Below are 57,671 nucleotides of genomic sequence, written 5' to 3' on the forward strand. Positions count from 1 at the left end.
ATTAACGAAGATTTACCAACATTAGAGCGTCCTATAAAAGCATACTCAGGTATTCTGTCTTTAGGAGCTTTCATAACATTACTGTTACTCATCACAAAATCGGCAGATTTTATTTTCATAAATACTAAGTTATACTATTATATATTTCGTTTAGAAAGCCAGTTTTCTAAAATTTTATTAAATTCTTCAGGAGTTTCCATCATTGCTGCATGACCACATTTATCAATCCAATATAAATCAGAATCTGGCAGTAGTTTATGAAAATCTTGTGCTACTTCAGGTGGCGTTACACCATCGTACTTCCCCCAGATAAGACAAGTTGGTTGCTGCATGTTTGGTAAGTCATCTGCCATGTTGTGGCGAATGGCACTTTTAGCAATTGATAGTGTTTTTAAAGCTTTAACTCGGTCGTTAACAATACTGTATATATCGTCAACTAATTCTTTTGTAGCTACTTTTGGGTCGTAAAAAACCTCTCGAGCTTTTGTTTCTATGTATTCGTAATTCCCCCTTTTAGGGTAGCTGTCTCCCATAGACTTCTCATACAAACCAGAGCTACCAGTTAAAACAAGTGCACTAATGTCTTTAGGGTAGTGTTTAGTGTAGTATAAAGCTATATGGCCACCTAAAGAATTTCCTAAAAGAACAACGTCTTTAAGTTGTTTGTATTCAATAAAATCATGTAAGTAACTAGCTAAATTTTTTACATTTGTTTTAAGTAGAGGTAGGGTATATAAGGGCAATTCAGGGATTAAAACTCGATACCCTTTTTTAGAGAAATATTTAAAAGTTTCATCAAAATTACTAAGAGCCCCCATTAATCCGTGTAATACGATTAACGCCCTTCCTTCTCCTGCTTCAGCATATGTAAAATCACCTTCTTTCTTTAAAAATTCAGTCATTGATATTGTTGGTTTGACTTAACGACAAATGTAGTCCTTTTTTGTTAAAATTTCATTTTTATTATTTGATGCTTTTTTGCTGAGTTAACAGCTCTTACTATCAGTTTTTTAGCTGAAAAATCAAAACTTATTAACAAAGTGGTAAAAAGTGGTAAAAAGTGGTAAAATTTCTTTATTTTTGATGCAAACTATGAGCGCTTAACATGGTAAATTTAATTGGAACATATGAATGTAAAGTAGATGCTAAGGGGAGGTTGATGATGTCATCGGCTTTCAAGAAGCAGTTGTCCGCTGTGTTGCAAGATGGGTTTGTGGTTAAACGATCTGTTTTTCAGCCTTGTTTGGAGTTGTACCCTATAAAGGAGTGGAATTTGATGATGCAAAAGATTAATAAGTTAAATCGATTTGTTAAGAAAAATAATGATTTTATTAGAAGGTTTACAGCGGGTGTAAAAACTGTTGATATAGATGCTTCTGGTAGAATTTTGGTACCGAAAGACCTTTGTCAGTTTGCAGGTATAGGAAAGCAAGTGGTGCTTTCTTCGGCTGTTAATATTATTGAGATTTGGGATAAGGATAAGTACGAGAAAGTAATAGATGATGCTGTTGTTGATTTTGCTGATTTAGCAGAAGAGGTAATGGGAAATACAAATGTAGATGAATTATCATAGTCCAGTTTTGTTGAAAGAAAGTGTAGATGCACTTAATATTAAAGAGGATGGAGTGTATGTTGATGTGACTTTTGGTGGTGGTGGTCATTCAAGAGAAATATTAAGTAGGTTAGGTAAAGACGGAAAGTTATTTGCTTTTGATCAAGATCCGGATGCGCAGCAAAATATAATTGATGATGAGCGTTTTGTTTTGATAGGGGAAAATTTTCGATTTATATCGAGGTTTCTTCGTTTCTACGGAATTAGAAAGGTAGATGGTGTTTTAGCTGATTTGGGAGTTTCTTCTCATCAATTTGATGAGGCAGAAAGAGGTTTTTCTACCCGGTTTGATGCTGATTTAGATATGAGAATGGATCAGAAATCAGATTTATCAGCAAAAAAAATCATCAATAAATATAGTGAAGAAAGATTGGCTGATGTGTTGTTTTTGTATGGTGAGTTAAGAAATGCGCGAACATTGGCAAAGAAAATTATAGAGGCTAGGCAAGAAGAGGAAATAGCTACAAGTTTTCAGTTAAAAGAAGTTTTGAAAGAGTTTCTTCCGCAAGCTAAAGAGCATAAAATATTGGCGCAAATATTTCAGGCAGTAAGAATAGAGGTGAATCAAGAGCTTGAGGTTTTAAAGGAGTTTTTACAGCAAATGCCAGATATGTTGAAGGAAGATGGACGATTAAGTGTTATCTCTTATCATTCCTTAGAAGATAGGTTGGTGAAGAGGTTCATAAGAACAGGTTTGTTTAGTGGTGAGCCTGAAAAAGATTTTTACGGGAACATAAGTGTTCCTTTAAAGAAGGTTGGTAAAATGATCATACCAGCGAGGGAAGAGATAAAAGCGAATAATAGAGCTAGAAGTGCGAAGTTAAGAGTAGCAACACTTAAGTAATGTCTAGAGTAAGAGAAGGTATTTACGGTATTTTACGAGGGCGTTTTTTAACAGATGATAGTTCTTTTAATAATTGGCGGATATTAATTTTTGTAGTCGCGTTATTATTAATAATGATATCGAGTTCACATAGTTTAGATGCCAAGGTGGTGAAAATTGCGGAGCTAAATAAGTTAAAAAGAGAATTCCGAGCAGAAGATTTTGATACGAGTACGGAGTTAACAAAAATGAGGTTAGAAAGTAGTGTTCGGAAGAGGGTAAAAGAAATAGGGTTGTTTCCGGCAGAGAAACCTCCTCAGAAAATAAAGGTAACAACTAAAAAAGAATAGATAAAAATGGTAGAAAAGAAAGGTATTTTAAACAAGCTCTATGTAGTAGTTGTTTTAATGACACTTTTCTTTGTGGTTATTGTTTTTAGAGTATTTAATCTTCAGTATGTAGATGGCGATAGGTATAGAAAGCTGTCTCAAGAAAAAACAGTAAAAAACGATACGATATTTGCAAACCGAGGTAATGTGTACGCTGCAGACGGAAATTTGTTGGCAACCTCAATGTCAAAATATACCATACGCATGGATGTTGTTGCGGTAAAGTCAGAGATATTTGAGAAGAATATTCGAGCATTATCTGAATCGTTGTCTGGAATGTTAGGAAAGTCTTCAAATTACTATCAGAAAATAATAAGACAAGCAAAAAAACAAAAAAACCGCTATTTATTAATTGCTCGTAACGTGGGTTACAATGATTATATGAAAATGAGGAAATTCCCAATTTTTAAAGAAGGGATTTATAGAGGTGGTTTTATAGCAGAGCAAAGCACGGTAAGAGTGCATCCGATAGGTAAAATTGCCGAAAGAACAATAGGCTATGATAATAAAAGAGGTGGTGCTGGGATAGAAGGTGCTTTTGCGGATTATATGCAAGGTGAAAACGGTTGGCGTTTAAAGCAAAAAATAGCAAAAGGACAATGGAGGCCTATTAACGATGTTAATGAAAAAGAGCCAATTGATGGTAGTGATGTGATAACTACTATCGATGTAAATATTCAAGATATAACGCATCATGCGTTACTTCGTCAGTTAGAATATTTTGAGGCAGATCATGGTTGTGCTGTTGTAATGGAAGTGGCAACAGGCGAGATAAAAGCAATTTCTAATTTAGGAAGAACTTCTAAAGGAAAATATTACGAAAAAAGAAATTACGCAGTTTGGGAAAGTCATGAGCCAGGCTCTACTTTTAAGTTGGCGAGTTTAATGGCAGCCTTAGAGGATAAAGTTGCGGATACATCAGATATTGTAGATTGTGAGAAGGGTAAAATATTTATTAATAACAGAAAAGTAGAAGATAGTAAAATCGATGGTTATGGTAAGATTTCCTTATCTCGTGTTTTTGAGGTTTCCTCTAATGTAGGAATTGTAAAAACAATTAAAAAACATTACGATAAAAATCCAGACAAGTTTATAAAACGTATTAAATCTTTTGGTTTAGATCAATTAACGGGTGTTAAAATTAAGGGAGAAGGAAAGCCATATATTCCAAGTTCTTCAGAAAAAAGTTGGAGCCCCATTTCATTAGAGTGGATGGCTTGGGGGTATGGGGTTTCTCTTACGCCTCTACAAACATTGGCTTTTTATAATGCAGTGGCGAATAACGGAAAACTAGTGAAACCATATTTTGTTAAAGAGTTAAGGGTTGGGGGAAAGATAGAAAAACGTTTTGGTACTGAGGTTTTGAAAGAAAAAATAGCTTCTCAAACAACCTTAAATAAGGTGCGGAAAGTTATGGAAAATGTAGTTAAAAAAGGTACAGCAATGAATGTGTATTCTTCAAATTTTTCTATGGCAGGAAAAACAGGAACGGCTAAAAAATGGATTCCAAAGCATAAGGATGAAAATGGCAAAACGATATATGGTCATTATTCTAGCAAAGAGTATGTAGCATCCTTTGCTGGTTTTTTTCCAGCTGATGCTCCTAAATATTCATGTATTGTGGTTGTTCATAGTCCGAAGAAAGAAAAAGGGTATTACGGCGCTATAGTGGCTGCACCTGTATTTAAAGACATAGCGCAAAAAATTTACACTACAACTCCTGTTAACAATCAATTAGTGTCTGACGAAATTTCATCAGCAAGTATTGATAGTGAATATCAGGATTATTATAAAAAATTAAGAAAATATAAAACAATTATGCCTAGAGTTTTAGGTATGAGCGGAATGGATGCAGTTGCTTTATTAGAAAATATGGGGTTGAAAGTTAGATTCTCAGGAATGGGAAAGGTAACAGAGCAATCTATAGATAAAGGGCTAAAAGTATCAAAAGGAGCAACAGTTTATTTAAAGTTATCATAATTGAGAAAGTTAAAAGACATATTATATAAAGTAGCTGTAAATAAAATTTATGGAGATACTGATGTTGCAATCAACAACATTCAGTTTGATAGTAGATTGGTGCAAAAAAACGATCTGTTTGTAGCGCAAAAAGGAGTTACTGTTGACGGGCATCAGTTTATAGAAAAAGCATTGAGTTTGGGTGCTACTGTTATTGTTTGTAAAAGTATTCCTGCGGATAAAAAAGAAGGAGTAACCTATGTTGAGGTTGATGATTCTAATGTTGCATTAGCAATTATGGCAGCGAATTTTTATGGGAATCCGTCAAGTAAATTACAATTGGTAGGTGTTACAGGTACAAACGGAAAAACAACGATTGCTACCTTATTGTATCAGCTATTTAAAAACGCAGGTTATAAAGTTGGTTTGTTATCAACAGTTAAAATAATGGTTGCAGATGAAACACATAAGGCAACACATACAACACCAAATTCTTTAGCGATTAATAAATACTTATCGCTGATGATTGATGCAGGTGTGGAATATTGCTTTATGGAAGTTAGCTCTCACGGAATTCATCAAAAAAGAACAGAAGGGCTTGTTTTTGCAGGTGGTGTTTTCACCAACTTATCTCACGATCATTTAGATTATCATGAAACATTTGCAGAGTATAGAGATGTAAAAAAATCATTTTTTGATTCGTTACCAAAATCAGCATTTGCATTGGTGAATATTGACGATAAGAACGGGCAGATAATGCTACAAAATACCAAAGCAAACAAGCAAACATATGCGTTAAAAACACTTGGTAATTTTAAAGCTAAAGTGTTAGAAAAAAGTTTTTCGGGAAGTTTATTAACGATCAATAATATTGAGGTTTGGACTAAGTTAATTGGTGAGTTTAATGTATCTAATTTATTAGCAATTTTTGGAGTTGCAAATTTACTAGGTTTAGAGGAGTTAGAAATTTTAAGACTTATAAGTGAGTTAGAAAGTGTAGATGGGCGTTTTCAATACACAGTTTCAAATAACGGAGTAACTGCTGTTGTTGATTATGCACACACGCCAGATGCACTTAAAAATGTATTACAAACTATAAACGATATCCGTACTGGTAACGAAAACGTAATAACCGTTGTTGGTTGTGGAGGTGACAGGGATAAAACAAAGCGTCCAAAAATGGCGTTGATTGCTTCTCAATTAAGTGGTCAAGCGATTTTTACTTCTGATAATCCAAGAACAGAAGATGCTCAGGTTATTATTGATGAGATGGAAGCCGGCGTACCATCAGAAAATTATAAAAAAACATTGTCAATTTTAAATAGAAAGCAAGCGATTAAAACAGCATGTAAATTGGCAGTAAAAGGAGATATAATATTGATTGCAGGAAAAGGACATGAAAATTATCAAGATATAAATGGAGTAAAACATCATTTTGATGATTTAGAGGAGGTAGAGAACTGTTTCAATCAACTAAAAAACACATAGCATGCTGTATTATATATTTCAATATTTAGAAAGTGAATTTAATTTAACAGGAGCAAGTGTGTTTCAGTTTATTACGTTTCGTGCAGCAATCGCATTTATTTTGTCTTTGTTGATATCAACCATATTCGGGAAAAAAATAATTAATTTTTTAAGAAAACAACAAATTGGTGAAACAGTAAGAGATTTAGGTTTAATGGGACAAGTGCAAAAAGCAGGTACGCCAACTATGGGTGGACTTATTATAATTCTTGCCACTTTAGTTCCGGTATTGTTATTAGCAAAATTAGAAAACATTTACATTATTATCTTATTAATTACCACGGTTTGGATGGGAGTAATAGGTTTTACTGATGATTATATAAAAGTATTCAAAAAAGATAAGGCGGGTTTAAAAGGGAAATTTAAAGTTTTGGGCCAAGTTGGTTTGGGTATCATTGTAGGGTCTATGTTATATTTTCATCCTAATGTAACTATAAAAGAACAGTTGCCAAAAGCTGAACAGGTGGTTCAGGTAAACGGAAAAGTGAAGGTTTTTGGAGAGGCTCATAAATCAACAAAAACAACAGTTCCGTTTTTAAAGAACAATGAATTAGACTATGCAAAAGCATTAAACTTTTTAGGTGAGGGCTATGAAAAATACGGATGGATTGTTTTCATATTCGTAGTTGTTTTTATTGTAACCGGAATATCAAATGGCGCAAACCTAACAGACGGTATTGATGGCTTAGCAGCCGGGACATCGGCAATTATGGTGATCGCATTGGCGATATTTGCTTGGGTATCAGGGAATATCATTTTTGCAGATTATCTCGATGTGATGTATATCCCAAATTCTGGTGAAATGACGGTGTTTATATTTGCCTTTGCAGGAGCTTTAATAGGGTTTCTTTGGTACAATACATATCCTGCACAAGTGTTTATGGGAGATACGGGTAGTTTAACAATCGGAGGAATAATAGCGGTTATTGCAATTGCAATTCGTAAAGAATTATTGTTGCCAATTTTAGCAGGAATTTTTGTAGTTGAAAATTTATCTGTAATCCTTCAGGTGTTTTACTTTAAATATACCAAAAAGAGATTTGGCGTAGGAAAAAGAATTTTTAAAATGGCTCCATTACATCATCATTATCAAAAATTAAATTACCACGAAAGTAAAATAGTTACCCGTTTTTGGATTGTAGGAATTTTATTAGCGGTATTAACCATTATAACCTTGAAATTAAGATAAAATGAAAAGGTTGGTGGTTCTTGGAGGAGGAGAAAGTGGTGTTGGTACAGCATTATTAGGAAAACAAAAAGGATTTGAAGTTTTTGTTTCTGATAAAGGGAGTATTGCGGAGAAGTACCAAAAAGTTCTTTTACATAATTCAATTGATTTTGAAGAAAATCAGCACACAGAAAATAAAATTTTTAATGCTGATGTTGTAATGAAAAGTCCGGGTATTCCTGATAAAGTGAGGTTGGTTCAAGAATTAATTTCAAAAGGGATAAAAGTAATTTCTGAAATTGAATTTGCAGCTGAATTTACAAATGCAAAAATAATAGGAATTACAGGTTCAAACGGAAAAACAACGACCACTTTGTTGGCAGGTCATGTACTTAAAAAAGCAGGATTAAATGTTGGTGTAGGGGGTAATATAGGTGATAGTTTTGCGCAGCAAGTAGCTGAGAGAAATTACAGTGAATATGTGTTGGAATTAAGTAGTTTTCAGTTAGATGGAATTATAGAGTTTAAACCACATATTGCAATTATAACAAATATATCCGCAGATCATTTAGATAGATATGAGTATAGTTTTGATAAGTATATAGCATCAAAGTTTCTAATTACAAAAAATCAAACGTCAGATGATTTTTTAATTTATGATGCAGATGATGAAGCAATACAAAATTGGCTAAATAAAAATAATGTTAACGCAAAAAAGGTTCCATTTTCTATTGAAAGAGAATTAGAATACGGAGCTTTTTTAAGACAAGATAAAATTATAATGAAATTAACAACAGAAGAAATATTGATGAACGTTTCTGAATTAGCATTAAAAGGAAAGCACAATACTAAAAACGCAATGGCAGCATCTATGGCTGCAAGATTGTTAAAGGTAAGAAAAGAAACAATAGCCGAAAGTTTATTGGATTTTGAAGGGGTAGAGCACCGTTTAGAATACGTGCAAAAAATTAATGGGGTACAATTTATAAACGATAGTAAAGCTACAAATATAAATGCTGTTTTTTATGCGTTAGAATGTATGGATAGTCCTACTGTTTGGATAGTTGGTGGAGTTGATAAAGGAAACGATTATACTGATTTATTACCATTGGTAAGAGAGAAGGTGAAAGCAATTGTTTGTTTAGGTTTAGATAATCAAAAAATTATTGAAACATTTGGTAATGTTGTAGATGTTTTGGTGGAGACTGCTGGGGCAGAAGAAGCTGTTAAGGTTGCAAACAAAGTTGCAAAAGCAGGCGATGTTGTTTTGTTGTCTCCAGCATGTGCTAGTTTCGATTTGTTTGAAAACTACGAAGACAGAGGTAGAAAATTTAAAGAAGCAATTAAAAATTTATAAAAATAAAATAGATTAATGAAAACCATTTTTCAACATATAAAAGGAGACAGGGCTATTTGGGCTATTGTTGCTGTGTTGGCAATATTTTCATTCATGCCAATTTATAGCGCAAGTACTAATTTAGTATATGTGGTTGGCAATGGCTCTACATTAGGGCATTTAATAAAGCACGTTGTGTTGTTAATTACCGGTTTTGCTGTAATTTATGGAGTACATAAAATTCCGTATAGATATTTCAGTGGAGGAGCTGTTTTAATGTTGCCAATAGTTGTGTTGTTGTTAATATTTACCCTATCTCAAGGAACAACAATTGGTGGGGCAAATGCAAGTAGGTGGATTCATATACCGTTTGTAGGTATTGGTTTTCAAACGTCTACACTGGCAGGTTTAGTGCTAATGGTGTATGTGTCTAGATATTTGGCAAAAAATAAAGAAAAAGCAATAAGCTTTAAAGATAGTTTATTGCAATTGTGGCTACCTGTAGGTTTTGTGTTGTTATTAGTGCTTCCTGCAAATTTTTCTACAACAGCCATCGTTTTTTTTATGATTTTATTATTAGCCTTTATAGGAGGTTATCCATTAAAATATATAGGTTATATATTAGGAATTGGACTTTTTTCTTTGCTTTTTTTTATACTTGTAGCAAAAGCTTTTCCTGATGCAATGCCAAACAGAATAAGTACTTGGCAAAGTAGATTAGAAGGGTTTTCTAGTTCAGACGGAAAAGAGAATTATCAAGTAGAAAAAGCAAAAATAGCAATTGCTACTGGCGGAATGTTAGGGAAAGGGCCTGGGAAAAGCGTTCAAAAGAATTTTTTACCACAGTCGTCTTCCGATTTTATATATGCAATTATTGTTGAGGAATATGGTTTAGCAGGAGCTATTGTTGTAGTGTTTATCTATTTTTTACTACTGTTTAGAATTTTAATAACAGCTAAAAAGGCTACTACAATATTTGCAACACTAATGGTGCTGGGTGTAGGGATACCAATTGTTTTTCAGGCAATGATTAATATGGCTGTTGCCGTAAATATATTACCAGTAACAGGACAAACATTGCCATTAATTAGTAGTGGAGGTACTTCTATTTGGATGACCTGTTTTGCATTGGGAATGATATTAAGTGTTAGTGCTTCTAAAAATGAAACAGAAGAAACGATTTTAGATGATAATCCTTTAGATATTTTACATGAAACAATCGATTAACGTTATTATAAGCGGCGGTGGTACAGGTGGGCATATTTATCCGGCCATTGCAATTGCAAACGAAATAAAAGTCCGTTACCCTGCTGCCAATATTTTGTTTGTTGGCGCGAAGGATAAAATGGAGATGGAAAAAGTTCCGCAAGCGGGTTATGATATAAAAGGATTGTGGATTTCAGGTATTCAAAGAAAGTTAACTGTTAATAATTTATTATTTCCTTTTAAGTTATTGAGTAGTTTATGGAAAGCGCATAAAATTATTAGAAAATTCAAACCAAATATAGTAATTGGAACAGGTGGTTTTGCAAGTGGCCCAACGTTAATGGTTGCCAATAAAAAAGGTATTCCTACGGTAATACAAGAGCAAAATTCATATCCAGGAATCACAAATAAATTACTCAGTAAAAAAGCAGGTAAAATATGCGTTGCTTATGATAATTTAGAGCGTTTTTTTCCGAAAGATAAAATTATAAAAACAGGAAATCCTGTTCGTCAAGATTTGTTAAGTATTCATACAAAAGTTAACGAAGGGAAAGATTTTTTTGAGTTAGATGTCACCAAAAAAACAATCCTAGTTTTAGGAGGGAGTTTGGGGGCGAGAAAAATAAATGAATTAATAGCGTCTAATTTAACTTTTTTTAAAAATCAGAATGTTCAATTAATTTGGCAATGTGGTAAATTATATTTTGAGGATTATAAAAAATATAATGAAGTTGAAAATGTGCAAGTACATCAGTTTTTAAATAGAATGGATTTAGCCTATGCGGCGGCAGATTTTGTGGTTTCAAGGGCAGGAGCAAGTTCGGTTTCTGAATTGTGTATTGTAGGTAAACCAACTGTTTTTATTCCGTCACCAAATGTTGCGGAAGATCATCAAACAAAAAACGCGAAATCTATTGTAGATAAACATGGTGCTATTTTAGTAAAAGAAAGCGATCTAGATACTTTTCCAATAGTAATAGAAACATTATTAAAAGATAAAGGAAAACAGCAGAGTTTAAGCGAAAATATAAATGAGTTAGCATTGCCTAATGCAACGAGTGATATCGTTAACGAGGTAGAAAAATTAATAAATAGGTGAATTTAAAAACAATACATAACGTTTATTTTATAGGTATCGGAGGAATCGGTATGAGTGCTATTGCTCGTTATTTTGCTGTGAACGGAAAACAAGTGTTTGGCTATGATAAAACACCAAGTTCGATTACTAAGAAGTTGGAGGAGATTGGTGTGAAAATCCATTTTGAAGATGCTGTTAAAAATATCGATATTTCTTGTTTAGATAAAAAACAAACGTTGGTGGTTTATACACCTGCGATTCCGAGTGAACATCAAGAATTAAACTATTTTATTAATAACGGATTTGAGATTTTAAAAAGAGCTGAGATTTTAGGGGAAATAACAAAAAATACTTTTTGTTTAGGTGTTGCTGGTACGCATGGTAAAACCACAACGTCTTCAATCTTAGGTCATATAATGCAGCCTGAAAAGGCAACGTCTTTTTTAGGCGGAATTGCAGAGAACTACAACTCGAATTTAATTTTAGGAGAAGACAAAATAACGGTGGTAGAGGCAGACGAGTTTGATCGTTCGTTTTTAAAATTGTCTCCAAATATTGCATGTGTTACCTCTATGGATGCTGATCATTTAGATATTTATGGAGAAAACGAAATGTTGCAACAATCGTTTAGAGAATTTGCAAATAAAGTTTCTGATACATTAATTGTTGCAAAAGGATTACTGTTAAAAGGATTGACATATGCTGTAAATGAAACTGCAGACTACAAGGCTTATAACGTAAAGGTTGAAACAGGAAAATATGTTTTTGATGTACAAACACCAACATCAGAAATAAAAAATATAGAATTCCATTTGCCAGGAAAACACAATATGATGAATGCTCTGGCTGCTTTAGCAATGGCTGATGTGTATGGTGTTTCTTTAGATAAGATTAAAGAACAACTAAAAACGTTTAAAGGAGTTCAGCGTAGGTTTTCATATAAAATAAAAACAGAAAGCGTAGTATTGATTGATGATTATGCACATCATCCAACAGAAATAAATGCAGTAGAACATTCGATACGAGAAATGTATTCGAAAGAAAAAGTATTGGCTGTTTTTCAACCACATTTATATACGAGAACAAAAGACTTTGTAGAAGATTTTGCTACAGCACTTTCTAAGTTTGATGAAGTGTTGTTATTAGATATTTATCCGGCAAGAGAATTGCCTATAAAAGGAGTTACTTCTTTGTGGTTATTAGATAAAATAAATTCAGCTAATAAGGCGTTGGTTTCTAAAGAAAATTTAGAAAGAGAAATTTTAAAATCTGAGGCGAAAATTATTGTAATGCTAGGCGCAGGAGATATTGGTTTGTTAGTTGATGAAGTAAAGAATAGTTTGGAGAAAAAATATAATATTTAAGTATGAAAAAAGTAGCAACATATCTTTCTTTTTTCTTGTTACTGGTGTTTCTAGGCTTTTTATATGGGTTTACAGCAAGTAAAAATGGGGTTAAAAAAATAGAAAAGACTGTGATTGAATTTGAAGCAGGCGACAATAACTTTTTGACACACAGTATGGTTGATAAATTGTTAATACAAAATAAGAAATTTGTTAAAAATCAACCAAAAAGAGTAGTAAATTTACATCTTTTAGAAACAAATGTTTTGGAGAATTCTTATGTTGAAAAAGCGGCTGTTTTTTTAACAATTAATGGCGTCTTAAAAACACTGATTAAACAACGTACACCAATAGTTCGCATTGTTAATAAAGATGCTTCATATTATGTTGATAAGTACGGAGTGAAAATTCCCTTATCGGTTAATTTTTCAGCAAGAGTTCCATTGGTTTCGGGGGTAGAGAATGGTAAAGATATAAGTGAGTTAATAAGCTTAGTAAAAGTAATTGAAAAAAATGATTTTTTAAGTAAAGAAATTATTGCAATTCAGAAAAACACTCAAAATGAATATGTTTTTACAGTTCGAAGTGGCGACTACCAAATAATTTTTGGGGAGCTAGAAAATATAAATGTAAAATTTAAAAAGCTAATAGCCTTTTATAACAAAGCATTGATTGATAAAACAATTAAAAATTATAAGACAATAAATGTAAAATACCACAACCAAGTTGTGTGCACAAAACAAAAGCAAGATGGAGAATAATAAAATTGCAGTTGGTTTAGATATTGGTACTACGAAAATTGTTGCTATGATTGGTCGTAAGAACGAATACGACAAATTAGAAGTTTTGGGTATTGGTAAGGCTAAAAGTTTAGGTGTAAAACGAGGAGTGGTAAATAATATTACTCAAACTATTCACTCTATTCAACAAGCAGTAGAAGAGGCACAAAGTGTTTCTGGGCAAATGATTGAAAGTGTAGTTGTGGGTATTGCAGGACAACATATTAGAAGTTTACATCATAGCGATTATATTACTCGTGAAAAATCAGACGAGGTAATAAATGAAGGTGATATTGAAAGTCTTGTTAGCCAAGTGCATAAATTAGTAATGCTTCCTGGAGAAGAAATTATTCATGTTTTGCCTCAGGATTTTAAGGTTGATAGCCAAGCAGAAATTAAAGAACCAATTGGGATGTATGGTGGAAGATTAGAAGCTAATTTTCATGTAGTTGTTGGTCAGGTTTCTTCTATCAGAAACATAGGAAGATGTGTTAAAAGTGCAGGTTTAAGTTTATCAGATATTACACTAGAGCCTTTAGCATCAGCCTCAGCGGTTTTAAGTCAAGAAGAAAAAGAAGCAGGGGTTGCTTTGATTGATATAGGTGGTGGTTCTACAGATTTAGCCATTTTTAAAGATGGTATTATTCGCCATACAGCTGTAATCCCTTTTGGAGGAAATGTTATTACTGAAGATATAAAAGAAGGTTGCTCGATAATTGAAAAGCAAGCAGAATTATTAAAAGTAAAATTTGGTTCGGCATGGCCGGGAGAAAATAAAGAAACAGAAATTGTTTCTATACCAGGATTACGAGGAAGAGATCCTAAAGAGATTACGCTTAAAAATTTATCTAAAATAATTCATGCACGAGTTCAAGAGATTATAGAGCATGTGTATTTAGAAATAAAAAATTACGGGCACGAAACTCAGAAAGGAAAATTAATTGCAGGAATCGTATTAACCGGAGGAGGATCGGAATTAAAGCATTTGCGTCAGCTGGTAGAATATATTACAGGAATGGACGTTCGTATTGGGTATCCGAATGAGCATTTAGCAGGCGATTCTGATGAGATTTTATCAAGTCCTTCATACGCAACAGCAGTAGGTTTGTTAATGGAAGGGTTACGTAAAGATTCTTATAAACCTACAGAAGAAGTTGTTAAAGAGTCAGTGGTTGCTGAAACACAGGACACTGCAAATATTGTAGAAGAATTTGGAGAAAAAAAGGAAGTAGTTAGAGAGAAAACAAAATCTATTTTTGATAAATTCAGAGAAAGGTTTACCGAGTTTTTAGATAACGCAGAGTAGTAATTATATAAAGTAAGTATTCTTTTTTACCCCTTAAAAAAGAATGCAAATGAATAAAAAATTAAAAAGAAAAGTTATTATGAGTACAGAATTCAATAACATTTCATTCGACATGCCAAAAACACAATCGAATGCTATTAAAGTAATTGGTGTTGGTGGGGGAGGAAGCAATGCTGTAGACCACATGTTTAATAAGCAAATTCACGGTGTAGATTTCGTGATTTGTAACACAGATGCGCAAGCACTAGAAAGCAGTCCGATTCCGAATAAAATTCAATTAGGAGCACACCTAACTTCTGGTTTAGGGGCAGGAGCAAACCCTGATGTTGGTGCGCAAGCAGCGGCAGAAAGTATTCAAGAGATTCAGCAAATGTTAAGCACACATACTAAAATGGTATTTATTACCGCAGGTATGGGTGGAGGTACAGGTACAGGAGCAGCGCCTATTATAGCTAAGATAGCAAAAGATATGGATATTTTAACGGTAGGTATCGTTACAATGCCATTTCAGTTTGAAGGGAGAATGCGTACCAAACAAGCTCAGAAAGGAATAGATGAATTACGTAAAAACGTAGATTCACTTATTGTAATAAATAACAATAAATTACGAGAAGTTTACGGGAATTTAGGTTTTAAGGCTGGTTTCTCTAAAGCTGATGAAGTTTTAGCAACTGCGGCTAAAGGTATTGCTGAAGTAATTACGCATCATTATAAGCAAAACATTGATTTACATGACGCTAAAACAGTTCTTTCTAACAGTGGAACGGCAATTATGGGGTCAGCTAAAGAAACAGGTGATAACCGTGCTAAAAACGCAATAATAAAAGCATTAGATTCTCCGTTGTTAAACGATAATAAAATTACCGGTGCTAAAAACGTATTATTATTAATTGTATCAGGCGCTAATGAGGTTACTTTAGATGAAATCGGAGAAATTAATGATTATATTCAGGATGAAGCTGGTTATGATGCAAATATTATCATGGGAGTTGGTGAAGATGAGTCTTTAGAAGATGGCATTGCTGTAACTATTGTTGCAACAGGTTTTACAGCTGATCAACAAGGAACGATTACAGATACAGAAGTAAAAAAAATTGTTCATACTCTAGAGGATGAACAAAAAGCTACCTATAATTTTGGAGAACAAAAAGTACAAGTAGCACCAAGTATTAACCAACCTTTTTCGGGCGGAGCGCCAAGTAAAGTTGTTCATGTTTTAGAAGAGGAAAAAGAAGAGTCAAGGCTAAATTTAATTCCAACTACGGATGTAATAAAAAATATTAACGTTGTTTATGAAGAAGTTGCATTAGAAACAATTTCTGAAGACGATTTTATTATTACCAATATAGCTGAGCAAGAAATTGTAAAAAAAGAGGTACAACAGCAACCTATTCAACAGGATTTATTGTTTGATTTACCGGTAAATTCATATGAAGAAATAACGCCAGTAGCACCAATTATAGCAACTACAAATGAAATTAAAAACATAAAAGTTGTAGCTCAAGAGATAAAACCACAGGTACATCAAGTAGAGAAACGTTATGTTTTAGATGATTTTAATGTGCAGCCAACGATTGGCAAAAGTTCTACTCCGGTTGTTAAAGAAGAAGTTGAAGAGTCTTTGCAGTTTAAAGTAAAAACTAAAACTTTAGAAGAAATTAACAATATAGAAACTACAAGTGAAGAAATATCTCCTTTAGAAATTACGATATCCGAATTGCAAAAAAGAACGCAAGAAAGACGTGATAAAATGAAAGGATTTAATTATAAATTCAACGATCAAGTAAATAAAAACATTGATGAAATTGAGCGTCAGCCTGCATATAAAAGGTTTGGTGTAGATATTAATACCGGATCTGATATCAGTAAATCAGATACTGCATTAAATACAGAAAATAACGATTTGTTACGTTCAAATAATTCATTTTTACATGATAATGTAGATTAATAAAAGAAAAATATAATTATAAATTCCCGCTTTGTCGGGAATTTTTTTTAAAAATAAAACAAATAACTATGAGTTTTCAAAAACAAGTAATAGAAAAGATGAAAGAAGCTATGAAGTCGAAAAATACAGTAGCTTTAACGGCTCTTAGGGCGTTGAAATCGGCTTTTATGTTAGCGAATACCGAAACAGGAACTGGAGAAGTTTCAGAAGCAGAAGAATTAAAAATTATCCAAAAACAAGTAAAACAACGAAAAGATAGCGCTGTTATTTTTTCGGAACAAGGAAGAGATGACCTGGCAGAGCCAGAATTAGCGGAAGCGGCTATTTTAGAGCAGTTTTTACCAGAAGCTTTATCAATAGAGGAGATTGAGAAAGTAGTAAAAGAAACTATTGCTAAAGTTGGTGCGGAAGGAATGAAAGATATGGGTAAAGTTATGGGAATGGTGTCAAAACAATTAGCAGGTAAAGCTGATGGTAAAGCAATTTCAATGATTGTGAAAGAAAATTTAGCATAAAAAAATGGCTGCGTAGTTCAATTGGATAGAATATCAGATTTCGGCTCTGAGGGTTGGGGGTTCGAATCCCTTCGCGGTCACAAAGAAAAAAGCAGTAGATTATCTACTGCTTTTTTAGGGGAATAAAAAAAACGGGGACTTTTTTAAAGAAAGAGCTAATGTATACAAGAATTACTTCGCACTGTGTAACATAGGTTACACAGTGCGAAAATTCATTTAATTTATATTAATGAAACAGGTATTCATCATTAAGTATTTGGCTATTTTTATTAGCTTTTTTGGGATTGTAATAAATATAGCAGAATCTATTTACGTTTATATATTTAATAAACCAATTTTTGTTCATTTCTATTTGGTTAAAAAAAAATTACCACGAAATAAGAAAGATTTTTTAATTAATAATATTACTTTTTATCAAAAATTAAATGATAAAAACAAAAGTTATTTTGAGCATAGATTAACTCGTTCTATACGAAATTATGAGTTTATTGAAAGAGAAAATTTTACATTAACTCCAGAGGTTAAGGTTTTAATAGCAGCGACTTATGTTAAGTTAACATTTGGTATGAGAAAGTATTTAACAAGTACTTTTGATAAGGTTGTAGTTTATCCAGGTACCTTTTATTCAGTTATTACAAAGAAATACCATAAAGGAGAGTTTAATCCTGGTTTTAAAATGATAGTGTTCTCATGGGAAGATTTTTTAATAGGAAACATTGTATTAAATGATAATTTAAATCTTGGAATTCATGAGTTTACACATGCTTTAACTTTTCATGGAAAAAGGTCTAAAGATGTTAGTGCAAGAATATTTTACAAAGTATTTGAAGAGATCACAGCATTTATAGACAATAAAAATAATATTGAAGTAATAAAAAAATCTAATTATTTTAGAGAGTATGCATTCACAAATAAGTTAGAGTATGTAGCTGTTATTATGGAGCATTTCTTTGAAACCCCAGAAGATTTGCATAATAAATTTCCAGAGCTTTATAGAAAAATTAAGGTTATGCTTAATTATAACTCAATAAAGTTAAAGTGCTAATATTTTTATTTGATTTCTTCGTAACTCGATTTTTGATTGTTTCTCTAAAGCTTTTAGTAATCTAGAAACAACGACTCTAGAGGTGTGTAAGTCGTTTGCTACCTGTAAATGAGTAACGTTTAAAGTGTCGTTACCAACAACCATTGCTTTATCTTTTAAATACTTGTATAAGCGCTCATCCATATTTAAAAAAGCAATAGAATCTACAGCTTCAATAAACTCATTAAGCCTAGCGTGGTAGCTTAATAAAATATACTCTTGCCAAGTTTTATACTTACTTAACCATTCGGACATTTTACTTTTAGGTATCATTAATAGTGAAACATCAGTCTCAGCAATTGCTTTAATTTTGCTTTTTGTTTCTCCCATGCAGCAAGAAAGTGTCATAGCACAAGTATCGCCTTTTTCTATATAGTATAAAACTAATTCTTCACCCTCTTTATCTTCTCTTAGTATTTTAATAGCGCCACTTATTATTAAAGGAATAGAAGTCATATTGCTATCAATATCAATAATGATAGCATCTTCATCAAATTCCTTATAAGTAGCAACGTTAGCGATTTCATTAATTAAATCGTCTTCAAATAAATAACCATAATGTTGTTTAAGTTTGTCTATCAATTTATTTGTATTTTAATTTACTAATTCTTTTAAGTTTTTAATAGTCTCGGTTGGGTTGTCACTTTTAAAAACATAGCTACCAGCTACTAAAACATCAGCGCCAGCTTCAATAAGTTTATTGGCATTTTTATCGGTTACACCTCCGTCAATTTCTATTTGACATTCAGAATTAGAAAACTCGATTAAGTGTTTTAACTGATTTACTTTTTTATAAGTATTTTCTATGAAAGATTGCCCGCCAAAACCAGGGTTTACACTCATGATACAGACTAAATCTAAATCAGCAATTACGTCTTCTATAACAGCAATTGGTGTGTGCGGATTCAAGGCAACTCCGGCTTTCATTCCTGCCGCTTTTATAGCTTGAATAGTTCTGTGTAAATGTGTACAAGCTTCGAAGTGTACCGTTAAAATATCGGCTCCTAAGTCAGCAAATGTTTGAATGTATTGATCAGGATTAACAATCATTAAATGTACATCGATTGTTTTTTTTGCATGTTTTGTAATTGCTTTTAAAACAGGCATTCCGAAAGATATATTTGGTACAAAAACACCATCCATAATATCAATATGAAACCAATCGGCATCACTACTGTTTACCATTTCGATGTCTCTTTGAAGGTTCGCGAAATCTGCTGCTAAAATTGATGGTGCAATTAATTTACTCATTTGTTTGTTGTTGTGTTGTTATTTTGTGTAAAGGTAATTAATTAGATTTTGCGAGAAACAATGGATCGCTAATAAAATTGTTAAATATAGTTGGTCCTGATTGAACTATTTGTTTGAGCTCTTTTTTACTGTCAATTTGAGTGAATTTTAAGCATGAAAAATTTATATCAAAAAAGCAGTGAAAAAAGCGAGTAATGAAAGCAGGAAATGGCTTCAAATAAAAAACTCTCGAAAATTAATTCGAGAGTTTTTTATTTGTTTCATGCTTTTCTAAAGCATGAGTGAGATACCAAAAGAGGGCTTCGACCTTCTAACCTAGGTATGTCATTAATATTTTAGATCTAGAGGTGTGTTTTAATCTACGAATTGCTTTTTCTTTAATCTGACGAACACGCTCACGAGTTAAATCGAAAGTTTCACCAATTTCTTCTAAAGTCATTGGTTGGTGTTCTCCTAAACCGAAGTATAATTTTACAACATCAGCTTCACGAGGCGTTAATGTTTCTAACGCACGGTTAATTTCAATACGTAAAGACTCGTGTAATAATGTTTTATCTGGATTTGGTGATTCACCTGAGTTTAATACATCGTATAGATTAGAATCTTCACCTTCAATTAAAGGAGCATCCATGGATACGTGACGACCAGAGTTTTTCATAGACTCTTTTACGTCATTTACAGTCATGTCTAGCTTCTTCGCAATTTCTTCAGGACTTGGGGGTCTTTCATTTTCTTGCTCTAAGAAAGCATACATTTTGTTAATCTTGTTGATAGATCCAATCTTGTTTAACGGCAAACGTACAATACGAGATTGTTCTGCTAATGCTTGTAATATAGATTGACGAATCCACCATACAGCATACGAGATAAATTTAAAACCACGAGTTTCATCAAAACGTTTTGCTGCTTTAATTAAACCTAAATTACCTTCATTAATTAAATCTGGCAATGTTAATCCTTGATTTTGATATTGCTTTGCTACCGAAACAACGAAACGTAAGTTAGCTTTAGTTAATTTTTCTAAGGCTCTTTGGTCACCAGCTTTAATTCTTTGTGCTAATTCAACTTCTTCATCGGCAGTAATTAAATCTACCTTTCCTATTTCTTGTAAATATTTATCTAATGAAGCGGTTTCTCTGTTAGTAACCTGTTTGGTAATCTTTAGTTGTCTCATCTAATTAAGTAATATTTTTAATTCATCAATCCGTCTACATTAGTTTATACGTATGATGTTTCAATAATGTTACAAAAAAATAAATTTTTTTCATTTATTTCGCCAAAGAGTTAAATAATTGTTAAATTGTAAGTGATAAAGAAATGGTAGAGGTTATTCTCTTTACAAGAACCTAAAATAATTACAGGTTGAATTATACATCTAGAATTATATTTAATTATTGAAAGCTCTTGAAGATATAAAATTAAGTGATGAGGAGTTAGTTAGTAAAATAGTAGAAAAAAATGACACTCATTTATTTGCTATTTTATATGACCGTTATGCAGGTGTTGTATATAACAAATGTTATGGTTTTTCTAAAAGCAAAGAAGAGTCTCAGGATTTAACACATGATGTATTTATTAGGTTATTTGTTAAATTAAGAACCTTTAAAGGAAAATCTAAGTTTTCTACATGGTTATATTCCTTCACCTATAATTTCTGTGTAAATTATGTGCAAAGAAATAAAGAGAAGAAAAAAGAAAAAGTAACTGTTGTAACAGATAATATTAAGGAAGAAACTAATGAAAACGAAATAGATGACGCTACTTTATTTAAATTAAAAGCAACTAAATTAGCAAAAGCACTGGATAGAATAGGAGTTTCTGAAAAGATGATTTTATTGATGAAATATCAAGATGATATGAGTATTAAAGAAATTTCAGAGGCATTAGAAATAGGAGCCAGCGCAGTGAAAATGCGTTTAAAACGAGCAAAAGAAAAAGTTGTAAAAGCATACAATGCACTTTAATAATTATGGAGAATCCATTTAAGATAATATTACATAATGAAGAGTTGCCCGAAAAACTTAAAGAGAGGGTGCTAGATGATGTAGCAATGATAAAGCTATCGATAGATATGGCAGATTTATTTGTGGTAAAATACCCACGTACAATCATTGATCTATTGGGAGGCGGTATTTTTAAAAGCGAAGCTAACGATAATGAATAATTGAACTAATACGATTATTATGAATATATTAAAAATTGATATTATAAAGCCTTTTAAAAATATTTTTCAAAATATCATCGACTCATTACCTACAGTTCTAGGTTTTATTGGTTTTGTCTTGCTATCCTGGTTGATAATTAAACTTTTATTGTTTGTTGTTAAAAAAACATTAACAAAAACAAAGATTGATGAATTGTCTAAAAAGCTAATTGAAAATCAAATATTCGGTAGTTCTTCTACAAATATTGTGTTAACAAGCGTAATACTTACAGTGTTAAAATGGTTTTTAATTTTAACGTTTGTAATGGCTGGTGCAAATATTTTTGGTATAAATGTGGTTTCTGAGGGTATTACAAGCTTTTTTGCTTATTTGCCTAAATTATTAACAGCTTTAGGTATTTTTATTGCTGGTGTTTATTTAGGGGGGGTGTTTAAAAAAACAATACAAGCAATGTTTAAATCTTTAGAAATATCTGGAGGAAACTTGGTAGGGAATATTATTTTTTATTTGGTAGTAGTTTTTTTATCAATAACAGCATTAGATCAAGCAGGTGTAGATACTTCAATAATAAAAAGCAATCTAACGCTTTTAATAGGTTCTGTCCTTTTAGCATTTACTTTGGCTTTTGGCTTGGGGGCTAAAGAAGTTGTTGTAAGGTTACTTTATGGCTATTATTCAAGAAAAAATATTGGGGTAGGGCAAAAAGTTGTTATAGGAGATGTTGAAGGTGTTGTCGTAGCGATAGATAATATTTGTTTAACAGTTTCAACAAGTAAAGGAAAAATTGTTTTTCCGATTAAAGAGGTGGTAAACAGTAAAATAGTTGTTAAAAACTAACGATTTTCGTGTTTTTATTTTATCTTTGTTGAAGGCTATAAAGAATAAATTAAAAAAATGATAGATTTCGGGGGACTTCTATCTTATCAGTAAAGATTTTATCTTTACTGATTGACCATCGAAAGATGGTCATTTTTTTTACTCAAAAGATAAGTGTAGAAAAACACCTCTTGTACCTAAGAAGTCAATAGGATCTGTCCATTGACTTGGGTTTGTATTGTCGTAAACGGCTTCGTTATTAATGGCGAAAATACCTCTAATAGAAGGAGAGAATTTAAAATAACTTAAATAGATATCTATCCCAATACCTACTTCGTACATTATATTACTAGAAGTAGTTCTAAATTCACCACCAAAATTATCATCACTATTATTTTCGTTACTAGAAAAATTATAATCGAATGACATACCTCCTAATACATAAGGCCTAACATTATTAAGTCTGTTAGTGCTAAACTTTAAGATAAAAGGGAGGTGTAAATAAGTAGCAGCTACTTCTCTTTCTTTCTGGTTCTCTGTGCCAACAATATGTTTAAAACGTAATGTTTTAGTGTTAGACATTAAACCTGGTTCAAAACGTAGGTTAATGTTGTTGTGAAGTCTTAAATCAGCAATTAAACCAACGTTAAACCCAATAGATGAACTCACTTCTATTTCAGCATTATTAAATGAGCTAGGTTTATAAGCAACTTTATATCCATTATTGTTTAAACCTAGGTAAAATCCATAATGAAATATAGGTTTGTCAAAACTAGGAAGGTTTAATATCTTTTCACTTTGCGCTTGAGAGCTAATTGTGATAAATGCGAAAAATCCGAAGAATAAAAGTTTTTTTAACATACTATTTTAAAGCGGTATAAATTGATGCAACACCAAAAGTTACAGGTAAATTCTTTGCATTGTTAAACCCATTTTTTTGTAAAATATTGTTAAAGGCTTCACCGAAAGGAAAAGAATTAGCACTTTCTGATAAATAAGAGTATGCAACTTTATCTTTTGAAAAAAGTTTACCAATAATTGGTAAGATAAAATTAGTGTAAAACTTATATCCTTGTTTAAAGGGGAACTTAGTAGGGTTAGAGGTTTCTAACACTACAAATTTACCTCCAGGTTTTAAAACACGAAATATTTCAGTTAAACCTTTGTCGAGGTTTTCAAAGTTACGTACCCCAAAAGAAACGGTTATAGCATCAAAAGTATTGTCATCAAAAGGCATGTTTTCACTATCGCCAACAATCATTTCAATCTTATCACTTAAGTTTGCTTTTGCAATTTTTTGCTTACCAACGGCTAGCATTCCTGCAGATATATCTAAACCTACAATTCTTTGCGGATTTAATTTCGCCATCATTAAAGCCAAATCACCTGTTCCGGTAGCGATGTCTAAAATGTGTTGCGGATTATTTTCACCAACTAATTTCACCACTTTTTTTCGCCAACTTACATCAATTCCTAAAGAGATAACGCGATTTAAGCCGTCGTAATCTTCAGAAATATTGTCGAACATTTTTGCAACTTGCTCTTTTTTTCCTAATTCAGAATCTTTGTATGGTTTGATGGTTTTAGACATGTAATTTAAAAATTATCCGTTAATAGCAACTACTTCATTAATCTGATTTGGCAGCATATCTTTAAGCATGGTTTCAATACCATTTTTTAAAGTTACGGTTGATGAAGGGCAGCCACTACATGCTCCTTGAAGAACTACACTCACTGTTTTTGTTTCTTTGTCGTATGATTGAAACGCAATGTTTCCTCCATCTGAAGCTACAGCTGGTTTAATGTATTCATCTAAAATATCAACTATTTTAGCTTCTGTTTCTGTTAAATCTTCCTTCGGAATTTCAACATTTTGTTTTGTTTGTTGTTTTGGAAGCTCTTGTATAATTGTTTTTCCGTCTTGAATATAGGTTCTAATAAATGAACGAATTTCTTGATGAACTTCATTCCACTCTATCATATCGTATTTTGTAATAGACACGTAGTTCTCAGAAATAAAAATTTCTTTAACAAAAGAGAAACCAAATAATTCTGTTGCTAAAGGTGAAGATTTACTAGCTTCTTCAATGTTTTTAAACTCAACATCAGTTTGCGTAAGTGCTTTGTTTGAGCCGAATTTCATTACAGCCGGATTCGGTGTAACTTCAGCATATACTTCAACAGCATCTTTTTTAGTTGTTTCTTCCTGTACAAGCGTATTACCTTCTTGTAAATAATTTTCTATTTGTTGGCGAACTTCTTCTTCAACATCATCCCATTGAACAATATCAAAACGCTGAATAGCAATGAAGTTAGCAGTTATTAGTATTTTTTTTACAAAAGGAAGGTAAAAAAGTTGTTGTGCTAAAGGTGAGTTTTTAGCATCGTCTATATTGTTAAACTCGTAACTACCACCGTTTACTAAAATTGTGTTACTCACAAATTTAAGAATGGTTTCGTTATTAGTTTCTTGTAATGTTATTTTTAGTGTGCTCATAGGTTGTAAAATAAAGTGCAAAATTACGGTAAAAAAGTGAGATATGTATATATAAAACATCCTGCAAAAGCAGGATGTTTTATATATATTGTTTATGATAGAATTATAGGCTAAAAGTAATGGTTCCTGAAACTCTACTAGTATTGTTATCTATGTTTAAATCACCATGATTATATATGGTGTAATATTGCCTGTTTTCGTATTTACTGTATGATAAATCAAATTTCATGTTTCCGAAATTATAACCTAAACCAGCTGAATATCCTTTGATATTATCTTTGTTTGTATTGCCTCCTAAAAGTAAGTTAGGGTCTTTTTCATAATGATACCCACCTCTAATACTCATTTTGTCGAAACGCCATTCTGTACCAATATTTAAAGCATGTGTGTTGCGGTAATTATTGGTGAAGTTTGCGTTTTCTTGATTAAAATCACCATTATTAAATTTAATGTTTTTATAATTTTTATAAGTATAATCAACACTAATTAAACCTTGTTTGCCAAAAATATAGGCACCACTGGCAGTTAGTCTTCCTGGAGATTTAAATTTGTAAGCGTAAGAATCTGGACCAATAACATCAAAATCTGCATCAATATTTAAATCTTCAACTTCATTCATTATCAATTCATCATAATAGTCTTCAATAACTTCTTGATACCAAGTTGGTGTTTCATAAGCTAAACCAACTCTTATATTTTGATTTATTTTATAGATAAAACCTAGGCTAAGAGAAAATCCGCTTCCGTGAATATAAGTTTCGGTATAACTTTCTACATCTAAAATATTTCCGTCAACATCGTCATTAACTTCGTTAAAATAAGCTTCTCTATAAAATTCTAAATCATGAAAGTTTAAAGACGCTCCTACAAATAATTTATTTTGATGTACTGCAGAGAAGCCTATATTAAATACACTTGCCTCACCTTCTGTTCTGCTAGAATTATATTGATCTATACTTGCATCAAACTGTGTTTTTACTGGTTTTGTATCAGCAACATGTTCGTTGTAAAATAAGCGATCACTATTACCTTCAGCTGAATAAAAAGCATTAAAATCTTTTTTCATTCTGTAATTAAAACTCAAAGCAAAACGATTCCACTCTGAATTGTAAGCGGTATCAAAAGTTAAAATACCACCAGCCTGACTAACATCAAAATAATTGTCTTGTGTGTTTGTTGTGTTGCCGTAATACATAGACGAATACTCGGTGTTTCTATTATTTAGGGTTACCGAAAATACACTTTTTTGTGCAACAGCAGCTCCCGCTGGGTTAACACTAAAGGCGGAAATATCACCTCCTAAAGCACCAAAAGCGCCGCTCATAGCTTCAAAACGAGCTGTTCCGTAATGATCATCTTTAGAAAACAATATGCCTAAATCATTATAGTCTAATGATTGCGAGAAGGCACTATAAGTACTAGCGACGAGTATCGCGAAAATTAAAATTCGTTTCATGTTTTTTCGTTAATTAGTTTAAAAACCTATTTAGAAAAGTTAGTTTAAATTATCTCCTACCACCTCTAGAGCTTCTACTGCTAGAAGAACTTCTTGAGCTTCTGTTAGAGCTACTTCTAGATGAAGAGCTACGTGAACTCCTAGATGGAGCAGAATAACTTCTTGAACTTTTGCTTTGCGAAGAATAGTTACTATTGCTCTTAGGTTGTTTACTTTTTCTATAATTAGAAGCACTTCTTTTGTTTGATTCTCTCGATTTAGAAGCGCTTTTAGAAGAAGAGCTGTTGTTTCTTGTGCTTCTACCTCTCGTTGAGCTGCTACGACTACTTCGCTTCCCTCTTGTTCCTTTTGCAGACCTGTTTCCGTTAGGATTATATCCTTTTGTGTATCTGCTATTAGAATTACCTCTTGTTGCATTTCTGCCTCGTGTGCTTCTTCTTGATTTTATACCTTTTGTAGAGCGTGTAGCATTGGTGTTACTTCTTCTGTAGGTTTTTGATGATCTTCTAGATGTAGAGTATTTTCGGTTGTTATTTGTGTAGCCTCTGCTATAACCACTTGTTCCTCTTCTTGAGTTTGATGCTGTTCTATGTCCTCTATAATAATTTGCCCCTCTATAAGGTCTGTAGTAACGATTGTTTCCATAATAACTGTTTCTGTAGTACGGGTTGTAGAAACCACCTAATCCAACATAAAAGCCTCGGTTATTAAACCTTCTGTAATCGTAAGGACTCCAGTAATTGTTATATCCCCAACCATAACCGTAAGGTCTCGGCCCCCACCAAGGGTTATTAAAGTTATTATATCCATAAAAATTATCCCACTCATTATAATAGCCCCATCTCGGAGAAGTGTTTATGTTTATTACAATATCACTGTTATTATCATTATAACCCCAAGGTTCATTGTTATTATAGTTGATATTGCTTTCTTCTTCATATATAATATCCTCATCTTCATTGTAATCACCATCATCAGAAGTGTAGTTTTCTATATCAGTAAAAATATCGGTTCCGTTTAAAGCACCTAAGCGCTCAATTTCTTTGGTAAAATAGTTTTCTTCATATTCCTGATATTCATTTTCATCTGCAATAATAACTCTTCTTTGAGGCTGTTCTTGTTGATCATCAGCATAAATACCATCACCACTGTCAGCAACCGTTTGCATTGTTCCGCAAGAAACAAGTGTTGCTACCATAAATAATGATAGAATATAAATAGGTAGCTTAGTGTTGGCGTAATGTAACTTCATCGCTTAAATTTTTAGGTTATTAAAAACTAATTCGAAAACCGGAGTGCAAAATATTATTTCTTTGTTGGGCTTGTACCCTTTTTAATGTAGTTTTGCATAGACAATTTACGCATAAAAAATAACAATATTTATGCCAAACTTTTGAATATGGGCAAACATTTAACAAAAAGAGAAGAAGATTACTCTAAATGGTATAACGAATTAGTTGTAAAGGCTGATTTAGCTGAGAACTCGGCAGTAAGAGGATGTATGGTTATAAAACCTTACGGATTTGCTATTTGGGAAAAAATGCAGGCAGAATTAGACAGAATGTTTAAGGAAACAGGTCATGAAAATGCCTATTTCCCGCTTTTTGTACCTAAAAGTTTATTTGAAGCTGAAGAGAAAAATGCAGAAGGATTTGCAAAAGAATGTGCTGTTGTAACACATTATCGTTTACAAAGCGACCCTGATAAACCAGGGAAGTTAAGAGTAGATCCTGAAGCAAAGTTAGAAGAAGAATTGGTGGTTCGTCCTACTTCTGAAGCTATTATATGGAATACTTATAAAGGTTGGATACAATCATACCGTGATTTGCCTTTGTTAATAAATCAATGGGCAAATGTAGTTCGTTGGGAAATGCGTACACGTTTGTTTTTACGTACGGCTGAATTTTTATGGCAGGAGGGGCATACCGCACATGCTACAAAAGCAGAGGCTATTTCTGAAGCAAAACAAATGCAAGAAGTGTATGCAACATTTGCTGAAGAGTTTATGGCAATGCCAGTAGTAAAAGGAGCTAAATCTGAAAGTGAACGTTTTGCAGGTGCCGATGATACCTTAACTATTGAAGCATTAATGCAAGATGGTAAAGCTTTACAAGCTGGTACATCTCACTTTTTAGGACAGAATTTTGCAAAAGCTTTTGATGTTAAATACACGTCTAAAGAAGGAAAGAAAGAATATGTTTGGGCAACTTCTTGGGGAGTTTCAACACGTTTAATCGGTGGATTAATTATGACGCATTCTGATGATGCAGGATTAGTTTTACCTCCAAAATTAGCGCCAATTCAAGTTGTTATTGTTCCTATATACAAAGGAGAAGAGCAATTAGCAGCTATTGCGGATAAAGTAGATGTGATCGTTAAAGAATTGCGTAAAAAAGGAGTTTCTGTTAAGTTTGATGATAGAGATACTTATAGGCCAGGAGCTAAATTTGCCGAATACGAGTTAAAAGGTGTGCCGGTTAGAATTGCAATGGGTAACCGCGATTTAGAAAACGGTACTGTTGAGGTTGCACGTCGTGACACTTTCGAGAAACAAACGATTGCTATTGATGAAGTAGTGAATGTTGTTGCTAATCTATTAGAAGAAATTCAAGAAAACTTATTTAAAAAGGCTTTAGATTATAGAGCAGCTCATACTACTGAGGTTACAACTTTTGAAGAGTTTAAAGAAGTAATAGAAAATAAAGGAGGTTTCGTATCCGCTCACTGGGACGGAACGACTGATACAGAAGATAAGATTCAGGAATTAACAAAAGCAACCATTAGGTGTATTCCTAACGATGCTAAAGAGGAAGTTGGTAAGTGTATATTTACAGGAAATCCATCCTCAAAAAAAGTTCTTTTTGCGAAAGCATATTAATAAAAATAAAAAACCCTGCAAGTGCAGGGTTTTTTATTTTTATTACCTGTGTAAAACTTCCGTTAAAAAATTTATACCAGGTATTTTTTAAGATTAAAAACGAATGTTTTTAAAAAAAATTATAAGGTTTTAAAATCTATATATAGATAAGTAAGACGATCTAATTGAAGTTAAATGGAGGTCTTTTTTAATATGTGTATTTTCTTAAAGGATATTGTTTCTGATCGTAATTAGCCTTGAGTATTGAAATAGTACTGAAAACTATTGTGTTAGGTTTTGCTTTTTTTAGTTTTTAAGATTGTGTGTTTTAATGTGAAATAAAAAATAATTAAAAAAAACAAAAAAGCTTTGTGTGAATAAAAAACTGTTACTATATTTGCACCCGCAATCAGGAAAATTGATTGTTTTGGTCCGTTCGTCTAGGGGTTAGGACGCATGGTTTTCATCCATGTAACACGGGTTCGATTCCCGTACGGACTACAGAGTTTAGTTAGTTTTTTTTAAATTTTAAAATGTTTATAAAACTTCTAATTAAAAAATAAAATTATTGCAAATATCAAAAAGTATTGTATATTTGCACCCGCAATCAGAATGATTGTTTTGGTCCGTTCGTCTAGGGGTTAGGACGCATGGTTTTCATCCATGTAACACGGGTTCGATTCCCGTACGGACTACAAAGTTTTTTATAAACAATTAAGAATCTAGTATAATGGCAAATCACAAGTCAGCAATAAAAAGAATTAGAAGTAACGACGCAAAGCGTTTAAGAAACAAATATCAGCATAAAACAACTCGTAATGCTGTTAGGAGATTAAAAGCGTCTGAAGACAAGAAGGAAGCAGAAGGTATGTTTTCTACAGTTGTATCTATGTTAGATAAATTAGCTAAAAACAACATTATTCATAAGAATAAGGCAGCTAACTTAAAATCTAAATTAGCTAAGCACGTTGCATCTTTATAAGACAATTTAAAGGTTACAAAAAATAAAAAAACGCTTCGATTATATCGAAGCGTTTTTTTGTGCGCTTTTGTTTCATGTAAATAAGGGTTTAGTTTATGTAGTAAGAAATAAATATTTGTCTAAAAATAAGTTAGTGTGATAGTCTTGCGTAGACAATGTATTCTAATGACTATTATTTACCAATCGTATTTTTTATGAGCATCTAATCTTATGAAAATAAATAGAAGTAAAGTAAATCCCCATAAAGAAGAGCCTCCGTAGCTAAAGAAAGGTAAAGGGATTCCGATAGTAGGCAGTAAGCCTATAACCATACCTATATTTACAATTAAATGAAAGAATATAATAGAAGCTATGCCGTAACCATAAATCCGACCAAATTTATTGGTTTGTTTTTCTGATAAGTATATAATACGATATAGAAGCAGCATAAATAATATTATTACTAGTGAACTTCCTATAAAACCCCATTCTTCACCTACGGTACTGTATATATAATCTGTATGTTGTTCAGGAACAAAATCTCCTTGTGTTCGATCTCCTTGTAAGAACCCTTTACCAAAGAAACCACCAGAACTGATTGTTAATTCTGATTGATAAGAATTATACCCAATACCTTTTGTATCAGTAACCTTTCCTAATAAAATATCAAACCTGTTTTTTTGATGTTGTTCTAGTATATTATCGTAAGTATATCCAATTCCAAAAACAAATAAGCTTGTAAAAAGATACATTCCTATAACTTTAAATATATTAAACCGAAGAAAACGTTTGTTTTTATAAATAGCATATATTGTTACCAGGGTGATAATTGATAAACAGATGATAAGAATAAGTTTAGCGCCAAAATAAATAGTTAATATAAATAGCACTATAGATAGTGCTCCAAATACTAAATAAACCAAACTTAATCCTTCTCTATTTAAAACAAAAAAGAAGGCGAAATAAATTAATACCGACCCCATATCTGGTTGTAGCGAAATAAAAAAGGCAGGAAGAAATATTATAACAAATGTTTTTATTTGGTTTTTTATTAATTTTAAGTTGTATTTACGGTCACTCATTAGCTTAGCAAGGGCTAAGGCAGTAAATGCTTTGGCAAACTCTGAAGGTTGTAAACCAATGCCTCCGAAATTATACCAGGATGTTGCTCCGTTAATTGTTTTTCCGAAGATAAAAACTCCTACAAGAAGAATTAAAGAGAGTATATATAAAACACTAGCGAATTGCTCATAAAACTTCGAATTAAAGAAAAGAATAAGAATAATAACAGGAATGGTTAAGGATATAAAGATTAATTGTTTTCCGTATTTTGTAGAAAAGTCAAAAACTTCTCTAGTTTCATCTGTTGATGCGGATGCGTAAATATTCATCCACCCGAAACCAACAAGTATAATATAAATAAAAACTAGCAACCAATCGATGCCTTCAAATATGTTATTTCGTTCCTGACGCAAGGGTATCTTTCTTTTTAATTAATTTATCATATTCTTTTTGAAGACTCATATTAATCATACGATCTTCTAAATGTTTTTTTGTAACACTACCTTTAATATATTTTTCAATCATTAAGCTAGTAATAGGTGCTGCAATGGTAGATCCGTAACCACCATTTTCAATATAAACAGCCATTGCTATTTTGGGATCATCTTTTGGTGCAAATGCAATTAATATCGAATGATCTTGAGCTTGTACCTTTTCACCATCAATAATTTTAATTTTATTTTCAGCGGTACCAGTTTTACCACAAATTTCAATTCCTTTTATTTGGTACCACTTGGCAGTTCCGTATGTAAAAACTTCGTGCATTGCTTCAATAGCAATAGGAAAATGTTTAGGGTCTATAGTGGTATTTCTACGGGTAGAATATGCAGAATCAACAATTACTTGATTGTCGATTTTTTTTACAATATGTGGTGTGTAAAAGTAACCTTTATTAGCAATTGCGGCAGTCATATTGGCTAGCTGCATAGGAGTTGCTAATATTTCTCCTTGACCAATTGAGTTTGAAATAGTGTAGGTTGATTGCCAGTTGTTTTTATACCATTTATTATAGAATTTGGCATCGGGTATCAATCCTTTTCTTCCCGCAGGTAAATCATAGCCAAGATAATTTCCGAGGCCAAAACTTTCAACGTGTTTGTTCCAGTTTTCCATTCCTTCTTTCGGATCACCAGTTTTATCTATAATTTTCTTATAAGTCGTAGCAAAATAACTGTTACATGATTTAGCAATAGCTGTTTTTAAACGGATAGGTCGACCTGTAATACCACAATGACATTTCATAAATTCATTTTTTCGAGCTCCGTATCTATATCCGTGATGGCAATAAACACCAAATTTTTTATCAATAACTTCTTCTTGTAAACCAATTAAACCATTGAGGATTTTAAAAGGAGAACCAGGAGGGTACATTGCCTGCAAGCCTCGGTCGAAGGTTGGCATATTGATGGTGTCATTAAATAATTTTACTGAGTTAGGAGATCTTTTTCTGCCAACCAATAAATTAGGGTCATATGAAGGAGCAGTTATTAAAGCTAAAATCTCACCCGTTTTTGGTTCTATAGCTACAATACCACCTCTTTTACCCTTCATTAGTAATTCTCCGTATTGCTGTAGTTCGCTATCGATAGTAAGTGTTAAGTCTTTACCTGTAACCGCAAGGGTATCGTATTTCCCGTCTTTATAAGAACCTGTAATTTTATTTAAATTATTTCTTTTAAAACGTTTTTTACCCTTAATACCTCTAAGAACTCTTTCATATTCTTTTTCTACGCCAAGTTTTCCTATTAGTTCTCCTTGTTCGTAATAATCATTCGTTCTTGCTTTTCTTTCATTTACCTCCGCAATAAACCCTAAAATATTCGCGCCAGTATTAATAGGGTAATTTCTAATAATACGTTTTTGAATATAAAAACCTTTGTATTTAGGTAATTTTTCTTGCAGGTAAGCAAAGTCTTCTTTAGCCAACTGTTTAAGAAATTTTGAAGGTAGCCAACGTGCAAAATTCTCAGCTTTTTGATATCTTCTTTTAAAGTCCTCTTTCGTTATTTTTAAAAGAGAACAAAATTCTAAAGTATCTAAAGGTTCTACATCTTTAGGAACCACCATTACATCATATGACAATTGATTTGCTACTAGTAGTTTGTTGTTACGGTCATATATATAGCCACGTTCAGGATAGTCATATTCAATCTTTATGGCAGAACTTTGTATAGGATTTTGATCTGCTCCACGAATAATTTGTAATTGAAATAACCTAACAATATAAATTAGTCCAATAAGGGTGATTAAAAATATAAGTAAGAAACTGCGTTTCATTTATTATTTGTTGTTTTACTCGTTTAAAGAAACAGTTTTTTTAGTTTAAGATGCCTTATATTAGTTTTTTTCTAAATATAAAACTACCTAAAAAATACAATACTAACGTAAATATACTCGAGTAAATTGTGTTGATAAGTACTTCGGATACGTTATATAAGCTAAAGTTAACCAAACTAAATAAAATGAAGTGATGGATTAGTGTTAAAATTACGGCGTAATTAAAAACTTTACCAAATGTTTCAAGCCTTAAGTTGAATAATAAATAATCAGGTTCGTGTTTTTTGAAAATTGTTTTGATAAAAAAAAGCCTCATATATGCTATGCATAAAATAGAAAAAGCATGTATTCCTCCTGAGTTTGAAAAGGCATCAACAGATAATCCTAAAATAAAAGCTAAAGTTAAGAAAGGGACTCTATTAGAGTTTAAAGGATATAAAAAAACAAAAACAATGTATAGGTAAGGATTTACATAGCCTAAAAACAAAATATTGTTTAGCACAAGAACTTGTAGTAACAAAAGGAAAAAAAATAAAAATATGATATAAACAGTTCTATTCATTTTCGATTTTTTTAACTTCTTCCTTGTTAAGACTTGTAATTATATAAATATGGCCTAAGTTAGCCATGTCGTTGAACAGTTTAACATCAATAGTATTTGAAGCAGAAAGATTTTCTGGAACTTCACTAATAGTCCCAACAAGAATACCTTTAGGGAAAATAGTAGATTTACCGCCTGTTATGATGGTATCGCCTATTTTAAAAATTGCCTGACGAGGTATGTCTGTTATTTGCACACTATTATAATCTAATCCATTCCACTTTAAAGTACCATAGTAATTGTTGTTTTTAAAGCCAACGTTTATCCGGCTATTAGAGTTTAAAATAGATTGAACTCTTGCAAATTTGGCTCCTGTATTATCTGTAATACCAATAATTCCCTTACTATTTACAACAGCCATTTCTACAGCAACTCCATGTGTAGAACCTCTGTTTATAGTGATGAAATTATTAGGTTTACTATAAGTGTTATTTGTTATTTTTCCGTTAATATATACAAAGTTTCTATCATCATCTATCGCTTTAGTAATAGTGTCTGTAATAGCAGCAAGTTGATCTAACTTATTTTTAAGACGCGTGTTTTCTTCTGCTAATTCTTCGTTTCTACTTTTTAAGCTAAGATATTCTGATAGTTCTGATGATTTTTGATAAATAGCACCAGTTATGAAATTAGTAGAGCTGATAAATTTACTTTTATGAAAAGAATGGTTATTAATGATTAATGCAACAGCAATAATTTCTAGAAATAGAAAAAACAAGAAGTTTTTATACCTCTGAAAGAAATAGATAAGCTGTTGCATATATAATAATCATTCAATATTTATTTGATCAATACAGATTTGTATTTTTCAAGGTTTTTTAAAGCAATACCAGTCCCTCTTACTACTGCACGAAGTGGATCTTCAGCAATATATACAGGTAAGTCTGTTTTTCTAGATAAACGTTTATCTAATCCTCTTAGCATAGAGCCACCACCAGCTAAATAAATACCCGTATTATAAATATCAGCAGCTAATTCAGGCGGAGTTTTAGATAAGGTTTCCATTACAGCATCTTCAATACGTAATATAGATTTGTCTAAAGCTTTTGCAATTTCTCTATAAGATACTTGCACTTGTTTTGGTTTACCACTTAATAAATCACGCCCTTGCACCATCATGTCTTCTGGGGGGCTATCTAAATCTTCCGTAGCAGAACCTATTTGTATTTTTATTTTTTCGGCAGTAGTTTCTCCAACATGTAAATTATGTTGTGTACGCATGTAATACATAATATCACTCGTAAATAAATCACCAGCAACTTTTACAGATTGATCACATACAATACCGGCAAGGGCAATTACAGCAATTTCTGTAGTACCTCCACCTATATCTATAATCATGTTTCCTTTCGGCTCCATAATATCTATACCAACACCAATTGCGGCAGCCATTGGTTCGAAAATTAAATAAATCTCCTTCGCATTCATATGGCGACCAGAATCAATAACTGCTCGTTTTTCTACTTCAGTAATTCCTGAAGGAATACAAATAACCATTCGTAATGAAGGTGGAAAAAACTTCTTTTTAATCGCAGGAATTTGCTTTACGAATTCTTTAATCATCTCTTCAGATGCTTGAAAATCTGCAATTACTCCATCTTTTAAAGGACGAATAGTCTTTATATTTTCATGAGTTTTTCCTTGCATTCTATTTGCTTCATGACCAGTTGCAATTATTTTACCAGTCAATCGGTTACGTGCAACAATGGATGGATTGTCGATAACAACTTTACCATTGTGAATGATAAGCGTGTTTGCAGTACCTAAATCGACTGCAATATCTTCTGTCATAAAATCGAAAAATCCCATATAAACTCCTTTGTTTTTACCTGTTTCTAATGTATTCTCACAAATCTAATAAAAATCTGCGGGTATTTTACATTGAATCTTACTTAATGTTTAAAATGTCTTGTGCCTGTAAAAACCATAGAAACATTATTGTTATTACAATAATCTATACTTAATTGGTCTTTAATAGAACCTCCTGGCTGAATTACGCTTTGTATTCCTGCATTATTAGCAATCTCTACACAATCAGGAAAAGGAAAAAAGGCATCACTAGCCATAACAGCACCTTTTAAATCAAAATTAAAACTATTAGCTTTGTCAATTGCTTGTCTTAAAGCATCAACTCTGCTGGTTTGACCTGTTCCTCCAGCAAGTAGTTGTTTGTTTTTTACTAAAATAATCGTATTCGATTTTGTGTTTTTACACAGTTTTGAAGCAAATAACAAATCATCTAACTCACTTTCTGATGGTTTCGTATTTGTAGGGTAAGATAAATCTTCTAATTTATCAGTAATATTATCTTTGTCTTGTATTAAAACTCCGTTTAATGCTGTTCTAACAGTTTGGGTAGGTAATGCTACTTCTTTCTGAATTAATAAAATCCTGTTTTTCTTTCCCTTTAAAACTTCTAAAGCATCAGCATCGTATGAAGGAGCAATTACTACCTCACAAAATAATTTATGAATTTCTTCTGCGGTAGCTTTATCTATTTTAGTATTTGATATTAAAACGCCTCCAAAAGCAGAAGTAGGATCACCTGCTAGGGCATCTACATAAGCTTGGTGAATTGTTTTTCTTTGTGCAAAACCACAAGCGTTGTTATGTTTTAAAATAGCAAAAGTTGGTGCTTCACCCGAAAATTCGTTCATTAAATTAACAGCGGCGTCAACATCTAAAAGATTGTTGTAGCTTAATTCTTTACCATGTAATTTATCGAACATAGCCTCTAAGTCGCCAAAGAAATATCCTTTTTGATGTGGGTTTTCACCATATCTTAAGGTTTTAGAATTGGTTTCACTAGCTTTGTATACAACTTCATCTTCATTAAAATAATTAAAGATAGCCGTGTCATAGTGAGAAGAAATATTAAAAGCTTTTGAAGCTAATTTTTTTCTATCACTAATTGTTGTGGTTCCGTTATTCTCTGTAATAAGGTTTAAGAAATCAGTGTATTGCTCCATTGAAGAAACAAGTACAGTGTCTTTAAAGTTTTTTGCAGCTGCACGAATTAATGAGATTCCTCCGATATCAATTTTCTCAATAATATCTTGCTCAGGAGCACCTGAGGCAACTGTTTTTTCAAAAGGATATAAATCTACAATTACTAAGTCTAATTGAGGAATGTTGTATTCTTGCATTTCAGCAGCATCACCTTCATGATCCTGGCGGTTTAAAATACCTCCAAATACTTTAGGATGTAATGTTTTTACGCGACCTCCTAAAATTGAAGGATAAGAAGTTACTTCTTCAACAGGTACTACGTTAATTCCTAAATCTTTTATGAATTTCTCAGTTCCTCCGGTAGAGTATATAGTAACACCTAAATCATTAAGTTTTTTTACTATTGGCTCTAATCCGTCTTTATGAAATACCGAAATTAGGGCAGATTTAATAGTTTTTGTATTGTTCATTGTTGTTGTGTTGTTAAGCGAACAAAGCTACTAAAACAGTAAACCTTACACAATAATTATTTTGGCTTATTATAAAATGAAAACACCACCAAAACTACATGAGCTTTGGTGGTGTTTTTTGCAAAAAAAATAAAAGTATTATTCAGCGTTTTCTAAGAAATCGTGAAACCATACTGTAATTTTTTCGAAAAAAGATTGTTGTGTTTTTGTACGAGCATTAGGATTGCCTAACGCAGCGTAAGAGGGATATTCTTTGGTATTCATAATATAGGGGATTATGTGGGGTTAGTAAGACCACAAATGTAAGAATAAAAAACCTAACAATCAAGGGTTTATGTAAAATTTATATAAAAGAAGCTACTTTTTTACAAATATACTCTAATAATTCTTCATCATTAGCTGTAAATGGGTTAACGGTATGAGAGTCAATATCTATCTGGCCAATGTTCTCGTTGTTAACAAAAATAGGGATTACAATTTCAGATTTTACCTTCCAACCACAAGAAATATAATTATCTTGATCTTGAACATCTTGTACAATAAAATTTTCATTACTCACCGCAACCTGTCCGCATATTCCTTTTCCAAAAGGAATAATAGTATGGTCGGTAGGTTCACCATTAAATTCTGCTAATTTAAGTTCTTCTTTATCGCCATTTTTAAAGTAAAAACCTACCCAATCGTAATATGAAACTTCAGCTGCTAAGTAATCGCAAATTTGCTGTAACTTTTCTCCTTTAGTATGATGACTATCAGTTATTTTATCAATATTACTTTTTAATTCTTGTAAATTCATCTTTAATGAGTTTTATTATCTTATTCGTATTTTGAATTAAGAACTTACAAAAATAGTTTTAACAATTGTTTTAAAAAACAAATTTTTAATTTTTTGTATCTTTGCATTCAATGAAACAAGTAATTACTAAAATATTAACCATAACATTAGCCTTATTAGTGTTGTTTTCTACCTTTTCTTTTACGGTAGCTAAACATTATTGTGGCGATTTTTTAGTTGATGTTTCTTATGTAGGAGAAACTGGTAGTTGTAATGAAGGCGAGAAAGACGATTGCGCAACCGTAATTAAAAAGAAATGCTGTAAAGACGAAGTACATCAGATAGATGGACAGGATAAAATACAAAAAGCATCTTCAAAAAAAATAAGCTTTCAGCAAGTTAAATTATTTGTAGCTTTTTATAGTTCTTACGATCTATTATTTGAAAATAATGAAAGTCAACCCGATTTTCATCAATATTATTCTCCGCCTGATTTAGTTTATGATTTTCAGGTACTTCACGAAGTGTATATTATATGATTTTACAATTCTTAAAAACAAGAATTATAAAACTTAATATAATATAAAATAATGAAAATAAATATATTCAGTATTTTAATACTGATATCTAGCATTACCTTTTCACAAGAGAAGTTTAAAGGTATGATTATGGATAAAAACGGACCTAAAGATAATTTAGGGGTTTACGGAGTAAGTGTTCATTGGTTGAATACTAATGTAGGCGTAATTACGGATGAGAAAGGATGGTTTACGATACCATACCAGAAAGAGTATAAAAAAATAGTAATTAGTTTTGTTGGTTATAAAACGGATACCATCACAATAAATTCGTTAAAACCAATCCATCATTTTTTAACAGAAAACAATACTTTAAAAGAGATAACTGTTAAATCTAAAAAAAGCGCTACTCAAAAATCATATTTGCAAGCTCAAAATGTAATGATGATTAACAGTGCCGAATTATTGAAAGCGGCTTGTTGTAATTTGGCAGAAAGTTTTGAAACCAATCCATCAATTGATGTTAATTACTCGGATGCATTAACAGGAACAAAGCAAATTCAAATGTTAGGTTTAACGAGTCCGTATTTGTTAATTACTCAAGAAAATATTCCATCTATACGAGGTGCATCACAGGCATTCGGACTTTCTTTTACGCCAGGTACTTGGGTAGAAAGTATTCAGATAACAAAAGGAGCAGGTAGTGTTGTAAATGGTTATGAAAGTATTTCAGGGCAAATAAACGCCGAATTGGTAAAACCATATACGAATCATCGTTTTTTTGTAAATGCCTACGGATCAGCTGGAGGAAGAATGGAATTTAATACACATTTAAACCAAAAGGTAAGTGATAAGTGGCAAACAGGATTGTATGTTCATGGAAATTATAGGGGAGAGAAGTTTGATAAAAATGATGATAATTTTTTAGATAACCCGTTAGCAAAACAAATTAATATCATGAACCGTTGGCAGTATGTAGATGCTCAAAAAGGATGGGTGAGTTTTATTAATTTTAGATATTTAAATGATGAAAAACAAGTAGGCGAAGTTAATTTTAATCCTGATTTAGATAAAGGATCTACTACTGTTTGGGGAAGTGAAATTAAAACAAAGCGTTTTGATACCTCGGCTAAATTAGGCTATGTTTTTCCTGATTTGCCTTTTCAGAGTATGGGATTACAAGCGGCGTATAGTAATCATAAACAAGATTCGTATTTTGGACTAAGCGATTATAATATTCAGCATCAAAGTTTTTTTAGCAGCTTTATTTTTAATTCAATTATTAGCGATACAAGAAATAAGTTTAAAACAGGACTTAGTTTTACTTATGATAAATATGACGAGTTTGTAAACGTTACTACGGCAAACAATTATGATCGTAAAGAAAACTCTGTTGGTGCTTTTTTCGAATACGCTTATGATAATGCCGATGATATAAGTATTACTGCAGGATTAAGAATTGATACACATAATATATTAGGAACTTTTGTAACACCTCGTTTACATATTCGTTATGCGCCTTGGGAACAAGGAGTTTTTAGAACATCGATAGGAAAAGGAAGAAGAAGTGCTAATGTTTTTGCAGAAAACCAACAGTTTTTTGCGTCTTCAAGACAAGTTAATATTGATGATGTAGGAGGGAAGGTTTATGGTTTAAGTCCGGAAACAGCATGGAATTACGGGATATCTTTTTTACAAGGTTATAAATTGTTTGGCAAAAAGGGAGATATTACTTTTGATTTTTACAGAACAGATTTCGAAAATCAAGTTGTGGTAGATTGGGAAAATCCGCAGGAAATATCTTTTTATAATTTAGACGGAAAAAGTGTTGCAAATAGTTTTCAGTTAGAGGTAAATCAAAATATAGTGCCATATTTTAACACCCGTTTTTCTTATAAATATTACGATGTAAATACCGATTTTAAATCAGGGAATTTAGATAAAGCATTACAGGCAAAACATCGGTTTTTCGCAAATGTATCATTTGAAACAGAAAAGAAAGAAAACGAGGCACATTGGAAATTTGATGTAACTTATAATTGGATAGGTAAACAGCGATTGCCAAATACACAGTCAAATCCAGCTCAATACAGATTGCCAGAGTTTTCAAAAAGTTATAATTTGTTAAACACTCAGGTAACAAAAGTGTTTTCTAAAAAGTTTGAATTGTATGCAGGAGCAGAAAACATAACAAACTATAAACAAAAAAATCCGATATTGGGAAGCGATAATCCTTTTGGTTCAAGTTTTGATACCACAATTATATATGCGCCCGTATTTGGAAGTAATTATTACGCAGGTTTAAGATTTAAAATAGATTAAGATGAAAAAAATAGTATTAGTAATAACGGTTTTGTTGATGAGTATATCTTTATCAGCACAAGGAAAGAAGAAAAATGCCAAACTATCTATTGATGTAGATGGTGTTTGTATGATGTGTAAAGGACGTATTGAAAAGGCAGCTTTAAATAGTAAAGGTGTAAAATATGCGCAGTGGAATGTACAAACACATGAGCTAAAATTAATTATTGATGAACGTAAGACGGATGTTAAAACGATTCAGCAAAATGTAGCAAATGTTGGTCATGATACGAAAGCGGTAAAAGCAACAAAAGAAGCTTACGATAGCTTACACGGTTGTTGTAAGTATCGAAATGAAGAAGTACAAGACGATCATAAAAAAGAAAAGAAGTAAATAAAAAAAATCCCGAGTTTTAAACTCGGGATTTTTTATTTATAACATTTTTAAAGAGTTAACTTCTAAATCGGTTAACTCACGCCATCTACCACGAGGTAAATTACGTTTAGTCATACCTGCAAAAACAACACGGTCTAGTTTTGTTACTGCATATCCGAAGTTTTCAAATATTTTACGAACAATTCTGTTTCTTCCAGAGTGTATTTCAATACCAACTTCTGTTTTTCTTTCACCTTCTACATAAGAAACGGCATCAATAAAAACTTTTTTACCTTCAATAACAACATCACCACGTAATTTATCTAAATCAGATATTGACAATTTTTTGTCTAATGAAGCATGATAAAGTTTACGTACATCATGTTTTGGGTGTGTTAATTTCTTAGCTAACTCACCATCGTTTGTAAACAATAACAAACCAGTAGTGTTTCTATCTAATCTTCCAACAGGATAAATACGTTCTTTGGTAGCGTTATCTACAAGTTCCATAACTGTTTTACGACCACGATCATCCTCCATGGTAGTAATATAGTTTTTGGGCTTGTTTAATAAGATGTAACGTTTCTTTTCGATTGAAATTAAAGTACCATCAAAACGAACTTCATCGGTAGGTTGCACCTTGTAGCCCATTTGTGTCATTAATTTTCCGTTTACAAAAACACTTCCGTGTTCAATATAAGTATCGGCTTCTCTACGAGAACAAATTCCTGAATTAGAAATATACTTGTTTAAGCGAATTCCTGCAGTATCATCATTGCTTACTTGCTCAACAGCTGGTTTTCTAGCATCACTTCTAAACTGTTTTTTATTATCCGAAGAACTAGTTGCAAACCTTGGTTTTTCCGATGATTTTCTAACAGGCCTATCTGTTCTTTCAGTTCTCTCAGGTTTTTCAGTTCTGTCTGATCTATTTCTGTCAGAAGATGATCTATTTCTGTCAGATCTATCTGAAGAGCTTCTATCGGATCTAGAAGATGTTCTATTTCTGTCAGATGATTTTTTTTCACGAGGATTGCTGTTCTTGTCAGCCTGTCGTCCTCTCGACGAGTTTTTTGAATTCATAATTAAATTTTAAAAAGGGTGCAAATGTACGGTAATTATTTGATTTCTAATCTAAAGCGATAACTACTTTGTCTAGAATTAAAGACTTGTCAATAAAAAGCAAACTAAATACTCCTATTAATAATAATATCTTTAAAATGTTGTGTAGTAAGCGGTATTGATTGGTTTTTGTTGCTTTCCAGGTGTAAAAACCAATAAAAAATAAAACAAGAGCTGCTAAGTAAAAATAATATTTCATGTACTCGATTGCAGGGTAGTAAAATAAAATACCTATTGGTATTAGCGTTAAAATCATTAATAAAATGATTAATTTTTTGGTGTTTTTTTCTCCGTATTTAACAGGGAAAGTATTGTAGCTATTAATTATAGCGCCTTTAATATTTTCTAGGTTTTTGATTAATTCGCGAATCATTATAATTAGAAAGAGGAAGATTGCATGTACAAAAATTACTTTCGAAAAATTTTTAAAATGTACAAAAACCACAAAAAAAGGAAGTATCGTTAAAACAGTAACGCTTAGTAAACCTATAAAAGGGTGTTTTTTTAGTTTGTGCGAATAAAACCAAATTCCGAAAATATACACAGCAAAAAAGAAAGCCGCTCTCCAAGATACTAACCAGCCAAAGCCAAAACCTATAAAGTTTAAGGTGAAGTATAGTGATAATTTAGTTTCTTGTTTTATGTAAGAGTCTAAGTTAGATTTTATGGGCCTGTTTATTTGGTCAGATTTTTTGTCGTAAAAATTATTGATGATATATCCTGCAGCTACAGTAGCTACTGTGGCTATAACTAAGTAGAGTAAATGCCAATCGAAAAGTACTGGTTTTATAGCTTTTTGATCTGAGAAAATAAAAATAGCAGCCAAGTATTGGGCTGCTATTAGTACTAAAATGTTGTAGCCTCTAACGACTGATAGAAGGCTTAGTATTTTTTTTATAAACGTATTAATTTTTAATATACTCATTGTAGTATTTTAAAATCGATACACCAATTCTAATTTATAATCTTTTAAGCTTGTTCGCGCTTTTTCGTAATCTTCAGTAAAACCCAAAATATAACCACCACCACCAGAACCACAAAGTTTTAAGTAGTATTCGTTAGTTTGAATTCCTTTTTCCCAAACTTTATGAAAAGCTGAAGGAATCATTGGTTTGAAGTTAGTTAAAACTACTTTCGATAATTTTTTCACATTACCAAATAATGATTTTATATCTCCTTGTAAGAAATCATCAATACAAGCATCGGTATGTAAAGAAAATTCTTCACTTAACATTTTACGGAATCCTTCGTTTTTCATCTTATTCATAAAGATGTTTACCATTGGTTCAGTTTCACCAACTTGCTCAGAATCTAATAAGAAAACAGCACCTTTCCCTTCTTTTTGAGATGGAATTCCTGCTGGTTCAATATGTTCTTTCGAGTTGATTAAAATAGGTAAGCTTAAATATGAATTTAAGGGATCTAGTCCAGAGCTTTTTCCATGAAAAAAAGACTCCATTAAAGAAAAAACTTGTTTTAAAATTAACAGTTTATCACGTGTTAAGTTTTCTAAAACAGTAATTTTATTATTTGCATACTTGTCGTAAATAGCAGCAACTAAAGCGCCAGAACTTCCTACACCATATCCTTGAGGTATAGATGAATCGAAGTACATGCCGTTGTCAATATCATTTTTAAATGAAAGTAAATCAAAAGAAACTAAATCAGAATTTAAGCTATTTAAGTACTTGTAAAACTTAATTAAATTATCATTCGATTTTTTAGCTTCACCAGTTAAGTTACTAGCAGATTTTAACACACCTTTATATGAGTTAAAAGGAATCGCCAATCCTTTAGAATCTTTTATGATTCCATATTCTCCGAAGAGTAGTATTTTTGCGTAAAATAAAGGTCCTTTCATAAAATTTTAATTGCTAAGCAAAAGTACAAGTAAAAGTGCTAGTTTACAAACTAGTATACGTTTTTGTAAAAAGTTTTCCAAACACCAACTTTTTCATTGTCACGGTATTTTCCTTTGGTTTCTATTTTTCCGTTTTTATAAAAGGTTTTCCAAATGCCATCTCTTTGTCCGTTTGTGTATTTTCCTTGCTCTTTAAGTTCGCCTGTTTCGTAAAAAACTTTACGATCACCGTCTAGCTTTCCGTTTACATAATTTGCTTTGTGAAAAAGTTTACCATTAGCATGATAGTACATCACTAAGCCATCAAACATTTCTTTGTTAAGTTCTTTGCTAGTGCTGTATCCTTCCATTTGAACTTGACCATTTTTATAATAATCAACAATCCAAAATCCTTTTTTTATTTCTTTAGGAGCTGGCCTATAGTATTGGTAATTTTCTTTTGATGTTTCTTGCCAGTTTTCATCAAGCCACGTGGTGTTTTGTGCTGTTACTGTAGTTGATAAAAACCCAATTAACATAACTATTAGTGATATAGAAGTTCTCATAATTATAGGGAGTTTAGGGTTAAAGGCTTTTTGCCCCAAAACCGGTGTTATCACAAATATACTGATTTTTTTGGCAGTAAATAGCTAAGTTGTTTTCAATAAAAGACTCTATTTCAGCTTTTTCACTGTTAGGGTATAATATATGAACATTAGCACCTGCGTCAAGTGTAAAGCAAATGTTGCTGTTATTTTGCGCTCTGTATTCCCAAATTTTATTAATCACCTCTAAAGTGTTCGGTTTCATTAATATAAAATACGGATTACTTGTAAGCATCATTGCATGCAAGGTTAATGCTTCACTTTCAACTAAATTAATAAACTCTCTTATGTCTCCGTTTTGAAGAATAGTAGAAATTTTAGATAAGTTTTCGTTTGCCTGTGTAAAGCGTTGTTCGGCATACGGATGATTATGCATTAAATTATGACCAATTGTAGATGAAACTTGTTTTTCTCCTTTATCAACTAATAAGATAGTGTCGCAATAGTTTTCGAAAATCGGGTGTATTTTATAAGGAAATTTTACTCCGAATAAATCTGAACTTCCTTCAATTTCTGGATGTTCTCCCCAAACTACTAACGGACCTTCAATACTTCTGCTGGCACTACCAGAACCTAAACGCGCTAAAAAAGAAGCTTTTTTATTAATAAATTCTTTTGTTAAATCAGGATTTAATTCTTTTTCAAGATTTAATAAACACATTGCAATAGCACTCATTCCGCTTGCTGAAGAAGCAATTCCGCTACTGTGAGGAAAAGAGTTTTCAGAAGAAATAACCATTTTGTAATCTAAAATATAAGGGCAGTATTTTTCTATTCTCTTAAAAAATTCAGCAATTTTTGGTTTAAAATCATCTTTCTTCTTTCCTTCAAAAAACAATTCGAATTTTGCTTCGTTTGATTTCTCAATTTTTAAAAATTCAATCGTAGTAATTGTATGGCAGTTGTTAAGTGTAAAACTTATCGATGCGTTTTTGGGAATTTGCGGATTGCTTTTTCCCCAATATTTTACTAAAGCGATATTACTTGGTGTTTGCCATGTATAAGAAGCTTTTTCAATTGTTTTATTTGATTCTTTTGAAATGAAAAGTGCTGTATTCAAAGGTTTAAATTTTGCAGTAAAGATAAAATTTAGACTAGACTTCTGCTAATTTTTGTAAAACGGATTCTTTATAGCTTCTACTTATCGGTATTGCTTTTTTATCAATTTCAATAAACTCGTTTGTATAAGAGGTTATTTTTTGAATTGAAACTATATACGATCTGTGAATTCGAATAAATTTATTTGAGGGTAGTTTTAATTCTAAATTACTAATGGTTTCTCTTGTTACAACAGTATTGGCTTCAGTAAATATTTTTACATAATCTCCTAAACTTTCTATATAAAGAACATGACTAAAGTTTATTTTAACCATCTTTCTATCTGCTCTTACGAATATAAAATCTGTTTCAACCTCTATAAATTCTTTACCAGTTTTATTAGTGTTTGCATCAAATACTTTTTGAGTTGCTTGCAAGAAACGATCAAAAGCAATCGGTTTTAATAAATAATCTACCACGTTTAAATTAAATCCGTCAATGGCATAATCTCTATAGGCGGTTGTGAAAATTATTTTAGATTTTTTATTGATAATTTTAGCTAAACTTAAACCAGTAATTTCTGGCATATTAATGTCTAGAAAGTATAAGTCAACCTCTTTATTTTGCATAAAAACAATTGCCTCAGCAGCATTTTTACACATTTTAATTAGCTCTAAGTTTGGTGTTTTTTCAACAAATGAAGCTATTATTTCTCTAGCCATAGGTTCATCATCAACAATAACACAGCGTAATTTATTATTCATTTTTTAAAGGTGTTTTTAATTCAACTTTATAGCTGTTTTTTGTTTGTGAAATATTTAGTTGACACGATTTTCCGTACAGCATTTCTAATCGTTTTTTAATATTTTCTAAACCGATGCCTTTTTTTGAATCTAAACTATCTTTTGTTGAGTTTTTGATATCAAAAAATAGCGAGTTATCGGTTGTTTTTAAATTGATGTCAACTCTTAAAATTCCGTTAATTTGGGTTCCGTGTTTAAAAGAATTCTCTACAAAAGGCAATAATAACATTGGCGCAATTAGAATGTTATCTTGATGTATTTCTTTATTGAAATTTACGTGTAGGCTATCGTGAAAGCGCATTTTTTCTAACGAAATGTAATCTTCAATGTGGTTAACTTCATCATTTAAAAACACTAAAGGCTTTTCTACCTGATATAAAATATAATCTAATAAGTTAGAAAGTTTTAAAATCATATCAGGAGCTTCATCAGACTTTTTTAAAGCAAAACCATATAAAGTATTAAGCGTGTTGAATAAGAAATGCGGGTGGATTTGCATTTTTAAAAACTTTAGTTCTTGTTCTTTTAATTGCAATTGTGTTGCTAAGAATTTGTTCTCTATATTTTTTTTCTCTTCATTAGATTTGTAATTGTGTTTTAATATTTTAAAGCTTGTAAACAATACTATTATTAAAATAACGCAAACAAATATTACGTAGGTGTTTTTTGTTAAATCGGGCATTTGTTTATATTCTAGATTAAAAAAGAACATAAATCCAAAAAGAACAGTTACTAAAACACTAAAAAGTATAAAAATTATTAGATAGGCTACATAAAGAGAGAATTTCCAATATTTTTCTAATATCAAAAGTTCTGGAACTAATTTATAACCTATAACATACGAGCCACTTATTGCGATTGCCGAAAGTGTTATTGAAAAGTAAAGTAAAAAATTAATATTTGCAGAGCCAATGCTAAAAAAAGAATAAAAGAAAAAATATACAATGAGCCAAAAAAGTAGATGCAATATCGTTTTTTTTAAAAGCCACAGTATTTTTTCTTTCATTTTACAAATGAACATTTTTTTTACTAATAAAAAAATAATAAGCGATGAATTGCGTTTTTAATGAGTTGTTTTACTCAATTTAGTGTTTAAGTGCTATTCTTGTTATCTGTGTGCTTAAATTGTTGATCTATCTATTTAAATAAAAAGAAGTATAAGTTGAATATACTTTTACCGTAAAATAATTTAAAATATAATATTATGAGATTTATTACAGATGGTGCTTTGGAATTTATGATTCCATTATTAATTTTACTAATACTGGTAGCGTTTTTTGTTTTTAAAGGAATTAAAAACAATACAGAGAAAAACTCGAACTTAATAAAAGAGATTAGTTTATTCACTTTGTTCTTTGGAGTTCTATGTTTTGTTATTGGTTGGTTAGAGGCGTTAGATACGATTGCAAGGGCAACAGAGATAGCGCCACAGGTTTTAGCAGGAGGTATGAGAGTTAGTTTATACGCTCCAACCTTTGGTTTAATGATTTTTTTAATAGGGAGATTAACAGCTTTTTTATTATTATTGAATAGAAAAGAATAATCGTTTTCTGGTTAGTTAGTTTTAGTACCCATTTTTAGCACAAAAATGGGTATTTTTGCGTTTGTAAATAAGTATTGATATGAGTAGAAAAATAAAATTAATATGGGATTTTAAAGGTCCGGACGGCTTAGCGACAGCAAAGCACCATTGTATTCATTTAAAAGAATTTGCTCAAATAGATAGTTTATCGTATCATGAGGTTAATTATACAGAGCTAAACCCAATGCATACCATTGCTTTTATTATAGTTGATGAAACTATTATGAAAGTTTTTAGAGACGCTTTAAAACCTCATAGAGGAGAATTAGCTTAATTAATTTAAAAAAATAAAATTATGTTTTTAATAAACGCCTTAGCAAAACCAAAAAAATCATCTGAACATTATAATGAAGTTGTAGGAGCTTATGTAAGTTTATATATCGACTATAAAGACATAGAAGGAGCTCTTAAATTAGCAAAGCATTATATAAAAGATGAAGGTTGGAAAGTATCAGAAATAGAAGAAGAGTATTTTACTTTAGATTCTGCAGATGATGTTGATGAAGATCAAAAAGAATTATACGAAGAAGCAATAGAATACGGTTACACCATTGTTTTTAATTGTTACGAAGAGGAATAATCTTCGTTTTTAAAAAGATGCTATAAAATTGACTATCTTTCACTAAAAAAAAATGTTATGAAAGGTAGTCTTCTTTTTTTTACGACACTTTTAATGTCTTTTGTTGGGTTTTCACAGCACAAATTCTCTACATATACAGCACACAAATCTATAACAGAAGCAATTCGAATAAACAACGAATTAATAGCTGGTAGAACTTCTTTTTTTGAGAAACAAGCGTTGGCAAAACCGTTAATGTTTCAGAATACAAAAATAAAAATTGCTGAGTTTAATAGATTATCAAACAATGTTTCAAAATATATAGAAGCGATTCAGAATGAAGTAAATACAGAGCAAGTTTTGTATGACATGCTAACGCGCGATTTTTATAAAAACATCCTGTTTAAAAATGACAAAGATTTAAGTTTTAAAGGAGAGAGGTTAAAAACTAAAATAGATAGTTTATATAATCATTCTGTTAAAATTAATGTACACAAACTGTCTCAGCTTGATAATTTTTATAATGGTCATTTTAAAACAAACGATGTTTTTTATGATTTTGATGAAAATGAATTAGATTATTTTGAATATCGTTTTTATGATAAATCTAATTACGGAATTATGATGGCAATGAACTGTTTGCTTTTAGATGTAAAAACATTTCAGTTGTTGTATTTTGGTACTGTTATGAGTTATTAAATATTTTTTAGAAATTTAAATAGCTTTCTGTCTCATATTCAGATATTTTGAGTAATTTCGCGGGCTAAATTATTTCATACAAATGAAACGTATTAAAGAATATAAAAAGCTTTTTAGTGTTGAAGGAGCTATCGATTTAAAGGACTTGAAAAAAACGTACCGAGGATTGGTAAAAGAATGGCACCCAGATAAATTTCAGGAAGAAGAAAAGAGGTTAGAGGCAGAAGATGTAAGTACTAAAATTATTGATGGTTATCATTTTTTAGTAAGTATCGCTCCTGAAACTAAAGAGGCACATGCAGCAGCATATCATACAACTATTACAGAGTTTAAAGTTGCTGATTATCACCATAAAAGCATGTTGTTAGAAGTTACTTTTACGGACGGAAATACCTACGAGTATTTTGGAGTTACTAAAAAATTGTTTTTAAAATTTTTAAACGCCAAATCGATAAATAACTTCGGAAAAAGAAATATTTTCAATTCTTTTACCTACAGAAAATCAATGAAAGCGTCAGCTACAGTTTAATATAAAATTAAACTATATTATAAAAAAAGACCATTTGCTAAACATAGTAAATGGTCTTTTTATGTGTAAAATATTTTATTCAGCAATACTTTTAGCACAAATATATCCGCCTGTCCACGCGTTTTGAAAATTGAACCCGCCAGTAACGGCATCAATATTTAAAACTTCGCCTACAAAAAAGAGGTTTTTATGTAATCTACTTTCAAAACGTTTAAAGTTTATTTCTTTTAAATCTACACCGCCAGCTGTTACAAATTCATCTTTAAAAGTTGTACGGCCGTTTGCATTAAATAAACCTTTTGTTAATTGAACAGCTAAATTATTTAACTGTTTATTGCTTAAATCACCCCAATTCTGAGTCGTTTTAATTTCTGCAGCTGCAACAAAACGTTCCCATAAACGACGGGGAATGTCTGCAAAAGGTGATTTTAAATTTACTTGTTTTCTGGCTTGTGCGTTTTTAAGCTCTGATAATTCATCTAAAACACTATCAAAATCTTGTCCTAGCCAATTTACTTCAACATTGTATTGATAATTTTTATCAGCTAAAATTCGTGCTCCAAAAGCAGAGAGTTTTAAAATTGCGGGTCCGCTTAATCCCCAATGTGTAATTAATAAAGGACCTGAGTTTTCTAAACTTGTTCCAACTAATTTTACCGCGGCATTTGGCACTGATATTCCGCCTAAATCTATAATTCGTTTATCCTTTATATTAAAAGTAAACAGAGAAGGTACAGGTTCGATAATAGCATGATCTAGTGTTTTACATAAATCCCAAACTTTCTTAGAGCTACCAGCAGCGATAACTAAAGAGTCAGCTTCAAATTGCTGTTCTTTTGTGTTGATAATCCACTTGTTTTCTTGTTGATAAACTGAATTTACACCGTGATTTTTTAACACTTTAATGCCAAGGTTATCAACAGCGTTTTGAAAACAATCTATAATGGCTTGTGAGGTATTTGCTTCAGGAAATACACGATTGTCAGCTTCAATTTTTAAAGGAATTCCTCTGTCATCAAACCATTCAAAAGTATCACCTGTCATAAATTGATGAAAAGGCCCTAGTAATTCTTTTTCTCCTCTTGGATAAAATTTCACAAGTTCCTTAGGTTCAAAACAAGCATGAGTAACATTACAACGACCACCGCCAGAAATTTTTACTTTCTGTAAAACTTCTTTTCCTTTTTCAAGAATTGTAATATCTAAATCAGGATTGTTTTCTTTGGCGTTTATAGCCGTGAAAAAACCTGCTGCACCACCACCAATTATAATTATTTTTTTCATTTGTAGAAAAACCTCTCGACTGCGCTCGAGGAGACATTTTAAAATTAACTTGTCAGGTCGAGCGCAGTCGAGACCTGTTTTTATTTATAAAATCATTTCTTTATAAGGCATAACTGTAGTGTAGCCTTTTTCTTTAAAATATGTTGAGGTATTTTCATTACCTGTTGCTAAAACAAAATCACCACCCCAAGCACCTAAGCTTTTTATTTCGCCGAAATAATCAGGGAAAAGTCTTTTTTTTACTGGTGTTTGTTTAATAATTGAGCTAATTATTTGCTCATGATCAATTATTATTTTAGCTAAATTTATAGAGGAATTAGCCTTTAAAAACTCTTGAGTTAGCTCATTTATTTCCGGAATTAGCTTTTTAGCTTCTTCTCGATATTCTTTATACTGCGCGATTCCTTCTCTGCTATTTTGTTTTTGATTTAAATACACAAAAAACAATTCATCTTTAAAATCGGGGTTGAATTTTACCTCGCTAACAATAGGTGTTACCTCGAGCGTAGTTGAGAGGTTCTTTTTTAATTGATATAAAATAGGATTGTTATTACTTGCGCAAGCAATATCATATCCACTACCAGAAAAGGCATTCCATAATAAGGTAAACGGATTCACATTAGCCCAATTAGCAATGTTGTTTATTAATGTAGATGAACTTCCTAATCCCCAATTTTGAGGAAAAGTTAAGTTCGTTTTTACAATAAAACCACCATCAGAATTTAAAAAATTAGGATTTAACTTTTTAGCTTCGTGTAAAATATCAGATAAGGTTTCTGCAATAACTTCCGCATTTCCTTCTTTATCAGCATTAAAAGTAGCTGAGGTTAAACGCAATTTTGGTAAATCAAAACTAGCTTCAAACCAGCATTCGCCAGTATTGGTAAAACTAGCCCAAATAAGTTGTGGTTCTTTTATCGTTTCGATAATTAAATCTTGCCCAAACTTAGTAGGTACAGCTAATGAGGTTGCTCCGTCAAGAACAACATATTCACCTGTTAGTAATAATTTTCCGTTAGAATAAAAATTCATTTAAATATTTGGTCGAGCACAGTCGAAACCTTATTAAAATTAAAACTGCTCGACTGCGCTCGAGGAGACAATTAATATTATTTTCTTAACTCTTTAAATTTATCAATTACAGCGCTATGAGAAACGGTTCTTTTTTCAAAATAAGCAGTTATAGCATCTCTTTCTTTGTTGGTTGCTTCTAATTGATTTAAAATATTTTGCAAGTGCATTTTCATGTGTCCGTGCTGAATTCCTTTAGTTGTTAAAGCTCGTAATGCAGCAAAATTTTGAGCTAAACCAGCAGCAGCAACAATTTGCATTAGTTCTCTTGCGGATGGTTTTTGCATCATGTCTAACGATAATTTAGCCATCGGATGTAAAGCTGTTAGGCCACCAACTGTTCCGAGCGCTAAAGGAATTTCAATCCAAAATTTAAAAATACCCTCTTTAATTTCACAATGCGTTAAACTTTTGTACAGTCCGTCTTTAGAAGCGTAGGCATGTGCACCAGCTTCAATCGCTCTAAAATCATTACCTGTAGCTAAAACAACGGCGTCTATACCGTTCATAATTCCTTTGTTGTGAGTAACTGCTCGATAAGGTTCTATTTCAGCTATTTTTACCGCTTGTTCGAATTTTTGAGCAAATTTATGAGGGTCTTTACCACCTAAATCTTCAATTTTACAGGAAACTTCTGCTTTCACTACACAGTCTGTAACGTAGTTAGATAAGATGCTCATGACAATTTCAATATCATCTCGTCTAAACTGATTTGCCATTGCCTCTAAACACGAATTAATAAAATTCGCGCCCATGCTGTCTATTGTTTCAAAAGTTACATGTAATTGGTAATAATTGGCAAGTTTATTAGTTTTATCAACTAATTGAATATCTAAAATGCCACCACCACGTTTTTCCATATTCTTAGTTATGGAAGCCGTAGCTTTATATAATTCGTCTTTTTGCTTGTCAAAATAGTTTTCTAATTCCTTCTTGTCACCTTCGTACATAAAATGTACTTGACCAATTTTGGTAGTCGAAATAACTTCAGTTTTAAAGCCGCCACGAGTACTCCAGTATTTTGCAACTAAAGAGGCTGCTGCTACAACAGAGCTTTCTTCAACAACCATTGGTATTACATAATGGCGATTGTTTATAACAAAATTAGGTGCAATACCATACGGCATATAAAAATTAGAAAGCGTATTTTCTATAAAATCGTCATGTAGTTGTTGTAGTTTTTCATCTACATTCCAATATTGTTTTAGTGTTTGTGTAATTTTTGGTTGTTCGTTAAAATAAGTTTTAGTCAACCAATTTATTTTTTCCTCTTTAGTAAGTTTAGAAAATCCAGTAATAATTTTAGACATTGTCTATAAAATTTAGATAGCTCAAAGATAAATGAATCCTGTTAAAATAGCATTCATATTTAGTATTTCTAACTTTTTTGATGCATTTTATGGCGATTTTTCCGTAAACTTGGCAAACTTTTTAGATAAACAATAACATAAGATGAAAAAAATATTACTACTTTTCATAGGATTATCTTCGCTATTACAAGCACAGAAAAAAGATATTTCTTTAGAAGATATTTGGAAAAAAGGCACGTTTAGAGCCGATTACATGAATTCATTAAACTCAATGAATGGTGATTTTTATTCTTTATTAAATTCCGAAAACGGAAATTCGTCGGTAGATAAATACAATTATAAAACTTTAGAAAAAGTTGAAACAATTGTTAATAGTAAAGATTTAAAAGGCTTAAATGCATTTAGATCATATAGTTTTAATAGTGATGAAACAAAACTGATTTTAGGAACTAATTTTAAGCCAATATTTCGTCGTTCTTTCTTGGGTACGTTTTATATATATGATATCGCTTCAAAAAAATTAAAATTAATAGGGGAAGATATTCAGCGACCAACTTTTTCGCCAGATAGTAAAAGAGTTGCTTATGCAAAAGACAACAACTTATTTATTAGGGATTTTTCTAGCAATACAATTGTTCAGGTTACAAATGATGGTGAGAAAAATAAAATTATAAACGGTATTACCGATTGGGTGTACGAAGAAGAATTTGGATTTGTACGTGCTTTTGAGTGGAGTGCAGATGGTAGCAATCTTGCTTTTTTACGTTTTGATGAAAGTGCTGTAAAAACATTTTCTATGGATGTTTATGGTAAAGGAAAATATCCAACTCAAGAGGTGTTTAAATATCCAAAGGCAGGAGAAGATAATGCGAAAGTTACCTTACATGTGTATTCTTTAGATACTAACGGAACAGCTAAAATTATTTTCGGAGAGTATGAATATATTCCAAGAATTAATTGGACAAAAGATGGTAACATTTTAGCGGTACGTACTTTAAATCGTCATCAAAATGATTTAAAAATGTATTTTATCAATGCTAAAACCTATGATACTACATTAATATTAACTGAAACTGATGAAGCTTATGTGGATGTAACGGACGATTTAACGTTTTTAGATGATAATAGTTTTATCTGGACAAGTGAAAAAGATGGTTTTAATCATATTTATCACTACAACAATAAAGGTGAATTAATAAATCAGGTAACAAAAGGAAATTGGGAGGTAACTTCTTATTATGGTTTTGATGCTGATAAAAAAACAATTTACTATCAATCAGTAGAAAATGGATCGATAAATAGAGGTATTTATAGCGTCTCTTTAACGGGTGAAAATAAAAATTTAATAAGTAACCCATCAGGAACAAATAACGCATCGTTTAGTAAGAACATGCATTATTTTATAAATACATTTTCTGATGCTAATACCCCAAATGTATATTCTTTAAGAAATGATGCGGGTAAAGTATTAAAAATAGTAAAAGATAATGCAGCTTTAAAAGAAGTTATTGCAGGATATAATTTAAGTAAAAAAGAGTTTTCTACAATTAATGTAAACGGAAACGACTTAAACATGTACACAATTAAGCCTGTTAATTTCGATTCAAACAAAAAATATCCAGTGTTGATGTATCAGTATTCTGGACCAGGATCTCAAAATGTATCAAATAGCTGGAACGGATCTAACGATTATTGGCACCAAATGTTAGCTCAAAACGGATACATGATTGTTTGTGTAGACGGCAGGGGAACAGGTTTAAAGGGTAGAGAATTTAAAAAAATTACGCAAAAGCAATTAGGTAAATACGAGGTTGAAGATCAAATAGCAGTCGCTAAAGAATTAGCAAACTTATCATATGTAGATGCAAAGAGAATTGGAATTTGGGGTTGGTCTTATGGTGGTTTTATGAGTACTAATTGTATCTTAAAAGGAAACGATGTGTTTGCTGCGGCAATAGCGGTTGCTCCTGTAACTACTTGGCGTTTTTATGATAGTATTTATACTGAGCGTTACATGCAAACACCTGAAGAGAATCCAACAGGTTATGATGAGAATTCTCCATTAAATTACCCGGAATTATTAAAAGGAAAGTACTTGTTAATTCACGGTACAGCTGATGATAACGTACATGTACAAAACGCATTTAGAATGGCAGAAGCTTTAATACAAGCCAACAAGCAATTCGAATGGGGAATGTATCCAGATAAAAATCACGGAATTTACGGTGGTAATACGCGTATACACTTGTATACAAAAATGACGAATTTCATTAAAAACAACTTATAAAATATGAACACAGTAAAACAAGAGGATTTCTTGGGACATCCTAAAGGACTATATGTATTATTTTTTGTAGAAATGTGGGAGCGTTTTTCATATTACGGTATGAGAGCCATCTTAACATTGTATTTAGCGGCTCCTATATTATTAGGAAGTCCACAGTCAGGTTTTGGATGGACGAATTCGGAAACAATATCTTTCTACGGTACATATACGATGCTTGTATATTTAACATCAATACCTGGTGGTTGGATTGCAGATAAATACATTGGTCAGAAAAAAGCAGTAATGCTAGGAGGTGTGTTATTATGTATAGGGCATGGTATTCTTGCAGTTGATGCTCAATGGGCATTCTTTACCGGGTTACTGTTTATTGTAATAGGTGTTGGGTTTTTAAAACCAAATATTTCTACAATGGTTGGTGGATTATACTCAAAAGGAGATGACAGAAGAGATAAAGGTTTTTATGTATTTTATATAGGAATTAATTTAGGAGCTTTTTTAGGGGCTTTAGCAGTTGGTATCGTTGCAGCAGAATATGGATGGCATTATGGTTTTGGTCTTGCTGGTATCGGTATGGCTTTAGGACAAGTTGTATACATGTACGGTTTAAAATATTTAGAAGGAGTTGGTGATTTTATTGGTCAACAAGATTCTCCGAATAAAGAGTTAATGAACAAACCATTAAATGCTGTTGAAAAAGACAGAATGTTGGTAATGTTTTTATCATTCTTAATTATTATTGTTTTCTGGGGAGCTTTTGAGCAAGCTGGTGGATTAATGAGTTTATATACCGAGCAAAAAACAGATAGATTACTTGCTTTTATTGGTTATGAAGTTCCTGCAGCCACATTTCAATCAATTAATGCTTTTTTTATCATTGTATTTGGTACAGCAGTTGGTGCATTTTGGCATAAATGGGGAAGAAAAGGAAAAGAATCTTCATCATTATTTAAAATGGCTATCGGTGTAATTATTATGGCTTTTGGTTTTTTCTTTATGAGTAAAGCAAGTACAGAAGTTGTTATGGAGGGTGATAATGTAATTGAAAAATCAGCAATGATATGGTTAGTATTGGCATATTTATTTCACACAATTGGTGAGTTATGTGCTTCGCCAGTAGCATTATCATTCATTACAAAATTAGCACCAGTAAAATATGCATCTTTTATGATGGGTGCATACTTTGCTGCTACAGGATTAGGAAATAAAGTAGCAGGAATGGTAGGAGCCATGTCTGAAGGCGCAGGGGAATTTCAAGTGTTTACAGGAATTGCAGTTTTCTGTACTATTTTTGGAGTGTTGATTATTTTAATATTAAAACCTCTTAAACGTTTAACACACGGAGCTGAAGATATCAAAGGAACTCATAACGAAGAAGCTGAAGGATTTGAATTAGCGGACAATAATTAGAAATAAAAATAAAACCTTGTAATATTTGATATTGCAAGGTTTTTTTCATTCATAAATTATATATTAAAAAAATGAGTACAAACACTGTTAGATTTGAAGGTTCAGAAATGAATCGTAAGTTACTGATGGG

At 31.7% G+C, this 57,671-nt stretch carries 59 protein-coding genes and 3 tRNA genes (2 of these 62 cut by a window edge); 34 read left to right on the plus strand and 28 right to left on the minus strand.

All coding sequences use genetic code 11. The features are described from left to right. Together yihA and ACQ629_RS10135 are read right to left on the minus strand one after the other, a co-directional pair. Window positions 1–119: the start of a ribosome biogenesis GTP-binding protein YihA/YsxC gene (gene yihA / locus ACQ629_RS10130; protein ID WP_483704678.1), read on the minus strand. Its footprint begins 493 nt before the window's first position; 119 of the gene's 612 nt are visible here — the first part of the coding sequence; its start codon is at window positions 117–119; its stop codon lies off the left edge, out of view. 18 nt (window positions 120–137) lie between these two features. Continuing rightward, the gene (locus ACQ629_RS10135) at window positions 138–902 is read right to left on the minus strand and encodes an alpha/beta fold hydrolase (protein ID WP_483704679.1); all 765 of its coding nucleotides are present in this window, start codon (window positions 900–902) and stop codon (window positions 138–140) included. Window positions 903–1,105: 203 nt separating this feature from the next. On the opposite strand from ACQ629_RS10135, the gene mraZ reads away from it, so the two are divergent. The 16 genes from mraZ (at window position 1,106) to ACQ629_RS10215 (ending at window position 18,034) form a co-directional block, all read left to right on the plus strand. Next, window positions 1,106–1,573 carry a division/cell wall cluster transcriptional repressor MraZ gene (mraZ, locus tag ACQ629_RS10140; protein WP_483704681.1) on the plus strand — a complete coding sequence of 156 codons (468 nt, stop codon included), beginning with the start codon at window positions 1,106–1,108 and terminating at the stop codon, window positions 1,571–1,573. Next, complete coding sequence (rsmH, locus tag ACQ629_RS10145; RefSeq protein WP_483704683.1) at window positions 1,560–2,456, plus strand: 16S rRNA (cytosine(1402)-N(4))-methyltransferase RsmH; 897 nt, start codon at window positions 1,560–1,562, stop codon at window positions 2,454–2,456. Before mraZ ends, rsmH begins: the two co-directional genes overlap by 14 nt. Further along, window positions 2,456–2,785 carry an FtsL-like putative cell division protein gene (locus ACQ629_RS10150; protein ID WP_483704685.1) on the plus strand — a complete coding sequence of 110 codons (330 nt, stop codon included), beginning with the start codon at window positions 2,456–2,458 and terminating at the stop codon, window positions 2,783–2,785. Before rsmH ends, ACQ629_RS10150 begins: the two co-directional genes overlap by 1 nt. Before the next feature lie 6 nt (window positions 2,786–2,791). After that, a complete protein-coding gene (locus tag ACQ629_RS10155; RefSeq protein WP_483704687.1) occupies window positions 2,792–4,804 on the plus strand; it encodes a penicillin-binding protein in 2,013 nt (670 codons plus the stop codon). After that, window positions 4,805–6,271 carry a UDP-N-acetylmuramoyl-L-alanyl-D-glutamate--2,6-diaminopimelate ligase gene (locus ACQ629_RS10160; RefSeq protein ID WP_483704690.1) on the plus strand — a complete coding sequence of 489 codons (1,467 nt, stop codon included), beginning with the start codon at window positions 4,805–4,807 and terminating at the stop codon, window positions 6,269–6,271. A 1-nt stretch (window position 6,272) separates the two neighbouring features. Continuing rightward, window positions 6,273–7,499, plus strand: coding sequence for a phospho-N-acetylmuramoyl-pentapeptide-transferase (gene mraY / locus ACQ629_RS10165; protein WP_483704692.1), 1,227 nt, complete (start codon window positions 6,273–6,275; stop codon window positions 7,497–7,499). 1 nt (window position 7,500) lies between these two features. After that, entirely contained in the window at window positions 7,501–8,835 is a 1,335-nt protein-coding gene (gene murD, locus ACQ629_RS10170) for a UDP-N-acetylmuramoyl-L-alanine--D-glutamate ligase (protein WP_483704694.1), read from the plus strand. 15 nt (window positions 8,836–8,850) lie between these two features. Further along, entirely contained in the window at window positions 8,851–10,041 is a 1,191-nt protein-coding gene (locus tag ACQ629_RS10175) for an FtsW/RodA/SpoVE family cell cycle protein (RefSeq protein ID WP_483704696.1), read from the plus strand. Continuing rightward, window positions 10,025–11,119 carry an undecaprenyldiphospho-muramoylpentapeptide beta-N-acetylglucosaminyltransferase gene (gene murG, locus ACQ629_RS10180; RefSeq protein WP_483704698.1) on the plus strand — a complete coding sequence of 365 codons (1,095 nt, stop codon included), beginning with the start codon at window positions 10,025–10,027 and terminating at the stop codon, window positions 11,117–11,119. The genes ACQ629_RS10175 and murG overlap by 17 nt, the downstream gene beginning before the upstream one ends. Beyond that, window positions 11,116–12,462: a UDP-N-acetylmuramate--L-alanine ligase gene (gene murC, locus ACQ629_RS10185; protein ID WP_483704700.1), complete on the plus strand. Its 1,347-nt coding sequence runs from the start codon at window positions 11,116–11,118 to the stop codon at window positions 12,460–12,462. The genes murG and murC overlap by 4 nt, the downstream gene beginning before the upstream one ends. 2 nt (window positions 12,463–12,464) lie before the next feature. Beyond that, window positions 12,465–13,202: a cell division protein FtsQ/DivIB gene (locus tag ACQ629_RS10190; RefSeq protein WP_483704702.1), complete on the plus strand. Its 738-nt coding sequence runs from the start codon at window positions 12,465–12,467 to the stop codon at window positions 13,200–13,202. Beyond that, on the plus strand, window positions 13,192–14,526 hold the full coding sequence (gene ftsA, locus ACQ629_RS10195) for a cell division protein FtsA (RefSeq protein WP_483704704.1): 1,335 nt from the start codon (window positions 13,192–13,194) through the stop codon (window positions 14,524–14,526). Before ACQ629_RS10190 ends, ftsA begins: the two co-directional genes overlap by 11 nt. Before the next feature lie 79 nt (window positions 14,527–14,605). Then, window positions 14,606–16,474, plus strand: a complete 1,869-nt coding sequence (gene ftsZ / locus ACQ629_RS10200; protein ID WP_483707202.1) for a cell division protein FtsZ — start codon at window positions 14,606–14,608, stop codon at window positions 16,472–16,474. Between the two features lie 68 nt (window positions 16,475–16,542). Beyond that, on the plus strand, window positions 16,543–16,989 hold the full coding sequence (locus tag ACQ629_RS10205) for a GatB/YqeY domain-containing protein (protein ID WP_483704706.1): 447 nt from the start codon (window positions 16,543–16,545) through the stop codon (window positions 16,987–16,989). A gap of 6 nt (window positions 16,990–16,995) precedes the next feature. Then, a tRNA-Arg gene (locus ACQ629_RS10210) sits at window positions 16,996–17,069 on the plus strand. A 149-nt stretch (window positions 17,070–17,218) separates the two neighbouring features. Next, the gene (locus ACQ629_RS10215; RefSeq protein WP_483704708.1) at window positions 17,219–18,034 is read left to right on the plus strand and encodes a zinc-dependent peptidase; all 816 of its coding nucleotides are present in this window, start codon (window positions 17,219–17,221) and stop codon (window positions 18,032–18,034) included. Here the strand turns inward: ACQ629_RS10215 and ACQ629_RS10220 are convergent. The 3 genes from ACQ629_RS10220 to ACQ629_RS10230 form a co-directional block, all read right to left on the minus strand. Further along, entirely contained in the window at window positions 18,023–18,655 is a 633-nt protein-coding gene (locus tag ACQ629_RS10220; protein ID WP_483704710.1) for a Crp/Fnr family transcriptional regulator, read from the minus strand. The two genes, ACQ629_RS10215 and ACQ629_RS10220, sit on opposite strands and share 12 nt — an antisense overlap. Window positions 18,656–18,667: 12 nt before the next feature. Next, window positions 18,668–19,324 (minus strand): ribulose-phosphate 3-epimerase, encoded by a 657-nt coding sequence (gene rpe, locus ACQ629_RS10225; protein ID WP_483704712.1) that lies wholly within the window; start codon window positions 19,322–19,324, stop codon window positions 18,668–18,670. A 310-nt stretch (window positions 19,325–19,634) separates the two neighbouring features. Further along, window positions 19,635–20,498 (minus strand): sigma-70 family RNA polymerase sigma factor, encoded by an 864-nt coding sequence (locus tag ACQ629_RS10230; RefSeq protein WP_028890199.1) that lies wholly within the window; start codon window positions 20,496–20,498, stop codon window positions 19,635–19,637. Window positions 20,499–20,718: 220 nt separating this feature from the next. Between ACQ629_RS10230 and ACQ629_RS10235 the strand changes: the two genes are divergently transcribed. Genes ACQ629_RS10235 through ACQ629_RS10245 form a run of 3 tightly spaced genes read left to right on the plus strand, consistent with a single transcriptional unit; the run spans window position 20,719 to window position 22,326 of the window. Next, window positions 20,719–21,288 carry an RNA polymerase sigma factor gene (locus ACQ629_RS10235; protein ID WP_483704714.1) on the plus strand — a complete coding sequence of 190 codons (570 nt, stop codon included), beginning with the start codon at window positions 20,719–20,721 and terminating at the stop codon, window positions 21,286–21,288. A gap of 5 nt (window positions 21,289–21,293) precedes the next feature. After that, on the plus strand, window positions 21,294–21,488 hold the full coding sequence (locus ACQ629_RS10240) for a hypothetical protein (protein ID WP_483704716.1): 195 nt from the start codon (window positions 21,294–21,296) through the stop codon (window positions 21,486–21,488). A 19-nt stretch (window positions 21,489–21,507) separates the two neighbouring features. Beyond that, window positions 21,508–22,326: a mechanosensitive ion channel family protein gene (locus tag ACQ629_RS10245; protein WP_483704718.1), complete on the plus strand. Its 819-nt coding sequence runs from the start codon at window positions 21,508–21,510 to the stop codon at window positions 22,324–22,326. A 138-nt stretch (window positions 22,327–22,464) separates the two neighbouring features. On the opposite strand, the gene porT is transcribed toward ACQ629_RS10245, so the two are convergent. The 5 genes from porT to ACQ629_RS10270 all read right to left on the minus strand — a co-directional run bounded on the left by porT (window position 22,465) and on the right by ACQ629_RS10270 (window position 27,510). Continuing rightward, entirely contained in the window at window positions 22,465–23,166 is a 702-nt protein-coding gene (porT, locus tag ACQ629_RS10250) for a type IX secretion/gliding motility protein PorT/SprT (RefSeq protein WP_483704720.1), read from the minus strand. A gap of 1 nt (window position 23,167) precedes the next feature. Next, window positions 23,168–23,896 carry a bifunctional demethylmenaquinone methyltransferase/2-methoxy-6-polyprenyl-1,4-benzoquinol methylase UbiE gene (ubiE, locus tag ACQ629_RS10255; protein WP_483704722.1) on the minus strand — a complete coding sequence of 243 codons (729 nt, stop codon included), beginning with the start codon at window positions 23,894–23,896 and terminating at the stop codon, window positions 23,168–23,170. A 12-nt stretch (window positions 23,897–23,908) separates the two neighbouring features. Continuing rightward, on the minus strand, window positions 23,909–24,802 hold the full coding sequence (locus tag ACQ629_RS10260) for a NifU family protein (RefSeq protein WP_483704724.1): 894 nt from the start codon (window positions 24,800–24,802) through the stop codon (window positions 23,909–23,911). Between the two features lie 103 nt (window positions 24,803–24,905). Continuing rightward, a complete protein-coding gene (locus ACQ629_RS10265; protein WP_483704726.1) occupies window positions 24,906–26,258 on the minus strand; it encodes an OmpP1/FadL family transporter in 1,353 nt (450 codons plus the stop codon). A 49-nt stretch (window positions 26,259–26,307) separates the two neighbouring features. Then, window positions 26,308–27,510 (minus strand): hypothetical protein, encoded by a 1,203-nt coding sequence (locus ACQ629_RS10270; RefSeq protein WP_483704728.1) that lies wholly within the window; start codon window positions 27,508–27,510, stop codon window positions 26,308–26,310. A gap of 147 nt (window positions 27,511–27,657) precedes the next feature. Between ACQ629_RS10270 and proS the strand changes: the two genes are divergently transcribed. The 4 genes from proS to rpsT all read left to right on the plus strand — a co-directional run bounded on the left by proS (window position 27,658) and on the right by rpsT (window position 30,097). Continuing rightward, complete coding sequence (gene proS, locus ACQ629_RS10275; protein ID WP_483704730.1) at window positions 27,658–29,136, plus strand: proline--tRNA ligase; 1,479 nt, start codon at window positions 27,658–27,660, stop codon at window positions 29,134–29,136. Window positions 29,137–29,544: 408 nt separating this feature from the next. Further along, window positions 29,545–29,616 (plus strand) — tRNA-Glu (locus ACQ629_RS10280). A gap of 122 nt (window positions 29,617–29,738) precedes the next feature. Further along, window positions 29,739–29,810 (plus strand) — tRNA-Glu (locus ACQ629_RS10285). A gap of 35 nt (window positions 29,811–29,845) precedes the next feature. Beyond that, complete coding sequence (gene rpsT / locus ACQ629_RS10290; RefSeq protein ID WP_218772214.1) at window positions 29,846–30,097, plus strand: 30S ribosomal protein S20; 252 nt, start codon at window positions 29,846–29,848, stop codon at window positions 30,095–30,097. Between the two features lie 176 nt (window positions 30,098–30,273). On the opposite strand, the gene rodA is transcribed toward rpsT, so the two are convergent. The 8 genes from rodA to ACQ629_RS10330 form a co-directional block, all read right to left on the minus strand. Continuing rightward, on the minus strand, window positions 30,274–31,551 hold the full coding sequence (rodA, locus tag ACQ629_RS10295; RefSeq protein WP_483704732.1) for a rod shape-determining protein RodA: 1,278 nt from the start codon (window positions 31,549–31,551) through the stop codon (window positions 30,274–30,276). Beyond that, on the minus strand, window positions 31,532–33,415 hold the full coding sequence (gene mrdA / locus ACQ629_RS10300; protein ID WP_483704734.1) for a penicillin-binding protein 2: 1,884 nt from the start codon (window positions 33,413–33,415) through the stop codon (window positions 31,532–31,534). Before mrdA ends, rodA begins: the two co-directional genes overlap by 20 nt. A gap of 55 nt (window positions 33,416–33,470) precedes the next feature. Then, on the minus strand, window positions 33,471–33,977 hold the full coding sequence (gene mreD / locus ACQ629_RS10305; RefSeq protein ID WP_483704736.1) for a rod shape-determining protein MreD: 507 nt from the start codon (window positions 33,975–33,977) through the stop codon (window positions 33,471–33,473). Beyond that, window positions 33,970–34,734, minus strand: coding sequence for a rod shape-determining protein MreC (mreC, locus tag ACQ629_RS10310; protein WP_483704738.1), 765 nt, complete (start codon window positions 34,732–34,734; stop codon window positions 33,970–33,972). The genes mreD and mreC overlap by 8 nt, the downstream gene beginning before the upstream one ends. Before the next feature lie 62 nt (window positions 34,735–34,796). Next, on the minus strand, window positions 34,797–35,825 hold the full coding sequence (locus ACQ629_RS10315; RefSeq protein ID WP_483704740.1) for a rod shape-determining protein: 1,029 nt from the start codon (window positions 35,823–35,825) through the stop codon (window positions 34,797–34,799). A gap of 83 nt (window positions 35,826–35,908) precedes the next feature. Next, entirely contained in the window at window positions 35,909–37,435 is a 1,527-nt protein-coding gene (gene purH / locus ACQ629_RS10320; protein WP_483704742.1) for a bifunctional phosphoribosylaminoimidazolecarboxamide formyltransferase/IMP cyclohydrolase, read from the minus strand. 138 nt (window positions 37,436–37,573) lie between these two features. Beyond that, a complete protein-coding gene (locus ACQ629_RS10325) occupies window positions 37,574–37,699 on the minus strand; it encodes a hypothetical protein (RefSeq protein ID WP_483704744.1) in 126 nt (41 codons plus the stop codon). Between the two features lie 79 nt (window positions 37,700–37,778). Then, window positions 37,779–38,231 carry a GAF domain-containing protein gene (locus tag ACQ629_RS10330; RefSeq protein WP_483704746.1) on the minus strand — a complete coding sequence of 151 codons (453 nt, stop codon included), beginning with the start codon at window positions 38,229–38,231 and terminating at the stop codon, window positions 37,779–37,781. A 110-nt stretch (window positions 38,232–38,341) separates the two neighbouring features. On the opposite strand from ACQ629_RS10330, the gene ACQ629_RS10335 reads away from it, so the two are divergent. From ACQ629_RS10335 to ACQ629_RS10345, 3 genes are read left to right on the plus strand one after another with little or no spacing between them, the layout of a single operon-like run. Continuing rightward, complete coding sequence (locus ACQ629_RS10335) at window positions 38,342–38,749, plus strand: HYC_CC_PP family protein (protein ID WP_483704748.1); 408 nt, start codon at window positions 38,342–38,344, stop codon at window positions 38,747–38,749. A 51-nt stretch (window positions 38,750–38,800) separates the two neighbouring features. Then, window positions 38,801–41,050 (plus strand): TonB-dependent receptor, encoded by a 2,250-nt coding sequence (locus ACQ629_RS10340; protein WP_483704750.1) that lies wholly within the window; start codon window positions 38,801–38,803, stop codon window positions 41,048–41,050. Between the two features lies 1 nt (window position 41,051). Continuing rightward, window positions 41,052–41,423 carry a heavy-metal-associated domain-containing protein gene (locus tag ACQ629_RS10345; RefSeq protein WP_483704751.1) on the plus strand — a complete coding sequence of 124 codons (372 nt, stop codon included), beginning with the start codon at window positions 41,052–41,054 and terminating at the stop codon, window positions 41,421–41,423. Window positions 41,424–41,462: 39 nt separating this feature from the next. Here ACQ629_RS10345 and ACQ629_RS10350 read toward each other — a convergent pair whose 3' ends face one another. The 7 genes from ACQ629_RS10350 to ACQ629_RS10380 are packed head-to-tail and all read right to left on the minus strand — an operon-like array spanning window position 41,463 to window position 47,819. Continuing rightward, on the minus strand, window positions 41,463–42,488 hold the full coding sequence (locus ACQ629_RS10350; RefSeq protein ID WP_483704752.1) for a pseudouridine synthase: 1,026 nt from the start codon (window positions 42,486–42,488) through the stop codon (window positions 41,463–41,465). A gap of 46 nt (window positions 42,489–42,534) precedes the next feature. Then, complete coding sequence (locus ACQ629_RS10355) at window positions 42,535–43,452, minus strand: geranylgeranylglycerol-phosphate geranylgeranyltransferase (RefSeq protein WP_483704753.1); 918 nt, start codon at window positions 43,450–43,452, stop codon at window positions 42,535–42,537. Window positions 43,453–43,461: 9 nt separating this feature from the next. Beyond that, complete coding sequence (locus ACQ629_RS10360; RefSeq protein ID WP_483704754.1) at window positions 43,462–44,388, minus strand: mevalonate kinase family protein; 927 nt, start codon at window positions 44,386–44,388, stop codon at window positions 43,462–43,464. Window positions 44,389–44,438: 50 nt separating this feature from the next. Continuing rightward, entirely contained in the window at window positions 44,439–44,933 is a 495-nt protein-coding gene (locus tag ACQ629_RS10365; protein ID WP_483704755.1) for a toxin-antitoxin system YwqK family antitoxin, read from the minus strand. Window positions 44,934–44,952: 19 nt separating this feature from the next. After that, window positions 44,953–46,032: a diphosphomevalonate decarboxylase gene (locus ACQ629_RS10370; RefSeq protein WP_483704756.1), complete on the minus strand. Its 1,080-nt coding sequence runs from the start codon at window positions 46,030–46,032 to the stop codon at window positions 44,953–44,955. 34 nt (window positions 46,033–46,066) lie between these two features. Further along, on the minus strand, window positions 46,067–46,774 hold the full coding sequence (locus ACQ629_RS10375; protein WP_483704757.1) for a LytR/AlgR family response regulator transcription factor: 708 nt from the start codon (window positions 46,772–46,774) through the stop codon (window positions 46,067–46,069). Then, the gene (locus ACQ629_RS10380; RefSeq protein WP_483704758.1) at window positions 46,767–47,819 is read right to left on the minus strand and encodes a sensor histidine kinase; all 1,053 of its coding nucleotides are present in this window, start codon (window positions 47,817–47,819) and stop codon (window positions 46,767–46,769) included. Before ACQ629_RS10380 ends, ACQ629_RS10375 begins: the two co-directional genes overlap by 8 nt. Before the next feature lie 198 nt (window positions 47,820–48,017). Between ACQ629_RS10380 and ACQ629_RS10385 the strand changes: the two genes are divergently transcribed. The 5 genes from ACQ629_RS10385 (at window position 48,018) to ACQ629_RS10405 (ending at window position 50,182) form a co-directional block, all read left to right on the plus strand. Then, window positions 48,018–48,356, plus strand: coding sequence for a hypothetical protein (locus ACQ629_RS10385; protein ID WP_483704759.1), 339 nt, complete (start codon window positions 48,018–48,020; stop codon window positions 48,354–48,356). Window positions 48,357–48,435: 79 nt separating this feature from the next. Further along, window positions 48,436–48,669: a hypothetical protein gene (locus tag ACQ629_RS10390; protein WP_483704760.1), complete on the plus strand. Its 234-nt coding sequence runs from the start codon at window positions 48,436–48,438 to the stop codon at window positions 48,667–48,669. 21 nt (window positions 48,670–48,690) lie between these two features. Then, a complete protein-coding gene (locus ACQ629_RS10395; RefSeq protein WP_483704761.1) occupies window positions 48,691–48,975 on the plus strand; it encodes a hypothetical protein in 285 nt (94 codons plus the stop codon). 57 nt (window positions 48,976–49,032) lie between these two features. Then, the gene (locus ACQ629_RS10400; RefSeq protein WP_483704762.1) at window positions 49,033–49,653 is read left to right on the plus strand and encodes a hypothetical protein; all 621 of its coding nucleotides are present in this window, start codon (window positions 49,033–49,035) and stop codon (window positions 49,651–49,653) included. An 82-nt stretch (window positions 49,654–49,735) separates the two neighbouring features. Then, complete coding sequence (locus ACQ629_RS10405) at window positions 49,736–50,182, plus strand: KTSC domain-containing protein (RefSeq protein ID WP_483704763.1); 447 nt, start codon at window positions 49,736–49,738, stop codon at window positions 50,180–50,182. Between the two features lie 75 nt (window positions 50,183–50,257). On the opposite strand, the gene ACQ629_RS10410 is transcribed toward ACQ629_RS10405, so the two are convergent. The 3 genes from ACQ629_RS10410 to ACQ629_RS10420 all read right to left on the minus strand — a co-directional run bounded on the left by ACQ629_RS10410 (window position 50,258) and on the right by ACQ629_RS10420 (window position 53,847). Continuing rightward, on the minus strand, window positions 50,258–51,466 hold the full coding sequence (locus ACQ629_RS10410) for a BaiN/RdsA family NAD(P)/FAD-dependent oxidoreductase (protein ID WP_483704764.1): 1,209 nt from the start codon (window positions 51,464–51,466) through the stop codon (window positions 50,258–50,260). 84 nt (window positions 51,467–51,550) lie between these two features. After that, window positions 51,551–52,498: a GYDIA family GHMP kinase gene (locus ACQ629_RS10415; RefSeq protein WP_483704765.1), complete on the minus strand. Its 948-nt coding sequence runs from the start codon at window positions 52,496–52,498 to the stop codon at window positions 51,551–51,553. A 77-nt stretch (window positions 52,499–52,575) separates the two neighbouring features. Beyond that, window positions 52,576–53,847 (minus strand): hydroxymethylglutaryl-CoA reductase, degradative, encoded by a 1,272-nt coding sequence (locus ACQ629_RS10420; protein WP_483704766.1) that lies wholly within the window; start codon window positions 53,845–53,847, stop codon window positions 52,576–52,578. A gap of 142 nt (window positions 53,848–53,989) precedes the next feature. Here ACQ629_RS10420 and ACQ629_RS10425 point away from each other — a divergent pair, with 142 nt between their 5' ends. From ACQ629_RS10425 to ACQ629_RS10435, 3 genes are all read left to right on the plus strand, one after another. Further along, window positions 53,990–56,134: a S9 family peptidase gene (locus ACQ629_RS10425; protein WP_483704767.1), complete on the plus strand. Its 2,145-nt coding sequence runs from the start codon at window positions 53,990–53,992 to the stop codon at window positions 56,132–56,134. A gap of 3 nt (window positions 56,135–56,137) precedes the next feature. Further along, window positions 56,138–57,541, plus strand: coding sequence for a peptide MFS transporter (locus tag ACQ629_RS10430; protein WP_483704768.1), 1,404 nt, complete (start codon window positions 56,138–56,140; stop codon window positions 57,539–57,541). Window positions 57,542–57,612: 71 nt separating this feature from the next. Beyond that, on the plus strand, window positions 57,613–57,671 hold the 5' portion of the coding sequence (locus ACQ629_RS10435; protein WP_483704769.1) for a peptide MFS transporter. Its footprint extends 1,525 nt past the window's final position; the window shows 59 of its 1,584 coding nt (coding positions 1–59); its start codon is at window positions 57,613–57,615; its stop codon lies off the right edge, out of view.

This window comes from Tenacibaculum sp. SM2510, assembly GCF_057002845.1.

Excerpts from the sequence above, each read along its gene's own strand:
- ACQ629_RS10135 (WP_483704679.1), bottom strand. The coding sequence starts at position 902 with ATGACTGAATTTTTAAAGAAAGAAGGTGATTTTACATATGCTGAAGCA.
- mraZ (WP_483704681.1), top strand. The coding sequence starts at position 1,106 with ATGGTAAATTTAATTGGAACATATGAATGTAAAGTAGATGCTAAGGGG.
- rsmH (WP_483704683.1), top strand. The coding sequence starts at position 1,560 with ATGAATTATCATAGTCCAGTTTTGTTGAAAGAAAGTGTAGATGCACTT.
- ACQ629_RS10150 (WP_483704685.1), top strand. The coding sequence starts at position 2,456 with ATGTCTAGAGTAAGAGAAGGTATTTACGGTATTTTACGAGGGCGTTTT.
- ACQ629_RS10155 (WP_483704687.1), top strand. The coding sequence starts at position 2,792 with ATGGTAGAAAAGAAAGGTATTTTAAACAAGCTCTATGTAGTAGTTGTT.
- mraY (WP_483704692.1), top strand. The coding sequence starts at position 6,273 with ATGCTGTATTATATATTTCAATATTTAGAAAGTGAATTTAATTTAACA.
- murD (WP_483704694.1), top strand. The coding sequence starts at position 7,501 with ATGAAAAGGTTGGTGGTTCTTGGAGGAGGAGAAAGTGGTGTTGGTACA.
- ACQ629_RS10175 (WP_483704696.1), top strand. The coding sequence starts at position 8,851 with ATGAAAACCATTTTTCAACATATAAAAGGAGACAGGGCTATTTGGGCT.
- murG (WP_483704698.1), top strand. The coding sequence starts at position 10,025 with ATGAAACAATCGATTAACGTTATTATAAGCGGCGGTGGTACAGGTGGG.
- ACQ629_RS10190 (WP_483704702.1), top strand. The coding sequence starts at position 12,465 with ATGAAAAAAGTAGCAACATATCTTTCTTTTTTCTTGTTACTGGTGTTT.
- ftsA (WP_483704704.1), top strand. The coding sequence starts at position 13,192 with ATGGAGAATAATAAAATTGCAGTTGGTTTAGATATTGGTACTACGAAA.
- ftsZ (WP_483707202.1), top strand. The coding sequence starts at position 14,606 with ATGAGTACAGAATTCAATAACATTTCATTCGACATGCCAAAAACACAA.
- ACQ629_RS10205 (WP_483704706.1), top strand. The coding sequence starts at position 16,543 with ATGAGTTTTCAAAAACAAGTAATAGAAAAGATGAAAGAAGCTATGAAG.
- ACQ629_RS10215 (WP_483704708.1), top strand. The coding sequence starts at position 17,219 with ATGAAACAGGTATTCATCATTAAGTATTTGGCTATTTTTATTAGCTTT.
- rpe (WP_483704712.1), bottom strand. The coding sequence starts at position 19,324 with ATGAGTAAATTAATTGCACCATCAATTTTAGCAGCAGATTTCGCGAAC.
- ACQ629_RS10230 (WP_028890199.1), bottom strand. The coding sequence starts at position 20,498 with ATGAGACAACTAAAGATTACCAAACAGGTTACTAACAGAGAAACCGCT.
- ACQ629_RS10240 (WP_483704716.1), top strand. The coding sequence starts at position 21,294 with ATGGAGAATCCATTTAAGATAATATTACATAATGAAGAGTTGCCCGAA.
- ACQ629_RS10245 (WP_483704718.1), top strand. The coding sequence starts at position 21,508 with ATGAATATATTAAAAATTGATATTATAAAGCCTTTTAAAAATATTTTT.
- porT (WP_483704720.1), bottom strand. The coding sequence starts at position 23,166 with ATGTTAAAAAAACTTTTATTCTTCGGATTTTTCGCATTTATCACAATT.
- ubiE (WP_483704722.1), bottom strand. The coding sequence starts at position 23,896 with ATGTCTAAAACCATCAAACCATACAAAGATTCTGAATTAGGAAAAAAA.
- ACQ629_RS10260 (WP_483704724.1), bottom strand. The coding sequence starts at position 24,802 with ATGAGCACACTAAAAATAACATTACAAGAAACTAATAACGAAACCATT.
- ACQ629_RS10265 (WP_483704726.1), bottom strand. The coding sequence starts at position 26,258 with ATGAAACGAATTTTAATTTTCGCGATACTCGTCGCTAGTACTTATAGT.
- ACQ629_RS10270 (WP_483704728.1), bottom strand. The coding sequence starts at position 27,510 with ATGAAGTTACATTACGCCAACACTAAGCTACCTATTTATATTCTATCA.
- proS (WP_483704730.1), top strand. The coding sequence starts at position 27,658 with ATGGGCAAACATTTAACAAAAAGAGAAGAAGATTACTCTAAATGGTAT.
- rpsT (WP_218772214.1), top strand. The coding sequence starts at position 29,846 with ATGGCAAATCACAAGTCAGCAATAAAAAGAATTAGAAGTAACGACGCA.
- mrdA (WP_483704734.1), bottom strand. The coding sequence starts at position 33,415 with ATGAAACGCAGTTTCTTACTTATATTTTTAATCACCCTTATTGGACTA.
- mreD (WP_483704736.1), bottom strand. The coding sequence starts at position 33,977 with ATGAATAGAACTGTTTATATCATATTTTTATTTTTTTTCCTTTTGTTA.
- ACQ629_RS10315 (WP_483704740.1), bottom strand. The coding sequence starts at position 35,825 with ATGGGATTTTTCGATTTTATGACAGAAGATATTGCAGTCGATTTAGGT.
- purH (WP_483704742.1), bottom strand. The coding sequence starts at position 37,435 with ATGAACAATACAAAAACTATTAAATCTGCCCTAATTTCGGTATTTCAT.
- ACQ629_RS10325 (WP_483704744.1), bottom strand. The coding sequence starts at position 37,699 with ATGAATACCAAAGAATATCCCTCTTACGCTGCGTTAGGCAATCCTAAT.
- ACQ629_RS10330 (WP_483704746.1), bottom strand. The coding sequence starts at position 38,231 with ATGAATTTACAAGAATTAAAAAGTAATATTGATAAAATAACTGATAGT.
- ACQ629_RS10335 (WP_483704748.1), top strand. The coding sequence starts at position 38,342 with ATGAAACAAGTAATTACTAAAATATTAACCATAACATTAGCCTTATTA.
- ACQ629_RS10340 (WP_483704750.1), top strand. The coding sequence starts at position 38,801 with ATGAAAATAAATATATTCAGTATTTTAATACTGATATCTAGCATTACC.
- ACQ629_RS10345 (WP_483704751.1), top strand. The coding sequence starts at position 41,052 with ATGAAAAAAATAGTATTAGTAATAACGGTTTTGTTGATGAGTATATCT.
- ACQ629_RS10350 (WP_483704752.1), bottom strand. The coding sequence starts at position 42,488 with ATGAATTCAAAAAACTCGTCGAGAGGACGACAGGCTGACAAGAACAGC.
- ACQ629_RS10355 (WP_483704753.1), bottom strand. The coding sequence starts at position 43,452 with ATGAGTATATTAAAAATTAATACGTTTATAAAAAAAATACTAAGCCTT.
- ACQ629_RS10360 (WP_483704754.1), bottom strand. The coding sequence starts at position 44,388 with ATGAAAGGACCTTTATTTTACGCAAAAATACTACTCTTCGGAGAATAT.
- ACQ629_RS10365 (WP_483704755.1), bottom strand. The coding sequence starts at position 44,933 with ATGAGAACTTCTATATCACTAATAGTTATGTTAATTGGGTTTTTATCA.
- ACQ629_RS10375 (WP_483704757.1), bottom strand. The coding sequence starts at position 46,774 with ATGAATAATAAATTACGCTGTGTTATTGTTGATGATGAACCTATGGCT.
- ACQ629_RS10380 (WP_483704758.1), bottom strand. The coding sequence starts at position 47,819 with ATGAAAGAAAAAATACTGTGGCTTTTAAAAAAAACGATATTGCATCTA.
- ACQ629_RS10385 (WP_483704759.1), top strand. The coding sequence starts at position 48,018 with ATGAGATTTATTACAGATGGTGCTTTGGAATTTATGATTCCATTATTA.
- ACQ629_RS10390 (WP_483704760.1), top strand. The coding sequence starts at position 48,436 with ATGAGTAGAAAAATAAAATTAATATGGGATTTTAAAGGTCCGGACGGC.
- ACQ629_RS10395 (WP_483704761.1), top strand. The coding sequence starts at position 48,691 with ATGTTTTTAATAAACGCCTTAGCAAAACCAAAAAAATCATCTGAACAT.
- ACQ629_RS10400 (WP_483704762.1), top strand. The coding sequence starts at position 49,033 with ATGAAAGGTAGTCTTCTTTTTTTTACGACACTTTTAATGTCTTTTGTT.
- ACQ629_RS10405 (WP_483704763.1), top strand. The coding sequence starts at position 49,736 with ATGAAACGTATTAAAGAATATAAAAAGCTTTTTAGTGTTGAAGGAGCT.
- ACQ629_RS10410 (WP_483704764.1), bottom strand. The coding sequence starts at position 51,466 with ATGAAAAAAATAATTATAATTGGTGGTGGTGCAGCAGGTTTTTTCACG.
- ACQ629_RS10415 (WP_483704765.1), bottom strand. The coding sequence starts at position 52,498 with ATGAATTTTTATTCTAACGGAAAATTATTACTAACAGGTGAATATGTT.
- ACQ629_RS10420 (WP_483704766.1), bottom strand. The coding sequence starts at position 53,847 with ATGTCTAAAATTATTACTGGATTTTCTAAACTTACTAAAGAGGAAAAA.
- ACQ629_RS10425 (WP_483704767.1), top strand. The coding sequence starts at position 53,990 with ATGAAAAAAATATTACTACTTTTCATAGGATTATCTTCGCTATTACAA.
- ACQ629_RS10430 (WP_483704768.1), top strand. The coding sequence starts at position 56,138 with ATGAACACAGTAAAACAAGAGGATTTCTTGGGACATCCTAAAGGACTA.